The sequence below is a fragment of the Xanthomonas sp. 3793 genome (assembly GCF_024806835.1).
GTDB lineage: Bacteria > Pseudomonadota > Gammaproteobacteria > Xanthomonadales > Xanthomonadaceae > Xanthomonas > Xanthomonas arboricola_F.
Map to the genome: position 1 here is coordinate 1,209,145 of NZ_JANTYU010000001.1, position 57,671 is coordinate 1,266,815.

The following is a 57,671-nucleotide window of genomic DNA, read 5'->3' on the forward strand; positions in this document are numbered from 1 at the left end:
CCTGATGGCGCCCAACGAAGCGCGCGACCGTCTGGCTCAGGGCGTATTCCTGACCCCGTGCGCGAACAACCCGGGCGGACGTATCGCCAGCTATCTGACCAAGGCAGTGATGGCCGAGCCGGTGGAGCGCAAGTTCCTCAAGGCGCTCAAGACCAAGGGCATCGAGGCGCTGGATTTTCCGGCGCAGCTGGACGAAGCGGTGGCCGAGGGCGTGCTCACCCTGGACGAGCGCAAGCTGCTGGAAGAGCTGCGCGAGATCATGATGGACACCATCACCGTGGACGACTTCGATCCGCACGAGCTGCGTGCGGCCAGCTTCTACGACAAGCCGCAGGCTCAGCAGCCGCGCGAAGCGGCGTAAGACTCAGGTCAAGGTAATGTGCGAAGACGGCGGGCTTGCAGCCCGCCGTCGTCGTTTGCGGAGCCTGGTTATCGTGGAGACCGACCATCTAGCGACTGCGCTGTTTGCCGGCGGCGTCTTAGACCCGTTCACAGCCACTGCACTTAGGCACGCTGTAGGAGCGGGCTTGCCCGCGATGAGGCGTTGCCGGTAACGCCTCATCGCGGGCAAGCCCGCTCCTACGGGAAGCGAACAGGCCGTCTTAGCGCGGCAGCCACACCAGGCCGAGTGCGATCAACGCGGGCAAGGCCTGCACGAAGAAGATGCGGCGGTTGACGCTGTAGGCGCCGTAGCAGCCCGCCACCACCACGCACCCCAGGAAGAAGCTCAGCACATCGAACCGTGCTGCCAGCGCGCCCCAGAGCAGGCCTGCGGCCAGAAAACCGTTGTAGAGGCCCTGGTTGGCCGCCAGCACGCGGGTGGCCTGTGCCTTCTCCGGTGTGTTGCGGAAGGTCTTCAGACCCAATGGGTGCGTCCACAGCGCCATCTCCAGCACCAGAATGTAGACATGCAGCAGACCGACAAGGATGCCGGCGATGATCGCGAACAGGGACATGGCGAGAAAGGCATGTAGAGGTGGCGGCAAGCATAGCCGCGATGCGGCGCCATCTGCCTGGCAAGACGCACAGCGTGCGACCGGTGCATCGCGACGCGCTGGCGTCACCGGCGCAGCACTGGACGATGCAGGGTGAGCGGCGGCGCATGCGGGCCGTCATCCACGGGCCGCCGATGGCGCCCATCGCATCGGGATGGATGCCCCGTGCAAGCGACATCACGCAGCAGCGATTGGCCGCGGGCGCTATGTGCGTCATCGCTGCATGGATCTCCAGCGCGCAGCCACCACGCACCCGCACAGCAAGGGCGTTAGCGGCCCTGCGACTCCGCTGCCCGCGCTTCCGCCACACCATCGCGCTCTGCAGGCAGCTTGCGTGCTTCGCGCAGCAGGCCGAACGTGCCCAGCGTCATGCCCGCTGCCGCCAATAGCCCGACCCCGAACACCGCAGTGGACCCCAGGCCCGACACCAGCTTGTGGATCCACACAAAGCTCAGGTCGCCGCCGCGATAGACCACCGTATCGATCGCCGCACCGGCCTTGTAGCGCCATTCGCGACTGACCCGCGTGTAGAGGGTTTCGCGCGCCGGTTTGGCCAGTGCGAACTCGCTCGAGCGCGTGATCACCTGCACAATGGCGATCATCAGCGGCAACGGCGAGGCCGCCAGCACCGCATACCCCAAGGTGATGGCCACTCCTGGAATCAGCAATGCCGGTGCAATGCCGAAGCGCGACAGCAGCGCACGTGTCACCAGCAATTGCAGCAGCAGGGCGAGCGCGTTGACCGCCAGGTCGATGCTGGCGTAATACGCGGTGCTGGCCGCCGCATCGGTATACAACCTGCGCACCAGCGCCGCCTGCTCGTTGTAGAGCAAGGTGCCCACGCCCACGCCGAACAAGGTCATCAGCGCCAGCCAACGCAGCAACGGCTCGCGCGCGATCAGCTTGAGGCCGCCGAGCACGTCGCCACCGATCGGTACTTCGCCGGAGTCCAGTTGGCGCTCCTGCTCGCGCGCCACCGCCCACAAGCGCAGGCGCAGCACGCACACCACGCAGACCGTAAGGAACCCGGCCGACACCAGCATCAGATGCGCAATGCCGATGCGCTCGACCAGGGTGCGGGTGAGGATCGGCCCGAGAAACGCGCCCAGGGTGCCGGCCGCGCCGATATAGCCATAGTAGTTGCGCGCTTCGGCATTGCTGAAGACATCGGCCATGAAGCTCCAAAATACGGCCACGGCAAACAGGTTGAAGACCGTGAGCCACAAAAAGAACGCCATCCCGCGCCCTGGCACGCCGGTGTCGAACAGCACGTAGAACAGCAGCAGGGTCGCAATGAAGAAACCGTAGACCGCCGGCAGGAACACGCGCCGCGGATAGCGGCTGACCAGCGCGCCATACACCGGCTGCAGCAGCAGCATGATCAGAAAGGTGCAGGTAAACAGCACCTGCAAGGTGAAATCCTTGAGCGGCATGCCGTGCGCGGTGAAGAAGCCGATCATGCCGGCCGGAAACAACGCGGCCACATCCGACGATGCACCCATCGCCTCGCGCACCGGACGCAGCACGTAATAGCCGCTGAGCAGGCAGAAGAAATACAGGAACGACCACGCCAGCGGTGGCGAACTGCGCAGCGCAGCGCCTAGACGGCCAACCGCCGAGCGCGGTGCAGAGGGACTGGTCATGGCGTCAATATCGCCCGTGCGAACGAGCCCGACAGCAAGAACATGGCAGCGGCAGCACCTGGCGAAGGAGCGCGCAAGTTAGCCGATGCGGCGCAGCACCACCAGCAGCGGAGGCAGGAAGCTGCGACGCGCGCGTGGGGCCGCCCGGCACGGCGCTTGCAACCCACTTCGCATGCACCGTCAGAGCGTGCACCTTCGGAGCGTCGCCACGGCCGTGACCGGCCCGATTTCTGAACCCAAATCGTCAATAGGATCAATATGATGCCCATTCATCTTCCGGCAGTTTGTGCTATTGCGAAGCGCGGCGCTAGAATCGCTCCAAGCAGTGGACCAGGCGGGACAACCATGACAGTAATGCGCAGGCGCCGACGGTTCCGTCCGTTGGCCATCGGGCTGCTCGGGGCGTTATTGCCTCTGGCCCTTTCTTCCACGGCACAGACGCCCGCGCCCACCGCTTCTGCGCTGCAGCCGGCGACCATTGCGCAGTCGCCCACCGCCCCGCTTCCGTATCGCAGCGCGTTGCCGGCCAGCAGCGTGTTGGCGCCGGCCGCCGGCTTCGACGTGGCGGCATTCGAATCGATGGCCGATCAGTTGACCTACGGCAACCGCGTACCCGGCATGGCGATGGCGATCGTGCAGGGCGGCAAGGTGCTCAGCGCGCGTGGCTATGGCGTCACCGACGTCAATCACCCGCAACCGGTCGATGCGCATACCGTCTTCCGCCTGGCGTCGCTGTCCAAGGCCTTTGCCGGCACCATGGCCGGCCTGCTGGTCAACGATGGCGTGTTGCGCTGGGACAGCAAGGTGGTCGACTACGTGCCCGGCTTCCAGCTGAGCGACAACCTGGCCACCCGCCAGCTCACCGTCGCCGAGGTGCTCAGCCACCGCGTCGGCCTGACCCGCAATGCCTACGACCGCGATATCGAATCCAACGTCGACTACTACTCGCTGAGCCACAAGCTGGCTGCCGCGCCGCTGCGGTGTGCGCCGGGCGACTGCTACGCGTATCAGAACGTCGCCTTCAGCCTGGTTGGCGATGTGGTTTTTGCCGCCTCCGGCAGTTTCTACGAGCAGTCGGTGGAGCGCCGCATCTTCAAGCCGCTCGGCATGAACGATGCCAGCATGGGTCTGGCCGGCATCCAGGCCAGCCCGCATTGGGCGCGCCCGCACGTGCGTAGCCGCAACGGTTGGGTGTCGCTGACGCCCAAGCCTACCTACTACCGTCTTGCTCCTGCGGCCGGCGTCAATGCCAGCGCCAGCGACATGGCGCAGTGGCTGCTCGCCCATACCGGCCATCGCACCGACGTGTTGCCTGCGCCGCTGCTGGCGACCTTGCATGCGCCGTTGATCTCCACGCCAGGCGAAATGCGTTCGGGCTGGCGCCATGAGCGCGTGGACGCGGCCAGCTACGCGCTGGGCTGGCGCGTGTTCGACTACGCAGGCCATCAAGTGATCTTCCATGCAGGTGCGGTGCAGGGCTACCGTGGCCTGGTCGCGTTGCTGCCCGAACGCGACGTCGGCATCGCCATCATGTGGAACGGCGAAAGCGGCCTGCCTTCCGGCATGCTGCCGACCATCCTGGATCGCGCACTCGGCTTGCCGGCCAAGCGTTGGCTGGATATCGATGTGGACGGCGATTTCGGCAGCGAGAACATGCTGGCGGAGAAGGCCGACCCGGCTGGCAAGGGTGCATCGTCCGGCAAGTCGGTGGCGTCGCCGCGTTGAGTTGACGCCTCGAAACCGACGCGGTGCATGCATGACCACAGGCGGCCTTGGCCGCCTGTGTCGTTTCTGGCTGTCGGGACATGCAGGTGGATGCGTGCGTGGCGATAGCCAGGTGCCGCCGAACAGAGTGCCTAGTGCAAACGCTACAAGCTCATCCGTCACCCGGGGAGGACGGCGGGACTTCGCTCGTCGTCATTGCGACGACAGGGGCGGCTGCAGGGACCGGACAGTAGATCGATGCGAGATGCGTGCGCTGTACCGCGGCCGCTGCCGGTTTCATCGCTGGACCGACGACAGCCTACGCGTCGCCACGACGCATCGAAGCCACTCGCCTGGCAGTTGCTTGGTCGGAATGCAGGTACGGGCAGTGCGAGCGCGACGACCGGTCATTGCATCCGGGAGAGCGGTGGTTCGAGCAATCACACCGCCGGGCGACGACGGGAAGATCCTGCATGAGTTCTGCCAGCGGCACCGCTATCGGCACAGTCTGGAATCATCGCCGCCTCTAAGGCGGTGAGCGTGTGAGCGGCGCGTCCGACGCACAGGACCCATCGATTCGCCGCAACATCCCTTTAAGCCATCGCCGGCCTGGCACTGCTGTTGTCGCTGCCAGCACGGCGCCAGACCCACAGCGCGCCTTCTCGCAGGCGACGTCGCCTCAAGGGCGGCTGGCAGTCGCGTGCTGCATCGGGCCTGGCCACGGTACGGTATCGCCCAATAAAAAAGCTCCCTCCCCGCTGGGCGTCGGGGAGAGAGCTCGATGTTTACGGCGATCGGGTGTTACAAATCAGATCAGCGGTGCCGGAGTTGCGGGCAGCGCGACCGGAGCGGCCTTCTTCTTGCGAGCGGCCGGCTTCTTCTTGGCGACCTTCTTCACAGCAGGCTTCTTGGTGGCGGACTTTTTGGTCGCCTTCTTCGCTACTGCCTTTTTGGCGACTTTCTTGGCGGTCTTCTTGACGGCCTTTTTGGCGGCAGTCTTCTTGGTCGCCTTCTTCGCGGTCTTCTTCACTGCCTTCTTGGCGGCAGTCTTCTTGGTTGCCTTCTTGGCAGTCTTCTTCACTGCCTTCTTGGCGGTCGCCTTCTTTGCAGTCTTCTTGACGGCCTTCTTGGCAGCAGTCTTCTTCACTGCCTTCTTGGCGGTTGCCTTCTTAGCGACCTTCTTGGTCGCCTTCTTGGCAGCGGTCTTCTTCACTGCCTTTTTGGCGGTGGGTTTCTTTTTCGCAGCTTTTTTAGTGGCCATGTAATTGGCTCCTCGTCAGTGAACTATGGAGTTGAAACGCCCAGTTGAACCAAACCCCGCGCCGGCATGCCGTCGTCGGGTACCGTCCGCAGGTAATGCGCGACGGGACGGATACAGAAACACCCGCATCGAACGGCGACACGGGTGCGTGGTCGAAACGACAACTGCTTTTCTGGAGAGAAGCGGACCCGACTCCACCTTTGAGCGTGCTTCGGTGGACCTCTTGAACAAGCGTGTCGGCTCGATGTCGATTCTGCTCACTCTCTTTCGCAGCAATGTCTGCTGGGCGAAACCTAATCACGCTTTTTTTTACTGTCAACACTCTTTTGCAATTTTTTTTCAGCAGACCATCGCCACCTTCGCCATCGAGGTCCGGCAAGTACACCGCGCGCAGCCCGCCGCGCGGGCTCGCAGCGCGCGCCCACGCCACAGCGGCTTCAAAAAAGCGCTTCTTTTCCGCTGTTTTTCTCAAACGCTCCAAATCTGCAAGCCATCGCCGACGGCAACGCTGCGGCGACACGCTGCACGTTGCGGCATCGTCCGCCGCCTGTCCGCCAGCTGAAAATTTTTTATCCCGCAACTCCACTTCCGGCGTCGCACAAGCAGAAATGCGCAAACTTATTGCGCTGTTCGATCGCCATGCACGCGCGCTTGCGCATCGCCGGCAGCATGTCGCACGACATCGATCCGTCGTCGGCGCGCGTTGCACGCGTCGATTTTTTTCACCGAGCACACGCCGGATCCTCACGAACGACTCACGTCAGAAATCCGACGCGCCGGCATGCAGGTGGTGGTGCGTCGATACGTCGGGCATGGATGCCACCGCACGCATCGCATCAAGTCATCACCAACCGCCTTGCGGGCATCCGGTCGTCAGCGCATGCAGGCGACCGTGCAATCGCCCATCCGATCACGCTCGCGTGCGCACATCACAACCGCGTCAGCGGCAGCGCACCCAAAAAAATGGCCGCTCTGCGAGCGGCCATCGGTGTGCAGCAAGGACGACGGACTCAGTGGTCGTCGTCTTCCAGCAGCTCGGCGTAGTCGTCCGGCGACAGCAGGTCGTTGAGCTCTTCCTTGTCGTCGAGTTCGACCACGAAGATCCAGCCTTCGCCGTAGGCGTCTTCGTTGATGGTCTCGGGTTTGTCGCTCAGCGCGCTGTTGACCTCGACGACGGTGCCGCTGACCGGGCTGTAGACGTCGGAAGCGGCCTTGACCGACTCCACCACCGCCGCGCCGTTGCCGGCCTGCACGGTATCGCCGACGCCGGGCAGTTCGACGTAGACCAGGTCGCCCAGCAAGCCCTGCGCGTGGTCGGAGATACCGACGGTTACGCGGCCGCTGCTTTCGACGCGGGCCCACTCGTGGGATTTGAGGAACTTGAGGTCGCCAGGGATCTCGCTCATGGGTGTGCTCCGGGGAAACTGGGGTTGGGGACAGGTGGTTAGTTTAGACCGCGCGACAAGGCAGGTGCACGCGCGTCGGCAGGGCCAGGTTGCATGCGGTGGCAGGATGCCGGCCGACTGCGGCCGGCATCAGCCGGACTCATTCGCCAAGGACGCCGGGCTGCGCCTGGCCATCGCGCACGAACGGAAACTTCACCGCGCGCAACGGTACCTGCTTGCCGCGGATGTCCACGCGCAGATCGTCGATGCTGCCGGCCGGCACGCGTGCGAATGCGATCGCCTTGCCCAGCGTGGGCGAGAACGTGCCGGACAGAATCTCGCCCTGGCCGGCAGCGGTGAGCACGCTCTGGCCGTGGCGCAGCACTCCCTTCTCATCCATCACCACGCCGATCATCTGCCGCGGTGCGCCTTGCGCCTTTTGCGCTTCGAGCACGGCGCGGCCAATGAAGTCGCGGCCTTCGTCGAGCGCGATGGTCCAGGCCAGCGCGGCTTCGTACGGGCTCACTGCATCGTCCATGTCCTGCCCGTAAAGATTCATGCCCGCTTCCAGACGCAGCGTGTCACGCGCGCCAAGACCGGCCGGCTTGACGCCCTGTGCGAGCAACGCATTCCAGAATGCGACTGCCGCGTCCTGCGGCAACACGATTTCAAAACCGTCTTCGCCGGTGTAACCGGTGCGCGCAAGAAACAGATCGATGCCATCGCGCGAGCGCGTCTGCAAGGCGGCGAAACGGCCGAGCTTGCTCGCTGCCGTGGCGCCGGCCGGATCGAGCAGGTCGATGACCTTGGCGCGCGCATTGGGGCCCTGCACTGCGATCATCGCAAAGTCGCCGCGCTCTTGAACGCGCACCTCGAAGCGTGCGGCCTGTTCGCCGATCCACTGCAGATCCTTTTCGCGGGTGGCGGCGTTGACCACCAGACGGAAGAAGTCTTCGGCCATGAAATAGACGATGAGGTCGTCGATCACCCCGCCCTGCGGATTGAGCATGCAGGTGTACAGCGCCTTGCCCGACACCTTGAGCTTGTCCACCGAGTTGGCGAGCAGGTAGCGCAGGAATTCGCGCACGCGTGCGCCGTGCAGGTCGACCACGGTCATGTGGCTGACATCGAACATGCCGGCATCGCGACGCACCTGATGGTGTTCGTCCAGCTGCGAGCCGTAGTGGATCGGCATGTCCCAACCGCCGAAGTCGACCATCTTGGCGCCGAGCGCACGATGGGTGTCGTTGAGGATGGTCTTCTGGGTCATGGGCGCCGGTCCAAGGGAAAGATGCCCATTATCGCTGCCCTGCCGTCGTTGCGGGTAACCGTGTCTGCGCGCAGGCGCGGCGATCACCGAACGACGCAAGCCGGCAAACGCACGCCGCGCTGCAGCAATGGGCGACCGGGTGGCATGCCCTGTCCCGGCGATCAGCTGCTGGATTGCACCAGCAAGGTCATGCCATCGACGCCGACAATGCGCACCGGTGCGCCGGCGGGCAGGTCCGGACCGCTGACCACCCAGAACGCATCGTCGACCTTGGCACGACCTCGGCCATGGTGGATGGCTTGATCGAGCAGCACGCGGCGGCCGATCAATTGCTCGGCACGCTTGTTGAGCAGGGGGCGATCGCTCTGCCGCCCCTTGCCGCGAAACCAGGTGCGATAGACCTGCACCGACACGAAGCTGAGCACCACGAACGCCACGATCTGCCCCAGCAGCGACATGCCCGGCAACGCAAGCACGAGGGCGCAGACGGCGGCGGCGGCGATCCCCATCCACAGCAGGAACGCCCCCGGCACCAGGGTCTCTGCAGCGATCAACAGCAGCGCCAGCACTCCCCAGATCACAACGTCCCAGCGCATGGCTCAGCCTCCGGCGCGCGGCGGCATCGGCGGCACGCGCACGGTTGGTGCGTCGGGCTTGCCGATCGCTTCCTTGGCCAGTTCGGCGATGCCGGCGATCGAGCCGATGATGCCGCTGGACTCCATCGGCATCAGCACGAACTTCTGGTTGGGCGCGGTGGCCAGCGCCTTGAACGCCTCCACATACTTCTGCGCGACGAAGTAATTGATCGCCTGCACGCTGCCGTTGGCGATCGCATCGGACACCACCTGGGTGGCACGGGCTTCGGCCTCGGCCAGACGCTCGCGCGCCTCGGCGTCACGGAAGGCGGCCTCCTTGCGGCCTTCGGCTTCGAGCACGGCAGCCTGTTTCTCGCCATCGGCGCGCAGGATTTCCGATTGACGCGAGCCTTCGGCCTCCAGAATCTGCGCGCGCTTTTCGCGCTCGGCCTTCATCTGCCGCGCCATCGAGTCGATCAGGTCGCGCGGCGGCTGGATGTCGCGAATTTCGATCCGCGTCACCTTGATGCCCCACGGGTTGGTGGCCTGGTCGACCACGCTCAGCAACTGCGCATTGATGGTCTCGCGCTGGCTCAGCGATTCGTCCAGATCCATCGAACCGATCACGGTGCGGATATTGGTCTGCACCAGCGCGATGCTGGCGATCTCCAGATTGGAGACTTCATAGGCGGCCTTGGCGGCGTCCAGCACCTGGAAGAACACCACGCCATCCACGCGCACCACCGCGTTGTCCTTGGTGATGACGTCCTGGCTGGGAACGTCGAGCACCTGTTCCATCATGTTGATCTTGCGCCCTACGCCGTAGACCACCGGCACCAGAAAGTGCAGCCCCGGACTCATGGTATGGGTGTAGCGGCCGAAGCGCTCCACCGTCCACTGAAATCCCTGCGGCACCATGCGCACGGTCTTGAACAACACGATGACGCCGGCAACCAGAACGGCGATGGCCAAAAACGAAGTCGGAAACATGTGCATCCCCTTGCATGTGACGAGTCGATCCCTGCAACAGTATGCACGCGCGCTGCCCCTCGCCGGCTCTGGGGCTGCAGTGCAGGGATACGCTCGCGCGCCCTGCCGTGCCGGCCGGCAAGTGCCTCAGCGTGCGCAGATCACGCGATGATCAGGCTCAGACAGTGCGCGGGGCGAACATGATGACGGCCATGCCGAGCAGACAGCAGGCGGCGCCAAGCAGGTCCCATCGGGTCGGGGTGATGCGGTCCACCCACCACAACCACATCAGGGCGCTGGCGATGTAGACCCCGCCATAGGCGGCGTACACGCGTCCGCTGGCAGCCGGATGCAGGCTCAACAGCCACACGAAGATCGCAAGGCTCAGCGCGCTGGGCAGCAGCAGCCACGCACTGCCGCCTCTTCGTAGCCATAGATAAGGAAGGTAGCAGCCGACCAGTTCGGCCACTGCGGTGGCGACGAACAGCAACAGCGTGGTCAGCGCAGCGCTCATGCGCCGGTTGCGGCGCCGGTACTTGCCACTGCGGCGGCGGACTCGTCGCGCTTGACCTGTCGCCAAAGCGCTTCCTGCGCGTCTAGCGACAACGCATCCAGGGGGGTGCCCTGCGCATGCGCATGGGCTTCCATCGCACGGAAGCGCCGTTCGAATTTCAGATTGGCATGCCGAAGCGCGGCACCCACATCGACCTTGGCATGCCGCGCGAGATTGGCGCAGACGAACAGCACATCGCCCAGTTCGTCTTGCAGGCGCGCCTGATTGTCGGCGACCGGTCCGCGCGCGAATTCCACCCGCAGCTCCTTCACTTCTTCTTCCAGTTTTTCCAGCACCGGCGCCGGGTCGGGCCAGTCGAAGCCCACCCGCGCCGCGCGCGACTGCAGCTTGGTGGAGCGCTGCCACTCCGGCAGGCCACGCGCGATGCCCGCCAGTGCGGAGTCGTCCTGCTGCCCTGCGGCACGGCGTTCTTCGCGCTTGATCTGGTCCCAGTTGGCGCTTACCGCCTGCGCATCGTCCACCGCCTGCGCGGCGAACACGTGCGGGTGACGGCGAACGAGCTTGTCGCTGAGCGTGGCGACCACGTCGGCGAAGTCGAACGCGCCCTGTTCGGACGCCATCTGCGCATGGAAGACCACCTGCAGCAACAAGTCGCCCAGCTCGTCGCGCAGCCCCGGCAGGTCGTTGCGATCGATCGCGTCGGCAACCTCGTAGGCTTCTTCGATGGTGTACGGCGCGATGCTGGCAAAGCTCTGCTCCACATCCCAGGGGCAACCATGTTCACGGTCGCGCAGGCGCGCCATCAACTGCAACAGGCCCTGGATATCGCCGGTGGACGGAGTCTGGAGCATGGTCTATTCCTGAAGCGATCTTGGAAGGCGCATCCGCGCCGGGATCTTCTGCGCGTTGCGGTATCGCGCGTGGCAGCAAGTCCGGCGCGCGATGCCGCCGCAGTGTACCGGTCGATGCGGACCCTGCGCGTGCGCAGCACCTGCCATGCAATACGCGCATGGCAGGCGGGCATGCTCAGGCCAGCCAGTCGCGCCAGGGCAGATTGGGATCGCCCAGCGCGATGAAGTCGCCATTGAGCAAGGTGTCGCGGCGGTTGTAGCGGAACGGCTTGCCGGAAGCGCCGGCCAGCAGCACACCGCCGGCTGCGTGCAGCACGCATTGTCCGGCCGCGGTGTCCCATTCGGAAGTGGGCCCGAAGCGCGGGTAGACATCCAGGTCGCCTTCGGCAATGCGGCAGAACTTCAACGAGGAGCCTTGCGCCACCACGTCGATCTGCCCCATGCGCTCCAACGCAGCGGCGGTGCGCGCATCGCGGTGCGAGCGGCTGGCGGCAACCCGCAAGGGGCTGGCAGCCGGCATGCGGGTGTGCAGCATTTCGTCGCGATCGCCGTCGCGGCGGAAGGCGTTCTCGCCGCGTGCGGCGTACCAGACCCGGCCATCGACCGGTGCCTGCACCACGCCCAGCACCGGCGCGCCCATGTGGATGAGTGCGATGTTGACGCTGAACTCGCCATTGCGTTTGACGAACTCGCGGGTGCCATCCAGCGGATCGACCAGCCAGTAGCTGGTCCAGTACTGACGCTCTTCCCAGGCCATGTGCGCAGACTCTTCCGACAGTACCGGCACGTCGGGCGTTACCCGGCGCAGGCCGTCGACAATGACGCGATTGGCGGCCAGGTCGGCCTGGGTCAGCGGGCTGGCATCGTCCTTGATCTCCACCGCGAAGTCCTGCGCGTACACCTGCATGATGGCCTCGCCCGCTTCGCGGGCAATGGCGATCACGGTTTCGCGCAATTCCATCGGGATGCGGATCATGGGTTGCGCTCCAGCCACTCGCGCGCGATGAACAGGGCGGCCAGCGAGCGGCCTTCGGAGAAATCTTCGCGCAGCATCAATTCGTCCAGACGTGCGATTGGCCAGGGCACCACTTCCATCTCTTCCGGCTCATCGCCGACCAGGCGCTCGGGGTAGAGGTCGCGCGCCAGCACCAACCAGGATTGGTGACTCATATAAGTAGGAGCGAGCGTCATCGCGCGCAGCACCTGGACCTGCCGCGCACCGTAGCCGGCTTCCTCCTTGAGCTCGCGGTCGGCCGCCTGCTCCGGCGTCTCGCCGGCATCGATGCGCCCCTTGACCAGACCCAGCTCGTAGCGATGCACGCCGGCGGCGTATTCGCGCACCAGCAGCACGGTGCTCTCGTCGAGCATCGGCACCACGACGACGGCACCGTGGCCCTGGCTGAGTTGACGTTCGTAGAGGCGGCGCTGCCCGTTGGAAAACTCCAGATCCAGCTGCTGGCGACGGAACGGCCCGTCGCCCAGATCGGTGATCTTGTGGATGGTCGGCAGACGCGGGCTCATGCGTGGCACGCAGCCGCGGAGCGGACCGATAGAATAGGCAGATGCATCGACATGTTCATGAGCCCGAAATCCTAGCAGACCCTGCAGCCTCCGAAACTGCCGAACATTGGCGGCAACGCGATCTTGCCGTGCTGTGGCACCCGTGCACGCAGATGCGCGAGCATCCGCACACGCTTCCGCTGGTCCCCATCGCCGGTGGCCAGGGTGCGTGGCTGATCGGTCACGACGGCCATCGCTACCTGGACGCGGTGAGCAGCTGGTGGACCAACCTGTTCGGCCATGCCGAGCCGCGCATCGGCGCAGCCATCGCGCAGCAGGCCGGCACCCTGGAGCAGGTCATGCTGGCCGGCTTCACGCATGCGCCGGCAGTGCAACTGGCCGAGCGCCTGCTGGCGATTGCGCCGCGCCAGCCCGACCGAGCGCCGCTGGCCAAGGTGTTCTATGCCGACAATGGCTCGGCCGGCGTCGAAGTGGCCTTGAAGATGGCCTTCCATTATTTCCACAACCGCGGCGAGCATCGCCGCACGCGTTTCATCGCACTGGAAAACGGCTACCACGGCGAGACCATCGGCGCGCTGTCGGTGGGCGACATCCCGCTGTATCGGCGCGTGTATGCGCCGTTGCTGCTGGAGTCGATCTTTGCGCCCTCGCCCGATGCCTACCTGGCCGAGCCGGGCCAGAGCGCGGAAGACTACGCGCTGCAGGCGGCCGATGCGCTGCAGGCACTGTTCGAACAATCGCCCGGCGAAATCTGCGCGTTGATCCTGGAACCGCGCGTGCAGTGCGCCGGAGGCATGCGCATGTACCACCCGGCCTACCTGCGCCGTGCGCGCCAATTGTGCGATGCGCATGGCGCGTTTTTGATCGCCGACGAGATCGCCACCGGCTTCGGACGCACCGGCACGCTGTTCGCGTGCGAACAGGCCGGTGTGATGCCCGATCTGTTGTGCCTGTCCAAGGGATTGACCGGCGGCTTTCTGCCGCTCTCGGCGGTGCTGGCCACGCAGCAGTTGTACGACGCGTTTCTGGACGATTCGCGCGAGCGCGCGTTTCTGCATTCGCACAGCTACACCGGCAACCCCCTGGCGTGCGCGGCGGCACTGGCGACCCTGCAGATCTTCGCAGACGACGACGTGATTGCGCGCAACCAGCACACCGCCGCGCGCATGAGCACCTTCGCTGCGCAGATCGGCGAGCACAGCGCAGTGGCGGACGTGCGCCAGGCCGGCATGATCGTGGCCTTCGAACTGACCCAGGGCGGCGACAAGCGCACGCCGTTCGCCGCCGCGGCACGGGTCGGGTTGAAGGCGTATCGCGCGGCGCTGGAACGCGGCGTCGTGCTGCGTCCGCTGGGCGACGTGCTGTACTGGATGCCCCCTTACTGTGTGGACGACGCGCAGCTGGCCTTGCTTGCCGCGACCACCCGTCACGCCATCGAGGAGGCCGTCGCATGCGCCTGACCCGCTCCCATGTCGCGTTGCCGCTGCACTGCGACCAGGAAGTGACCCTGCCAGAAGAGTCCGCCAATCATCTGCTGCGCGTGCTGCGCCTGCGCGAGGGCGATGCCTGCATCCTGTTCAATGGCGATGGCAGCGACTACCACGCACGCATCACCGTGGCCGGCAAGCGCGAGGCACGTGCACTGGTCGAGCGTGCGCAAGCGTTGTCCAACGAATCGCCCTTACGCATCACGCTACTCCAGGGCATCGCACGCGGCGAAAAAATGGACCTGATCCTGCAGAAGGCCACCGAGCTGGGGGTTGCGGCCATCGTGCCGGTCAACGCCGAACGCACCGAGGTCAAGCTCGATGCGGTGCGCATGGAAAAACGCCTTGCGCATTGGCGCAGTGTGGTGGTGTCGGCCTGCGAGCAATCCGGCCGCGCACGCGTGCCGACCGTCGCAGCGCCGCTGGGCTTGCACGAGGCGGCGCAGGCCAGCGATCCACAGGCGCAACGACTGACCCTGGACCCGCAGGGTGAGCATCGCCTGTCCACGCTGAGTGCGAATGTCGACCAGGGGCTCATCGTGGCGATCGGGCCGGAAGGCGGTTGGTCGCCACGCGACCGCGCCACGCTGGCCGATGCCGGTTTCACCGGCCTGCAATTGGGTCCACGCATCCTGCGCACCGAGACCGCCGGACTGGCGGCCATTGCGGCGTTGCAGGCGCGATTCGGGGATCTGTAGGTTCGACGAGCCGTAGGACATCGCGGCCGACGACGCGAAGTGCGGGACATGCATTGCCTCGTGAGACCGGACGTTTGTCGCGGCCAGCAACCCGCGTAGGAGCGCGCCTGGGCGCGAGAGGCCATACCGGGAAGACCCAGTCGCGCCCAGGTGCGCTCCTACGGGATGCGGTGATGCGATGCCGGTCGGCCCGATACGGCGACACTGGAATGACCGCAGTGTCGTGAAATTCCGGGCCCACGCGTAGGAGCGCACCCGGGCGCGAGAGGCCTTCCCGGGAAGACCCGTCGCGCCCAGGTGCGCTCCTACGGTGTAGCGCCGCGCGTCAGCGGCCGTGTTGCAGAAACCAGCTGGCCGCGCCGATCACGCCTAGCTGGCCGTGTTCGACGATGCTGACCGGCACCTGTTCCAATGCGGGCCGCAGCGTGCCCTTGTCGAGCAGGCGGGCAGCGAAGTCGCTGGCGGCGATGAACCCGGCGATCTGCGGCAGGAATCCGCCGGCCAGATAGACGCCGCTGCGGATGCCATAAAGCAGCATCATGTCCCCGACCACGCTGCCCATGAACCCGCAGAACGCCTGCAGCGCATCGCGCGCGAGCGCGTCGTTGCCGGCCAATGCGGCGGCGGTGACATCGGCCGGGCCCTGATGCAACGCCTTCTCGCCACGCAGCGCCGCCAAGGCAGTGTAAAGATTCAGCAGGCCCGGACCGGACAGCAAGGTTTCGGTGCCCACGTGCGTGCGCGTGCGGCGCAGCTCCTGCAGCAAGGCCACTTCCAGATCGCTGGCAGCGGCGAGCGCGGCATGGCCGGCCTCGGTCGGCAACACCATCGGGGTGGCGCCATTGGGAATCCACACCGCCGCGCCCAGCCCGGTTCCGGGACCGAGGACCAGCGCCGGGCCAGGTGCGCCCTGGGCGGGACCGGACAGCTGCATGACCTGATTGCCGGTCATGTAATTGGCTGCGTAGGCGACCGCTTCGAAATCGTTGACCAAATGCAACGCCTGCATGCCGAGCTGGCGGCGAATCTGTTCCGGCGCCAATACCCACGGCAGGTTCGCGGTGATCACGCTACCGTCTTCCAGCGCATAACCGGCACTGGCGATCACACCGCGCCGCACCGGCGCGCATCCCAGCTCTGCAAAGAACGCGGACATGATCTCGGCCAGGCCCGGGTAATCGGCGCAGCGGTACTTGCGATAGTCCAGCACCGTGACCGGCTTGCGCGCATCGGTGCTTGCGCAGACCAGCGCAAGGCGCACATGCGTCCCTCCCACGTCTGCGGCAACGAAGGTGTCGGGGCGCGGAAAGGCCACCGCGTCCATTGGGCTGCTTGCGCTCACGCATTCTCCTGATAAGTGGCAGCGGGCTGGCGTCATGTCCCGCTGTCCGACGAACGGCAGTGGGTAGACAACGTTGTCAGTAATCGCCTTGTAACGCAACTGTGGCGACCACGGTCGGCGCGATCTTCCGCACCACCCATCATCCACGAAAAATCCGCACGCATCACGGAGATTTCCGCACAAAAACCGAGTCTCCGCGATTGGAACGCCATTTAGCCATTGAAAGTGCCAATTGCGCACGCGAGGCATGGCTGCATGTGTGCGCAAGCGCTCAGCCACTTCCGGGATTACGTCGCAGAAAATGCTGCGTTGCAGCGCAATCGCAGCCACATCAGAGATCTGTGACGATGTGTTGACAACGCTGTCAACGCTACGCGAGACTCGATCCAAATCGAGGTTCTGGCAGGAGGGGCCGGGAACTGTTCGGTAGTTGAAGAACGGCGCTTCCCTCGCCTGTCACCCCAGATTCGCGAGTGGCGCGTCATCCGACGCTCGACTCGCCGATGTCGCATTCGCTTCACCGCTTCACCACACGGGGGACACCTCCTCTACCACGCGAATCGACGCCACCTGCTGCCATTGCGGAGCCAAGGAGTGCGATCACCGCGATCGGTCAGGGCGTGTTGTTTTGCCGGCCACGCCGAGCGCGTGACGCCTTTGACGGCGGCGCGCTCACAGCACTAACCAACGAGGTTTAGCCATGCACAGCCGCACCACGACGTTAGCACTCTGTATCACCGCCGCTCTGTACTGCTCCGGCTCTGCAATGGCTGCCGGACAAGAACAACAGGCCGCGGCTGGCACCACGCCATCTGCCACCACCGAGTTGGACACGATCACCGTCACCGGCTACCGCGCTTCGCTGGAGAAGAGCCAGGCGGTCAAGCGCTCGGCCAACTCCATCGTCGATGCGATCAGCGCCGAAGACATCGGCAAGTTCCCGGACATCAATGCGGCCGAATCGCTGTCGCACCTGCCGGGCATCAGCGTCGACCGCCAGTTCGGCGAAGGCGAAAAGGTCAGCATCAACGGCACCGACCCGGCCTTGAACCGCGTGCTGCTCAACGGCCAGACCATCGCCTCGGGCGACTGGGGCGGCAATCCGACCGACACCAGCGGCCGTACCTTCAACTACACCCTGCTGTCGCCGGAAATCATCGGCCTGATGGAGGTCTACAAGACCCCGGAAGCGCGCATCGACGAAGGCTCGATCGGCGGCACCGTGATCGTGCACACCCGCAAGCCGCTGGACCTGCCCAAGAACACCATCCGCGGCTCGGTCGGCTACAACTACAACGACCGCTCGGAAGAAGGCAATCCGCGCGGCTCGGCGCTATGGAGCTGGAAGAACGACGACGAGACCTTCGGTGCGTTGATCTCCGCCACGCATGACAAGCAGGACCTGGCGCGCGCCGGTATCGAATACTTCGGCTACGTCACCGGCCGGGACAGTAACGGCCGGGGCATTCCGCCGTCAGCCACCATCACCGGCGACGGCAGCGATGTGGCCACCGCCCGTGTGCCGGCAGGCATCAACAGCGCGTTCTTCCAGCAAACCCGCGAGCGTAGCGGCGTGCAGGGTGCGTTGCAGTGGAAGCCGAACGAGCAGAACGAGTTCAACCTGACCGGCCTGTACATCAAGGGCAAGTACAACAACTTCAGCGAATCGCGCTACGTCTGCCCGGCCTGCAACAACGACCTGCAGAAGGTCACCAGCGCCAATGTGCAGAACGGCGTGGTCACCTCGGCAACCTTTGGCGATGGCGCTGCCGGGCAGCCGTATGCGCAGTTGGATGCCAACTACCGCGAGAGCACCGTCACCACCAAGAGCCTGAACCTGCGTCACGACTGGTCGGGTGAGAAGTGGGTGTTCACCACCCAGGTTGGCGACACCAAAGCCACCGGCGGCAAGAACCCCGAATACTTGATGAAGTTCCTGATGGCTGACGGCGGCTACAACTACGCCTTCGACGGCCGCAATACCGCGGTGAACTACGACAACGGCGGTGCATCCAACTGGACCCTGCCGGGTTCACCGGCAGGCCTGCCGGCCGGTTCACAGGATGCCAGCGCCATGCAGGCCGGCGGCATCTTCTATCAGAAGAGCACCGACGAAGAGAAGTACTTCCAGTGGGATGCCGCGCGCGACCTGGAATGGGGTCCTTTCACAAAGCTGCAGTTCGGCTACAAGTACATCAATCACAACAACGGGGTAGATGCGCGCGGTAACCGCATCAACACCACCGATCCGATCTCGCTGACCCAGTTCAATCCGGGCACCACGCCGAGCGGTCTGTACGACGGCCTGGGCGCCAGCGGCGACCTGACCACCTGGCCGACCGCAAGCCTGAACGCGGTGCGCAGCTACCTGTTGTCGCAGCCGCAGGGTCCGTACCGTCCGGACTACGGCTCCTCGTTCGAGGTGAAGGAGATCACCCAGAACGTCTACACACAGCTGAACTACGAGACCGGCAAGTGGCGCGGCAACGTCGGCGTGCGTCTGGTCGACACTACCGACAAGTCGCTCTACTGGCAGACCGCCGATGGCGGCACCAACTACTCGCGCGTGGCTGAAAACAACGACTACCGCAAGGCGCTGCCGAGCTTCAACCTCGCATACGACATCACCGACGACGCGGTACTGCGCTTCTCGGCGGCCAAGGTCATCGCACGTCCGCGTTATGGCGATCTGGCCGGCACCTTCAGCATCAACAGTGCCAACGGCAACCTGACCGCCGGCGGCGGTAACCCGGATCTGAAGCCGTACGAATCCACCAACTACGACCTGGCTGCCGAATGGTACTTCGCACCGTCCAGCATGCTGTCCGGTGAAGTGTTCTATCGCGATATCAGCTCCTACATCGTCAACACCACCAGTCAGCAGCAGCTGACCGATCCGATCAGCGGCACCTCCGGCATCTACACGGTGACCTCGCCGATCAACGTCTCCGACGCCAAGGTCAAGGGCGTGTCGGTCAACTACCAGCAGAGCTTCGGCCTGGGCTTCGGGTTGCAAGCCAACTACACGTTCGCCGAGTCCGACTCCAGCTCAGGCTTGAACCTGCCGTACCTGTCGCGCGATACCTACAACGTGATCCCGTACTGGGAGCATGGCGACTGGACGGTTCGCGTGAACTACAGCTACCGCTCCAAGTACTTCACCCAGATCGGCCGGCTGGCATCGCAGGACTTTGCAGACAGCTACAAGCAGCTGGATCTGAACGCCTCGTATCAGATCACCGACTACATGGGCATCACCTTCGGCGCCACCAACCTGCTGGATTCGACCTACCGTCTCTTCAGCAACACGCGCGATACTCCAACGGCGTTCTACAAGAACGGCCGCGGCTATCAGGCCCAGCTGAACTTCAAGTTCTGATGTAGCACCGGCGCGCCACCGACCCTCCACGGTGGCGCGCTTTTTTTTGAGTTGTGCGTTGCATGCAGCGCACCGCTCGATGTTGTACCAAGGAGTGGTACTGGCCACGCCCCTTCGCGGTTGAGGGAGCATGGCCAGGCCCGCTTTTGCCATCCACGCACGGTTGCAGCATCGCCGGCGCGTCTTGCTCAACAGGAGTGCAGTTCCCATGACGACCGATAGCCGCGTGTTTGCGGCTCCATCCCGCCGCCACGCCGGAGCTGTACCCAGAACGCGAATGCTCGCGCTCGGTCTGCTGCTCGCGTTGCCTGCCGCCACGCTCAGCGCGCAATCGCCCACCGCGCCCACCGCTACCACGCTCAGTCCCGAGGTCATCGACCAGCAGTGGCTCGATGCCACCGCCAAGTACGCGCCCGAACGCGATCGCCTGGTGCGCGAAGCCGAAGCCGGCGCACGCAAGGGCCCGTTTCGCCCCGACTGGGCCGCGCTGAAGGCGTATCAATCGCCGGCGTGGTACGACAACGCCAAGTTCGGCATCTTCATCCATTGGGGCGTGTTCTCGGTGCCGGCGTTCGGCAGCGAGTGGTATTCGCGCAACATGTATCTGCAAGGCTCCAAGGAGTTCGCCCATCACGTGGCCACTTATGGCCCGCAGGCGAGCTCCGGCTACAAGGACCTGATTCCCAAGTTCACCGCGCCCAAGTTCGACCCCAATGGATGGGCCAAGCTGTTCCGTGAATCCGGCGCGCGCTACGTGGTGCCGGTGGCCGAACACCACGACGGCTTTGCGCTGTACGACTCCAAGCTGTCCGACTGGACCGCGATGAAGATGGGACCCAGGCGCGATCTGTTGGGCGAATTGTCCAAGTCGATCCGTGCGCAGGGACTGCACTTCGGGCTGTCGTCGCACCGCGCCGAACACAACTGGTTCTTCGACGGCGGGCGTAAATTCGATTCCGACGTCAACGACCCGCGCTATGCGGCGCTGTACGGCCCGGCGCAGGTGCGCCTGCCGGGCAAGGACGATGCCGACGTAGCCAACGACTGGACGCCGGTGTCGCAGGCCTGGCTGGACGACTGGCTGGCACGCACCACCGAGTTGATCGACACCTATCAACCGGACCTGATCTATTTCGACTGGTGGATCGCCCACCCCACGTTCCGTCGCAGCCTGCCGACGATGCTGGCGTACTACTACAACCAGGGCGCGGCGCGCACCGAAGCCGATCGCGGCGTGGTGGTGAACTACAAGCTCGGTGCGTTTCCGGAAGGGGCCGGCACGCTGGATATCGAACGCGGCCAGCTCACCGGCATCCATCCCACGCATTGGCAGACCGATACCTCGGTCAGCAATGCCTCGTGGGGTTACATCGAAAACGACACCTACAAGTCGCCGACCTTCATCATCCACATGCTGGCCGACGTGGTGGCCAAGAACGGCAACCTGATGCTCAACATCGGCCCGCGGGCCGATGGCTCGATCCCGGATACCGAGCGCGGCATCCTGCTGGCGATCGGCAAGTGGCTCAAGACGAACGGCGGCGCGATCTACGACAGCAAGCCCTGGCGCGTGTATGGCGAAGGCCCGACCGAAGTGGTGGGCGGCACCTTCCAGGACGTCAAGACCAAGCCGTATACGGCCGAAGATTTTCGCTTCACCACCCGCGATGGCGCGCTGTATGCGATCGAGCTCGGCTGGCCGACCGATGGCGAGGCGGTGATCCGCTCGCTCACACCCGCCGATGGCGTGCGCGGCGTGACCCTGCTGGCAAACGGCAAGAAGATCCCGTTCGAACAACGCGCCGATGGCCTGCATCTGCGCCTTCCCGTAAAGCCGGTTGGCGAGAGCGCGTATGTGTTCCGCATCGACCTTTCTTCCTCCACTCCCTGACGGATGTTGTCTTTCATGAGTAAGCGATTGACCTGGATGTTGCTTGCGCTGGCACTGACCTGCGCCCCGGCCCTGGCCAAGAACCCCACGGCGTTGTTCTATCTGATGAACACGCAGAAATCGACCAACTCGTTCATTGCCAACGTCGACAAGATCGATGTGGTGGTGCCCACCTGGTACGGCGTCGACCAGAACGGCCTGGTCAACGGCACGCCCAATATGTACCTGTACGACATCGCCAAGCAGAAGAACCTGCGGGTGATGCCGATCCTGTCGATGACCACCGGTCGCGACGGCTTCCACAAGCTGATGCACGACGAAGCGGCCAAGAAGCGCATGATCGAATCGCTGCTGATCCACGGAAAGCAGCACAAGTACTATGGCTTCCAGTTCGATTTCGAGAACATCGCCTGGACCGATCGCGATGCCTACACCTTGATGGTCAAGCAGACCGCCGACGCCTTGCACAAGGCCGGCTTCAAGATGTCGGTGGCGGTGGTGCCCAACGCCCCGGGTCACGCCGAAGGCGGCCAGTTCTCCAAGTGGATGTGGGAATACTGGCGCGGTGCGTACGACCTCAAGGCGCTGGGCCAGGCCGCGGATCTGATCAGCATCATGACCTACGACCAGCACACCCGCTGGACCACGCCCGGCCCGGTGGATGGCATGGTGTGGATGAAGAAGCACCTGGATTACGCGATCACCCAGGTACCGAAGGAAAAACTCTCGCTCGGCATCGCCACCTACGGCTACCGCTGGTACACCGGCAACCCGGTCAAGGAAGACGGCACCGAAGCGTCGAACATCTCCGCAACCTACATCGATGCCGACGAATCCTTCCCGCTGGCGATCGAACAGAACGCCACCGTGCAGTGGGATCCGGTGGAGCAGGAATCGTGGTTCTACTTCTACCGCGACGACATGCGCGAGTGGGTGTTCCGCCCGGACGCGCGCAGCTTCAAGGCACGCTACGACATGGCCAAGCAATACGGCCTGGAAGGGTTCAGCTGCTGGGTGCTGGGTGCGGAAGATCCGAAGGTGTGGGACGAATTGCCGGTCGCGCAGCGCTGACCCACACACCCGACTGGCGCAGCGCGTTGAAGCGTGCGCCAGTCCCTGCGTAAAGCGTGGCGGCTTTGCTACTGTGCGTTGCGCGACGCATGAGCAGATCGCCATGTGCACCCGATCCGGCAAGCGATGCGCATGCGCTCGAAATCATCGGTCGCCACTCGTACACTGCAACGGGGCTGCAGCCATTGTCGCCACATGTGTGAGTCGCATCGTCGCAGCGGCCAGGCATCGCTGGCTTGCGGCGCTGCACGATGCGGCTGCCCTACCCCGCTGCGTCGGTGTCTTGTCGCAGCGCCCCGCTCTCCGCCATATCGGGATGTGATTGCATGATGGTCAACACCAGCCGGACTCCACACACACCATTGTCGAGAGTGCTGTGGCTGGACACGTCGCCATCGGGCACACCCTTATCAAGTACGCCCTTATCAAGCACGTCTGCATCGAACAAGCTGTCATTGCGCATGCCGTCGTTGGGCATGCTGTCAGCAGGCGCGCTGCCGTCGCGCCTGCTTGCGTTGTCGCTGGTCGCGCTGATGCTGGCCGGCTGCGGTAAACGCGAAGCCGGTACTGCACCGGCTGTGGCACGTGCAGGCGCCACAGCGGCCGCACCATCGGCCGATGCACCATTCCCCCTGATTCCAGCACCGGTCGAGGCGACGCCTGCGGCCGGTCGTTTCACCATCGACACCGGCACCGTGATTTCGATAGAAGCCGGCGACGCCGATGCGCGGCGCAGTGCCGAGTATCTGGCCGGCCTGCTCAAGCGCACCCGCGGGCTGACGTTGGAAGTGCGTGCCGAGGCCACCCCTTCTCCGGCCAGCATCCGCCTGGAACGTAACGCGCAGGCAGCGGTGCCGCAGAAGGAAGGCTACAGCCTGGACGTCACTGCCAAAGGCATCCGCATCGCTGCGCGCGATGGTGCCGGGCTGTTCTATGGCGCAATCAGCGCTTGGCAGTTGATGACCCCCGATGCGCGCAAGGGTGCCGTGACCGTGCCCGGTGTGAGCATCCGCGACTGGCCGCGCTTTGGCTGGCGTGGTCAGCATCTGGACGTGGCCCGCCATTTCCACGACGTGGACACCGTCAAGCATGTGCTGGACGCGATGGCCGTGCACAAGCTCAATGTGCTGCACTGGCATCTGACCGACGACCAGGGCTGGCGCATCGAAATCAAGCGTTACCCCAAACTTACCGAGGTCGGTGCCTGGCGCACACCGCCGGGTGCCGGCAGACACGGCACGCCGGAGCGCTCCGGTGGTTTTTATACGCAGGAGCAGATCAGCGAAATCGTCGCGTATGCGGCGCGCCTGCACATTACCGTGTTGCCCGAGCTGGACATGCCCGGCCATGCGCAGGCAGCCGTTGCCGCCTACCCCGAAGAGGTGGGCGTGCCTGGCGTGCGCACCCAGGTGGGCGTGGACTGGGGCGTCAACCCGTACCTGTTCAACACCAGCGAGCGCAGCCTGAGCTTCATCACCAACGTGCTGGATGAAGTGCTGACATTGTTTCCGTCGCCGTATATCCACATCGGTGGCGATGAGGCAGTCAAGGATCAATGGGAAGCCTCGCCCGCGGTGCGTGCGCAGATGCGCAAGCTGGGCGTCAAGGACGCGCATGCGATGCAAGGCTGGTTCAACGAACAACTGGCGCATTATCTGACCGCGCACGGCCGGCGCATGATCGGTTGGGACGAGATTCTGGAAGGCGGCGTGCCGCCCACTGCGTCGGTGATGTCGTGGCGTGGTGTCGAAGGTGCAGTGACTGCAGCAAAGCAAGGCCACGATGTGGTGCTTGCGCCGGGCGACTGGCTGTATCTGGACAATCTGCAGACCACCCGAAGCGACGAACCCAACGGTCGCCTGACCGTGTTGCCGTTGTCGAAGGTCTACGCGTTCAACCCGGTGCCTGCCGAGCTCGGCGCCGAACAGGCCAGGCACGTACTGGGCGCACAAGGTGCGTTGTGGTCCGAATACATCCCCTCGCGCTGGCATGTGGATCACGCGCTGTTCCCGCGCCTGTCGGCAGTGGCGGAAATGACCTGGTCACCGCAGGCGGCACGCAACTGGGACAGTTTTCTGACACGCATGCCGGCACAGCTGCAGCGCTACAAGGCACTGAGCATCGATTACAGCGACGGCGCCTTCGCCGCCGAGATCGCCCTGGAAAACGGCCCCAACCCGGTGCTCGCCGGCGGCCCGGCCAAGGTGACGTTGAGCACGCAGACTGGCGCAGGCGCACTGCATTACACCGTCGACGGCAGCGACCCCACCCCGGCATCGCCGCGCTATGAGGCGCCGTTGACGATCAGCCTGCCGACTACGGTCAAGGCCACCGCGTTCACCGCCGATGGCATGCCGCTGGCCGCAGCGCGCAGCCGCACCTTCGACCGCGCCTCGCTGTTGCGCGTGGACACGCAAGGCCTGCGCGATTGCGTGGCACAGGGCGCGCTTGGCCTGCGCTTGCCATTGCTGCCGGAAATGACCGGCGCCGCGACGCCTGTCTACAACGTCGATCTGTTCCATGCCTGCCGGCTGTATCCGCAGGCACGACTGGATGGCGTCGGCGCGATCCGGATCGAGGCCGCGCGCCTGCCCAACAACTTCGGTCTGGCGCACGAGCAATCCAAGGTGGTGCAGTACCCGGCCAAGACCCGCGGCGGCGAGCTGGAAGTACGCCAGGGCTGCGACGGCGAACTGATCGCCAGCGTGCAACTCCCCAGGAGCGACACCCTGGGCGAACAGTTCACCCTGGAAACCCCGCTGCCTGCACGCACCGGCATCCATGATCTCTGCCTGCGCTTCACCGCGCCGATTCGCGGCCCGTTGTATGCCATCGGCGCCGTCCAACTGATTGAAACCACCGCGCAGGCGCCCCCCGCCGCCACGCGCTGACCCATCCAAGGAGACTCACCCATGCCCCTGCCGCATCGCACTGCCCCCGCACTGTCACTGCTCACACCCGCCCGTCTCGGGCTTGCCCTGACCTTTGCACTTTCGCAGGCCTGGGCGGCACCGCCTACGGCAGTGAACCTGGACAGCGGCTGGCAGGTGCGTCTGGTGCCGGGGCAGGAACAGGCCAAGACCTATCCCAAGGCCGCCAGCTGGATGCCGGCGCAGGTGCCGGGCGTGGTGCAGACCGACCTGATCGCCGCCAAGGTGGTGCCCGACCCGTTCCTGCGCGACAACGAGGGCAAGATCCAGTGGGCCGGCTTGAGCGATTGGCAGTACCAGACCCGCTTCAACGTGGATGCGGCCACGCTCAAGCGCGAGCACGTGGAGCTGGTGTTCGACGGCCTGGACACACTGGCCGAGGTCACCCTCAACGGCAAGCCGCTGCTGAGTGCCGGCAACATGTTCCGGCAGTGGCGCGTGGACGCCAAGCCGCTGCTCAAGCGAGGCGACAACGTGCTGGAAATCAAGTTCCTTTCGCCGATCAAGAAGATCCAGCCGTGGCTGGCCAAGCAGCCGTATGCGCTGCCGGGCGCCTACGATTCGGCATTCGGCGATGAGCCGGACGGGCGCCACAGCTCCACCTACGTGCGCAAGGCGCCGTATAGCTACGGCTGGGACTGGGGCCCGCGCATGGTCAATGCCGGCATCTGGAAAGATGTGCGCGTGGAAGCCTGGGATGCGCTGCGCGTGGACGGCCTGCATGTCGCCCAGCAACGCGTCGACGCGGATGCTGCGCAATTGCAGGCGCAGCTGGAACTGCAGGCCGGCCGCAGCGGGCCGGTGCAGGTGACGCTGGATGTGCTGGGCCCGGATGGGCAAAAAGTCGGCCAGTTCACCCAGGACGCGGTGGTCGACCCGGGCAAGAACCGCATCGACCTGGCGGTACGCATCGCCAAGCCCAAGCGCTGGTTCCCGGCCGGCTACGGCGCGCAGGACCGCTACACCTTCGTGGCCAGCGTGCGCGACGCCGATGGCGACAGCCAGCAGATCAAGCGCGTCACCGGCCTGCGTTCGGTGGAGCTGCGCCGCGAAAAGGACACCTGGGGCAAGAGCATGGAGATCGTGATCAACGGCATCCCGATCTTCGCCAAGGGCGCCAACCTGATTCCGCTGGATGCGTTCCCCTCGCGAGTCAGCCAGGAGCGCATGCGCAGCACCCTGCAGGATGCGCGCGACGCTAACATGAACATGCTGCGCATGTGGGGCGGCGGGCATTACCAGGACGACCACTTCTACGAGGTGGCCGACGAGCTGGGCATCATGATCTGGCAGGATTTCATGTTCGGCGGCGCGGTGCCTCCGTATGACGTGGAGTTCCGCGAGAACACGCGGCAGGAGGCGATCGAACAGGTCAAGCGCCTGCGTGATCACCCCAGCATCGTGTTGTGGTGCGGCAATAACGAGGTGCAGACCGGCTGGGAAAACTGGGGCGACCGGGTCAAGTTCAAGCAATCGCTGGACCCGGAAGAACGCACCCGCGTCGAACGCGGCATGACCACCCTGTTCGGCACCGTGTTCCGCGAAGTGGTGGCCACCTACGATAGCGACGTGCCGTACTGGGCCACCTCGCCGGGTACCGACTTCGACGGCGGTGCCGACCAGACCAACGATGGCGATATGCACTATTGGAAAGTGTGGGGCGGCCCCGCGCTGCCGGTGACCGAATACCTCAACGTCACCCCGCGCTTCATGTCCGAGTACGGCCTGCAGTCGTTCCCGGACATGCGCACCGTGCGCGTGTTTGCCGATGCAGCCGACATGGACCCGGAATCGCCGGTGATGCGCGCGCACCAGAAGTTCGACAAGGGCAACGGCAACAAGCGGCTGATGCTGTACATCCGCCGCGAATTCGGCGAGCCCAAGGATTTCGAAAGCTTCGTCTACCTGAGCCAGCTGATGCAGGCCGAAGGCATCAACCTGGCCGCCTCGCACCTGCGCGCCTCGCGTCCGCAGTCGATGGGTTCGTTGTACTGGCAGCTCAACGATGTCTGGCCGGGCGCGTCGTGGTCCAGCGTGGATTACTACGGCCGCTGGAAAGCACTGCAGTACCATGCGCGCCGCTTCTATGCGCCGGAACTGATCGCCGCATTGCGCAACGACAAGGGCCAGACCCAGGTCTCGCTGATCTCCGATCGCACCACCGCCTTGAATGCACGCTGGCGCATGCGGGTGATGAGCATGGACGGCAAGGTGCTGAGCAAGCGCGAGCAGAAGACCACGGTCAAGCCGCTGAGCAGCCTGCAGGTGGGCAACTTCAGCGATGCGCAATTGCTGGGCAAGGCCGACCCGAAGCGCAGCTATGCGGTGTTCGAGTTGCTGGAGGGCGACACGCTGCTGTCGCGTGAAGTGGTGTTCTTCGCACCGGCCAAGCAGCTCGCACTGCCAACCGCCAAGATCGACGGCCAATGGCGCGCCGATGGCGATGGCTATGCGCTGACCCTGACCAGCAACACGCTGGCGCGCGAGGTGTGGCTGTCGTTCGGCGACCTGGAGGTGAAGGTGGCCGATAACGCCTTCGACCTGCTGCCGGGCGAACCGTTGACGCTGCACGTCTCCAGCAAGCTGCCGATGGCGCAGGTGCAGTCTGCGTTGCAGGTGCGCGATTTGGCATCGACGCTGGCCGGCGCTCCGCCGGAGCCGCCGGAGGCAGCGGCGACGAAATGAGCTCCGGGACGGCCCTCATCCGCCCTGCGGGCACCTTCTCCCGCCTGGCGGGAGAAGGACTCGGTATCCGCTCATGCGTGCCCTTTCCCACATGCATGGCCGTCCCCTCACACGCATGACCACGCCCGCGTTGGGTGTCCTTCTCCCGCTGGCGGGAGAAGGTGCCCCGCAGGGGCGGATGAGGGGCCGCCGCAGTACCAGCAACAACCATTGCACCAATGGCGTGCATGACACCGCCGCGCCGGAACCCAAGCTCGCCGCAGCCGCAGCCGCAGCCGCTGCGGCAACACCAGAACAACGCCTGGCGGATCTTTCCGCTGCGCAGGAGTGAATCGATGTCATCCGTGTTTGTAACGCGTCTTGCCCTGGCACTGAGCCTGAGCCTTGGCCTGCCCTGTATCGCCCTCGCTGCGCCTGCCGACCGCAGCGGCACGCCCGAACAGCGCGCCGCCGCGTTGGTGGCGCAGATGAGCCGCGAGGAAAAGGTCGCCCAGGCGATGAACGATGCGCCGGCGATTCCGCGCCTGGGCATCCCCGCCTACGAATGGTGGAGCGAAGGCCTGCACGGCATCGCGCGCAATGGCTACGCCACGGTGTTTCCGCAGGCGATCGGCCTGGCCGCCAGCTGGAATACGACTCTGATGCAGCAGGTGGGCACGGTGGTCTCCACCGAGGCGCGCGCCAAGTTCAATCTTGCCGGCGCCCCCGGCAAGGACCACAAACGCTACGCGGGCCTGACCATCTGGTCGCCCAACATCAACATCTTCCGCGATCCGCGCTGGGGCCGTGGCATGGAAACCTACGGCGAGGATCCCTTCCTCACCGGGCAATTGGCAGTGGGCTTCATTCGCGGCCTGCAGGGCGACGATCTCGATCACCCGCGCACTATCGCCACGCCCAAGCACATCGCCGTGCACAGCGGCCCGGAACCGGGCCGGCACGGTTTCGATGTGGATGTGTCGCCACGCGATGTGGAAGCGACCTATACGCCGGCCTTCCGCGCCGCGCTGGTCGAGGGACAGGCCTGGTCGGTGATGTGCGCGTATAACTCGCTGCATGGCACACCGGCCTGCGCGGCCGACTGGTTGCTCAATGGCCGCGTACGTGGCGACTGGGGCTTCAAGGGCTTTGTGGTGTCCGACTGCGATGCGGTGGACGACATGACCCAGTTCCACTACTTCCGCCCGGACAATGCCGGCTCATCGGCCGCCGCACTCAAGGCCGGTCACGATCTCAATTGCGGGCATGCCTATCGCGACCTCGGCACAGCGATCGAACGCGGCGAAGTGGACGAAGCCTTGCTCGACCAATCGCTGGTACGCCTGTTTGCCGCGCGCTATCGGTTGGGCGAACTCGCGGCACCGCGCAAGGACCCGTATGCGCGCCTGGGCGCCAAGGACATCGACAACAACGCCAACCGCGCACTCGCGTTGCAGGCCGCTGCCGAATCGATCGTGCTGCTGAAGAACAACGCCGATACCCTGCCGTTGAAAGCCGGCATCAAGCTGGCGGTGATCGGCCCCAATGCCGATGCGCTGGCCGCACTGGAAGCCAACTATCAGGGCACCTCCTCCGCACCGATCACCCCGCTGCTCGGCCTGCGCCAGCACTTCGGTGCGCAGCAGGTGCGCTACGCGCAAGGCGCGCCGCTGGCCGCCGGCGTGCCGGGCATGATTCCGGAAACCGCCCTGCGCAGCGACGGCAAGCCGGGATTGCGTGGCGAATATTTCGACAATGTCGACATGACCGGCAGCCCGGCGGTGGTACGCCAGGACCGCACCGTCAGCTTCAACTGGGATCAGGTCAGCCCGGCCAAGGGCGTACCGGCCGATCGCTACGCAGTGCGCTGGAGCGGCGAACTGCTGCCGCCAGGCGCGGGCGATTACACGTTGGCGGTGCGCGTGGCGCGCTGCTTCGACTGCACCGGGCATGACCCGGTGCGGCTGTATATCGACGACAAGCTGGTGGTTGCCGGCAATGCCGAAGACAAGCACGTGCCGGCCGGCATGCACAACGCCGATGGCCGAAGTGTGGAAACCGTGCTGCATTTCGACGACACCCGCCCGCGCAAGATCCGCCTGGAAATGGAACATCGCGGCCAGGACCAGGGCCTGCGCCTGGAATGGCTGGCACCGGCCGCCGCACAACTGGCCGAAGCCGAACAGGCAGTGGCGCAGTCCGATGCGGTGGTGGCCTTCGTCGGCCTGTCGCCGGATGTGGAAGGCGAGGAACTGCGCATCGACGTGCCCGGCTTCGATGGCGGCGACCGCAACGACATCGCCCTGCCCGCCCCGCAACAAGCCCTGCTGGAGCGCGCCAAGGCCTCCGGCAAGCCACTGGTGGTGGTGTTGATGAGCGGCAGCGCGGTGGCGTTGAACTGGGCCAAGGCCAACGCCGACGCCATCGTGGCGGCGTGGTATCCGGGCCAGTCCGGCGGCACCGCGATCGCGCGCGCACTGGCGGGCGAGGACAACCCCGGCGGGCGTCTGCCGGTCACGTTCTACCGCTCCACCAAGGACCTGCCCCCGTATGTCAGCTACGACATGAAGGGCCGTACCTATCGCTACTTCAAGGGCGAACCGCTGTTCCCGTTCGGCTATGGGCTGAGCTACACCAGCTTCGCCTACGACGCACCGCGCCTGTCCACCACCACGCTGCAAGCCGGCAGCACGCTGCAGGTGACCACCACGGTACGCAACACCGGCAGCCGCGCCGGCGATGAAGTGGCGCAGGTGTATCTGCAGTACCAGGACCGGCCGCAATCCCCCTTGCGCAGCCTGGTCGGCTTCCAGCGCGTGCATCTGAAACCGGGCGAACAACGCACGCTAAACTTCACACTGGATGCGCGCGCCCTGAGCGATGTGGACCGTACCGGACAGCGTGCGGTGGAAGCGGGCGACTACACGCTGTTTGTCGGCGGTGGTCAGCCGGGAACCGGCGCGCTTGGTGCAGCGGCAGCGTTTTCGATTTCGGGACGTTCGCCGTTGCCGAAGTAAAGCGTTCGCACACCTGCTGCACAACAGGCGTCGGCTGTCGTGGCCGGCGCCTGTTGCTCAATGCACGTGTTGCAGCGCATCGCAGAACGCCTGGATTGCGTCTGCGCAATGGCCAATTGGTGATCTATCTGCAAGCACCACGATGATGTCCGCACATACTTCACACGTGCTTGACAGACATTCAAACGGGGTCTATCACTGACCGAGGTCGGCACCACGCGCCATCGGCGAGACGACCGACCCACCTTGACGGCAACAACGTTTCCACGCAGTACCTGCACCAGGAGATGGTTGAATGCAGCATCGTCGTATCGACCAGCGCCTGGGTGTGGCCGATCGTGCAGTGCATCGCACGCACGCCTGCTGCGCTGCTGTCACGCTGGTGCAGCCGTCATGACCAAGCACTACAAACTGAGCGCCATGCGCTCGCGCTCGAAGTGCATCGCTGGCTACTCGCCGCCACGCCACTGACGCCTGCACCGCTGTAACAGCTGGCAGACGCTCCGGCGCCAACCCCGTTCGGTCTTTCGCACACGCTTCCGTTGCGTGCCGTGCGTTGCCGTGCGCGCACACCGCCGTGCAGAGCGTCTGCCCTAGAGCAAGGCATCGGAAGGCGTTGCCATCGGCAACGTTGCCCAGCATCTGGCGAGGTGGCATGTGCACAAGCATGAGCGTTTGACCCGCAAGCGATTGATCGTGGCGATCCTGGCCGTGACCGGCATGACCTCGGCGGCCTGCGCCGTGGCCGGCACGGTAGAGGGAACCCTCAAGGAGCGCGGCAGCGGCAAGCCGGCCGCCAACGCAAAGGTGCGCATCGCAGGCACCGCATACAGCGCGGTGGCCGATGCGCGCGGGCACTTCGTCATCCGCGACGTGCCGGCCGGGCAGTACGCACTGGCGCTGGACTACCCGGGCTTCGGCGCGGCAGACACCCGCATCCAGGTTGATGGCAGCGGCACTGCCGCGGTGGACGTCGCACTGGACGAGGTCAAGCAACTCAAGGCGGTCAGCGTGGTGCGCAACCGCTACGATGCCAGCGATCTCAAGATCAATGCGGCCAACACCGTCGATGTGCTGTCGGCCAACGACCTGCAGCGCACCGCCGTGCACAACGTGGCCGAAGCGTTGGGCCTGATCGCCGGCATCAACATCACCAGCACCGGCTCGGGCTACTTCGGCGGCATCGATGGTGCAGCGCGCGGCGAAGGCATGTTCGCCTCGGTGCGTGGGCTGCCGTCCGAATACAACGTCAACATGATCGACGGCGTCACCGTGGCACAAGGCATGCCGTATAGCCGCAGCGTGCAACTGAGCCTGTTGCCGCCCACCGGCCTGCAGACCATCGTCGCCAACAAGACCTCCACCGCCGACATGGACGGCGATGCGATCGGCGGCACGCTGGATTTCCGCACACCCACCGCCTACGACTTCAAGGACATCACCAGCGGTAGCGTCACCGGCAGCGGACGGGTGGAAAGCCGTGCGCGTGATTACGGCGGCGATGGCCTGGGCGGTGGATTCGGCGGCGAATTCCAGCACAAGTTCGGTGAGGCGCAACAGTTTGGCGTATATGCCAGCGCCTACTACGACTACCGCACCACCACCAACAGCGAGGTGGCCGCGGCCACCAGCGCGCTCAACGATGGGTCGTGGGAATATCTGAATACCGATGCCGAAGGCGGAAACACGGCAGGTTTGGATCCGCAACACAACCTCACCAGCACCGGCATGAACGTCGGCATCGCTGCCGGCTGGGAGCGTCGCTACGGCGGCAATGCCTCGTTCGACTGGCATGTGGACGACAGCCTGTCGCTGTATGCGCGCATGACCTACGCCTATGCCAAGACCGATCAAGGCACCACCTTCGTGCAGCTGTTGCCGCAGGATGTGAGCTATGTGCCGACCGGCACAGCCGGCGCTTTCACACCGAATATCGGCCGCATCGCGGCGCGGTTCTGGTACGAAACCAATCCGGAGGTCGCCGACCTGGCCACCTTTCAGATCGGTGCAAAAAAGATTGTGGGTGGCTGGACCTTCATGCCCAACGTGTTCTACAGCTTCGGCGACAACGACCGCCCCGACCATGTCGAAATCGACGGGCGAGAGGACAAGTTCAGCCAGGACAACTACGCCTATTCCGGCAACACCTTGGTGCGCTACGGCGGCGGTGCATTCCCGTATCCGCAACTCACACCTGCACTGCAGGCGCAGGTCAACAACATCCCGGCGTTGTATGCCAGCAGCTATGGCGAGCTGACCAAGATCTATTCCGGCCAGAAGAAAGGCGGCGCGCGTTTCGATACCCGCTACGACTTTGCCGATGGCGCGCTGCGCTCGCTGCAGTTCGGGGTGAAGTACAGCAGGAGCCGTCGCAGCTTCAGCAATCGCGACTGGTATACCGGCGGCGTGGATGGCACCACCACGCTCGGCGATCTGGGCATCTTCACCGGCACCTACGCATCGATCTTTCCCGGCAAATATGACTGGAACACGCCGCGCGTGAGCGAAGCGGCAGTGGCCGGCGTGATTGCGCAACACCTCACCGACGACGATCTGGATACCTGCGGCAGCGCGTTCTACGTCAACAACTTCAACTGCAACACCATGCGCGGCACCGAGGCGGTGAGCGCGGCCTATGCCAGCGCCACCTTCACCATCGGCAACCTGGATATCGTGCCGGGCGTGCGCCTGGAGCATACCGCCATCGACAACACGTTCTGGGTGACCCCGGTGGATGCGGACGGCAACCAGGTGGTCGGCAACTTCGCCCATAACAGCACCACCTACAACGAGCCGCTGCCCAGCGTGTTCCTGACCTGGCGGCCGGACCTGCGCACTGCCTACCGCGCCTCGCTGTGGACCAGCTACACCCGCCCGGCATTCGTGCAGTTGGGCGGCGGCAGCCAGATCGGCATCTCCAACGGCGTCACCACGATCACCCAAGGCAACCCCGACCTGAAGCCGATCGAATCCACCAACCTGGATCTGTCCGGCGAGTGGTCCACCGAGCGCGGCGGCTTCTTCTCGCTGGCGGGCTTCTACAAGCAGTTGCGCAACTACATCTACGATGCCGGCTCGGCCCAGGCCAACGGCAGCACCACCGGCAGCGGCACGGTGCTGTACCACATGCCCACCAATGGCGGCGACGGCAAGATCTACGGTGTGGAACTCAGCGCGCGGCAGAAGTTCCAGGACCTGCCCGCGCCCTTCGACGGCCTGGGCATCAGTGCCAACGCCACCCGCCAGCATGCGCGCGCCGACCTGGGCCTTGCTGGCTTCGACAACGAACACATGCAATCGGCGCCGTCGGCGATGGCCAACCTGGAGTTGTTCTACGAGCACAACGGGTTCTCGTTGAACCTGAGCTACCACTTCAGCAGTTCTTACCTGCTGGGCTACGACTTCCTGCACGAAGGCGCGCCCTGGAACGACCTGTGGGCACGCCCGACCCGCCGCGTGGATCTGCACACCGGCTACCGCTTCGACAATGGCGTGAGCATGGACCTGTCGATCTCCAACCTGACCAAGGAATACAGCTACTGGGCGCATGTGGGCCGCAACAACCTGGCGATCTCCGACATCGTCGATGCCGGCAGCACCGCCTTGCTGACGGTCAAGTACGCGTTCTAACGCACCGGCATGCAGCGCCGCGCACCACTAGCGCGCGGCGCGTTGCAACGCGGCTGGTTCCTTCCCCTGGTTGGAGACACCATGAAGCGCAGGACCTTGTGCACGTTCGGCCTGCTCGCCCCGTTCGGGCTGGCGGCATCGCCGCAGCCGCAGCCGTCGCTGCACGCACCGCAACCGGATGGGCAGGCGCATGCATTCGGATTCGCGCAGGGGCACTTCACCCTGGATGGGCAGCCCTGGCAGCTGCGTAGCGGCGAAATGCATCCGCTGCGCATCGCGCGCGCCGATTGGCTGCACCGCATCCGCATGGCCAAGGCGATGGGCCTGAATACCATTGCGTTGTATCTGATGTGGAATGCGCTGGAACGCGAACCGGGGCAGTTCGACCTGGATACCGGCGAGCGCGACTTCGTCGCCTTCATCCGGCTGTGCCAGCAGGAAGGCATGTGGGTGTACCTGCGCCCCGGTCCCTATGTGTGCGCGGAATGGACGCTGGGCGGGCTGCCGCCGTACCTGCTGCGCGAGCCGGGCATGCGCCTGCGCGACCGGACCGACGCGCGCTACATGGCTGCGGTGCAGCGCTACATCGATGCGGTGGCGCCGCGGATCGCACCGCTGATGGCCAGTGCCGGCGGCCCGGTGCTGATGCTGCAGATCGAAAACGAATACAACATGCACGGCGCCGATGCGGGCTACCTGCAGGCATTGGCTGCACTGTGGCGCACGCACGGCATCGATGGCCCGTTCTCGTTGGCCGAAGGCATGAAGGATCTGCGCCGACGCAAGGCCTATCTTCCCGGTGCCGCGCTGGGACTGGATGGCGCCGATCTCGCTGAACTGCAGGAAGCAAAACAGATCGCAGGCAATGCGCCGGTGTGGGTGGCCGAAGGCTATCCCGGCTGGTTGACGCATTGGGGCGAAGAGGCCTTCGCGCAGCGCGACTACGCGCCGATGCTGCAGCAACTGATGGCCGCCGGTGGCTCGTTCAATCTCTATGTGGTGCACGGCGGCAGCAATTTCGGATTGAGCGCCGGTGCCAATGCCGAAGACGATGGTTCGCAGTTCCAGCCCGCGCTGACCAGCTACGACTACAGCGCCCCGATCGACGAAGGCGGGCGCGCCACGCCTGCGTACCTGACGCTGCGAAACATCATCGCGACGCACACCGGCAGCGCGCTGCCGGCGCTGCCGGCGCCGCCACCGCGGGCGTGTTTTGCGCCGGTCATGGCGCGGCCGATCGCCGCGCTGTGGGACAACCTGAGCACCGGGCCGCTGCAGGTCGCACGCCCGACCGACAACCAGACCCTGCTCCGGCAGAACCTGGGTCTGGTGGTATACCGGCGCCGCATCGCGGCCGGTACGCATCTGCAACTGGGGCGAGTGCACGACTACGCGAGCGTGCAACTCGACGGTCGCGAGATCGGCCATGTCTCGCGCATGCAGCACGCACGCCTCAGCAGCGATCCGCAGCTGACCTTGCCGGACGTCACCTCCACCGAGCGCGTGCTGGAGGTGCTGGTGGACAGCTTCGGCCATATCAACTTCGGCCCGGCGCTGGGCGATGCAAAAGGCCTGCTTGGTCCGGTGCACCTCGATGGCAGGGAACTGCGCGACTGGCAGGTGCAGGGCATGGCGCTGGACGGCGATGCGCCGCCCACGCTACGGCCGTTGCAAGGTCTCCCCACCCGGCCTGGCCTGTTCTTCGCCACCGAAATCACCCTGGACACGGTCGGCGACATCTACGTGGACATGCGTCAGTGGCGCAAGGGCTATCTGTGGATCAACGGCAGGCTGCTCGGGCGCTACTGGGAAATCGGCCCGCAGCACTGCCTGCATTGCCCGGGCGCCTGGTTGCGGCCCGGCCGCAACGCGGTGCTGGTGCTGGATCTGCATCAACTGCAGCCCGCCGCCATCCACTGTGCCGACGGGCTGACCGCCTCGGTCAAACGCAGCAACGACGTATCGCTCGCGCATGCGGAGCGCTGCGCATGTTGAGCGCCCCCATCGCACCTTCACCGGCCACGCTCGTCGCTGCGCCACCGCGCACGCTCGGAGTCTGGAGCGCGCTGTCGGCGAACCTGCTCAACATGATCGGCATCGGCCCGTTCATCACCATCCCGTTGGCGTTGTCGGCGCTGGCCGGGCCGGCGGTGTTGCTGGGCTGGGTCGCCGGCGCGCTGCTGTGCGTGTGCGATGGATTGGTGTGGGCCGAACTGGGCGCGGCGATTCCGCGCTCCGGCGGGCCGTATCACTACCTGCGCGAGGCCTACGGGCGCGAACGCTGGGGGCGGCTGTTCGGTTTTCTATACCTGTGGCAGACACTGTTGACCGCGCCACTGTCGGTTGGCTCGGCAGCGGTGGGCTGCGCGCAATACCTGGCTTTCCTGATGCCGGGACTGAGCCAGAGCCGGCTCACGGCGATTGCGATGGCGCTGTGCGCGTTCAACACGTTGTTGCTGTACCGCAAGGTGCGCTCGGTGCAGTTGCTGTCGTTGCTGGTCAGCGCGGTGGTCCTGGGCGCCTGCATGTGGATCATCGGCAGTGGCGTGCTGCATTTCGATGCCCGCATCGCCAACGCATTCTTGCACGCGCGCCCCGCCTCGCCGCATGGGTTCTGGCTGGGCTTCGGTGCGGTGGCGCTGATCGCGGTCTACGACTACGGCGGCTACAACAACGTGTGCATGCTCGGCGGCGAAATCCGCAAGCCGCGGCGCACGATTCCGCGCGCGGTGCTGCTCTCTATCCCGATCGTGGCGCTGCTGTACCTGGGCCTCAACATCACCCTGCTCGGGGTGCTGCCGTGGCAGCAGGCCGCGCACTCCAAGGCGGTGATGGCCGACTTCATGCAGGCCATCTACGGCCCGGCCGGCGCCACGGTGGCCGTGGCGCTGATTGCGCTGGCCGCGTGGGGCTCGGCGCTGGTGGTGCTGCTGGGCTACTCGCGGGTGCCGTACGCCGCCGCTGCGGCCGGGCAGTTCTTCGGCGTGTTCGCGCGGCTGCATCCGCGCGGCGGTTTCCCCACCGTGTCGCTGCTGTTCGTCGGCGCGACTTCCACGCTGGCCTGCCTGCTGTCGCTGGACGATCTGATCGCCACCTTGATGATCATCCAGATCCTGTTCCAGTTTCTGGCGCAATGCCTGGCGGTGGTGCTGCTGCGTCGCAAGCGGCGCAGGCGAGCGTTTGCGATGCCGCTGTATCCGTGGCCGCTGCTGATCAGCGTGTTCGGCTGGATCTATCTGCTGGCGACCAGCCCGGGGCGACGCGTGCTCGCCGCGGTGCTGGCGCTGTGCGTGGGTAGCGCGGTGTATCTGCTGCAGGCACGGAGGGAGCGCGCATGGCCGTTCCAGCTGCAATGAGCGCAGCGCAGATCGCGGTAGTCGGCGAGGTCTACCTGGACCACATCTTCAGCGGCTTCGCACGCTGGCCGGCGCCTGGCGAAGAAGCGCTCGCGCAGCACTACCGGCGCGAACTCGGCGGCGGCACGCTCATCACCGCCTGCGCGCTGGCGCAGCTGGGCTGCAACGTGCGCGTGATCGGCGCGATCGGTGCGCAGGACCGTGCGCTGTTCGCGCACCGCCTGGGCGACTTCGGCGTTTCGGCCGACGGGCTGATCGACTCGCCCGTCGGCACCGGCGTGACCACCAGCGTCTCGCTGCAGGACGACCGTTCGTTCTTTACCTATGCCGGCGCCAATGCAGACCTGGGTGGGTTGCTGCTGCGCGACGACGCCATCGCTGCAATGTGTGCGGCCACGCATGTGCACTTCGCATTGCCGCTGCCGGCCACGGTCGCGCGCAGCTTGCTGCCGCAGCTGGCGCGCGCCGGCTGCAGCACTTCGCTGGATGTCGGCTTCAGCCCGCAGTGGCTCGCCGACCCGGACAACCGCGCCACCTGTCGCGCGGTGACCTGGTTCCTGCCCAACCAGAAGGAAGCCGCGCTGATGGGCTGCGGCGACAGCGTTGACGCCTGCGTGGCCTGGGCGCAGGCGCAGGGCCTGCGCGAGGTCGTGGTCAAACACGGTGCTGCCGGCGCGATGGTCGTCGATACCGCCGGCGGCCGTTCGATTCCCGCGCCCCAGGTGCAACTGCGCGACAGCACTGGCGCCGGCGATGCCTTCGATGCCGGCTTCATCGCCGCGCGCCTGCACGGGCTGTCGCTGGACGCTGCCGCCCGGCAGGGCTGCCGATGCGGTGCGGCGTGCTGCAGCGCGCTGGGTGCGCTGGACGGCCTGGCTTCCCTGCCTCCCCTTTTCTCCCCCCCTGAGGACGTTCCATGAGCAGTTCTGTCGACAATCGCAAGCTGACCCTGATCGGCGGCGGCGGCGTGCGCACGCCGTTGGTGGTGTACGGCGTCAACGAAGCGGCCGAAGCGCTGGGCGCACGCGAGATCGTGCTGTACGACCCCGACCAGGAGCGCCTGGCATTGATGGTGGCGATGGGCCGCGCCATCGTGGCCGAGGCCGGCGGCAGCCTGCAGGTGCATGCGGCGCCCTCGCTGGAAGCGGCCGTCGAAGGCGCCCACTTTGTACTCAACAGCATTCGCGTCGGCGGTATCGCCCAGCGCGCCTCCGACGAGCAGACCATCATCGGCCACGGCTACTCCGGCCAGGAGACCACCGGCCCCGGCGGCGTGGCCAAGGCATTGCGCACGGTGCCGGTGGCGATCGAGCAGGCGCGCATGATCGAGCGGCTGAGTCCGGATGCGTGGCTGGTCAGCTTCACCAATCCGGCCGGGCTGATCACCCAGGCCATCACCGCACATACCCGCGCGCGGGTGGTCGGCATCTGCGACACCCCGGTGGAGCTGTTCCACAACATCGCCCGCGCGCTCGGCGAGCCGGCATCCGACGTGGAATGCGATTACGTCGGCCTCAACCACCTGGGCTGGATCCGTGCGGTGCGCCTGCGCGGGCAGGACATCATGGATCGCATCCTCGACGACGACGCCATCCTGCGTCAGCTCTATCTGGCGCCGCTGTTCGATGTCCAGATGCTGCGCGCCTTGCGGCTGATCCCCACCGAGTACCTGTACTTCTTCTACGAGCGGCGCCGCGCCCTGGACAACCAGCGCGCCAGCGGCGCCAGCCGCGGTGGCGAGATCGAGCGGCTCAACCGCAGCCTGATCGGCGACCTGGGCAGCCGCCTGCAGGCCGGCGACACCGCCGGCGCGGTGCAGACCTATGCCGCCTACCTGGCGCAGCGCTCCGGCTCGTACATGAAGCTGGAGGCCGAAGCCGGCTCGGCCTTCGCACCCGACATGGCGCCGCAGCCGGACCCGTTCCGCGCCAGCACCGGCTATCACCGCATCGCGGTGGACGTGATGAGCGCGCTGACCGGCGCGCGCCCGGGGCGGCATGTGGTCAACGTGCGCAACCGCGGCGCGATGGCCGAGCTGGCCGACGACGATGTGGTGGAAATTGCCGCAGACATTGATCGCGACCGCGTCGTGCCGATTCCTGCCGCGCCTCTGCCGGACGCGGTGCATGGCCTGGTGCGCGCGTTCAAGGCCTACGAACACGCCGCGATCGAGGCCGCGCTCAGCGGCAGCCATCGCGATGCCTGCAAGGCCATGCTGATCCACCCGGCGATCGGCGAGTGGAGCCCGTCGCAGCGCCTGCTGGACGCCTTGTTCGGGCACGAGCACGACGACGGCCATTGCGCGGGGCCGGCGCACTGGCGCGGGCATGCGGCTGGATGATGCACCCGGCACGCGGGCCGTCGGCGTGCCGGCACCACGCTAACGGCAGTGCCCGCTTCTGCAGCCGCCGTGCCACCTCCGTTGGCAAGCATCCGGCAGCGCCCGTCCCCCGAAATTGTGCGAGCGCACTATGCAGTTTCGACGCACACGTTGTATGGTCATCAGGAATTGGTCATGCATAGGTCTCATCGCCCAGGCTGCCGTCTTGCAGCCGCCAGCGCGGGGAGAACCATCGTGCGGATCGCAGGTTGAACCCATGGAGTCTTGAGGTCATGCATACCCGCCGCGACATTCTTCAGCTGCTCGGCGCCAGCGCCGGTGCCGGCCTGCTGGCCAGTGCCCTGCCTGCCTTCGCGGCCGCGCCCGCTGCCGGCGCCTCCACGGCCGCCGGTGCCTTCGTCAGCAAGCGCCCGCCCAAGGCCCAGCGCCGCTTCGTCAGCAAGGCGGTCGAGCAGCAGATCGTGCGGATCAAGGCACAGATCGCCGACCCCGAGCTGGCCTGGCTGTTCGAGAACTGCTACCCGAACACGCTGGACACCACGGTGGAAACCGGCACCCGCAACGGCAAGCCGGACACCTTCGTCATCACCGGCGACATCCATGCGATGTGGCTGCGCGACTCCTCCGCGCAGGTGCATCCGTACGTGCCGCTGGCCAGGCGCGACCCCGCGTTGCGACGCATGTTCCATGGCCTGATCCAGCGCCAGGCCGCGTGCATCCGGCTGGACCCGTATGCCAACGCCTTCCTGCCCGACGGCCAGACCCAGCGCCTGAAGTGGTCGCTCAACGACATCACCGAGATGAAGCCCGGCGTGGGCGAGCGCAAGTGGGAGGTGGATTCGCTGTGCTACCCGATCCGCATCGCGCACGAATACTGGCGCGCCACCGGCGATGCCGCACCGTTCGACGACGACTGGCGCGCGGCGATGCACGTGGTGGTCAAGACCTTCCGCGAGCAGCAGCGCAAGGACAACCGTGGTCCGTACGTGTTCCAGCGTCCCTCCCCGCTAGCCACCGAAACCCTGGTACTGGAGGGCTACGGCCAGCCGACCAAACCCAACGGCATGATCCACTCGATGTTCCGTCCCTCCGACGACGCCTGCGTATTTCCGCTGTTCGTGCCGGCCAACCTGTTTGCGGTGACCTCGCTACGCCAATTGGCAACGATGAGCACCGCACTGCATCGCGATGCCGCGTTTGCCGCCGAGTGCACCGCCCTGGCCGATGAGGTGGACACCGCAACGCGCCAGTTCGGCCAACTGCGCGACAGCGACGGCCAGGCGTACTGGGCCTTCGAAGTGGACGGCTTCGGCAACCAGTTGTTCATCGACGATGCCAACGCCCCCGGCCTGCTTAGTCTGGCCTACCTGGGTTGCTGCGACCGGCGCGACCCGGTGTTCCTGCGCACCCGCCAGCTCGCCTGGAGCGAACGCAACCCGTATTTTTCGCGCGGCAAGGCGGCCGAAGGCGTGGGCAGCCCGCATAGCGGCATGGGCACCATCTGGCCGATGTCCATCGTGCAATACGCGTTGGTCAGCGACGACGATGCGCAGCTGCGCCAATGCCTGCAGTGGCTCAAGACCACCCACGCCGGCACCGGCTTCATGCACGAGGCGTTCGACAAGGACACCCCGAGCACCTTCACCCGCGACTGGTTCGCCTGGGCCAACACCTTGTTCGGCGAACTGATCATCGACCTGCACCAACGCAAACCCCAGTTGCTGCGCAGCGCCTGATTCCCCACCGGAAGGGCACAGCGTTCGACGCTTCCCTTCTCCCGCCGGGAGAAGGTGCCCGAAGGGCGGATGAGGGTGCCCCGGCATCGGCCCGCACATTCAGAGACCACACACATGGCAACACGACGCGGTTTTCTCCAAGGCGCCATCGCCGCAGCATTGTTCGGCAGCGTAGGCCTGCCCGGCGCAGCCCGCGCACGCGCCGGCAATTACGCGCTGCCGGCCGATGCGCGCGTGCGCGCCGACCTCACCCGTCACGTGGACGTCTTCATCGGCACCGGCGGCCATGGCCACACCTTCCCCGGCGCGACCTTGCCGTTCGGCATGGTGCAGCTGAGCCCGGACACCTATAACGCGGTATGGGATTCGTGCTCGGGCTACCACGAATCCGACGGCTCGATCATGGGCTTTTCGCACACGCATCTGTCCGGCACCGGCATCGGCGACATGCTGGATTTCCTGCTGGTACCCGCCACCGGCGAGGTGAAGCTGGTGCCCGGCCCACTGGACGACCCGGATGCCGGTTACCGCTCGCGCTACGACCACAGCGACGAAGCCGCCTCGCCGGGCTATTACCGCGTGCGGCTCAAGGACAGCGGCGTGCATGCCGAACTCACCGCCACTGCGCGCGCAGGCCTGCATCGCTATCACTTCCCCAAGGGCAAACCGGCGCACGTACTGCTGGACCTGTGCCACGGCATGCAGGACAAACCCGGCATCCCCACCCGCGTCAGCGATGCGCAGCTGCGTGTGGTCGACGAGCGCACCCTCACCGGTGGCCGGCGCGTCTACCAATGGGCGCAGGGCCGCTACATCTATTTCGCCCTGCGGCTGTCGCGGCCGTTCAAACAGGTGCAGCTGTACAACGAAGACCAGCCGCTGGCCGCCGGCACGCGCAGCGCCGATGGCGTGCATCTCAAGGCCGCACTGCACTTCCCCGATGCCTCCGATGCGCCACTGCTGATCAAGGTCGGCATCTCCGCCGTCAGCGCCGACAATGCACTGGCCAACCTCGACGCCGAGCTGCCGGACTTCGACTTTTCCCGCGTGCATGCGCAAGCGGTGGCCACCTGGGAGAAGGAGCTGGCACGTGTGCGCATCGACAGCGATGACGACGCGCAACGCCGCATCTTCTACACCGGCCTGTATCACAGCCTGCTGGCGCCCACGCTGTTCAGCGACGTGGACAACCGTTACCGCGGCATGGACCTGCAGATCCACACCGCACCCAAGGGCTACAACAACTACAGCACCTACTCGTTGTGGGACACCTACCGCGCCGCGCATCCGCTGCTCACCCTGGTACAACCCGAGCGCGTTCCCGACCTGGTGCAGTGCCTGGTCCGCGGCGCCAACGAATGCCCGGACGGCGTGGGCATCTGGCCGCTGCAAGGCGTGGAGACCGGCTGCATGATCGGCTACCACTCCGCCGTCGTGCTGGCCGAAGCGCACGCCAAGGGCTTTACCGGAATCGACTACGCCGCGGCGTGGCCGGCCTACCGCAAACGTGCGATGGACGACACCACGCACGGCCTGGGGTACTACCGCAAGCTTGGCTACATCCCCGCCGACAAGGTGGACGAAGCGGTCAGCCGCACCCTGGAATACGCCTATGACGACTGGGCCTGCGCGCACCTGGCGCAGGCTGCCGGCGCCACCGACGATGCACGCGCGCTGCGCGCACGCTCGCGCAACTACCGCAATGTTTTCAACCGCGACAGCGGCTTCGTGCAGGCGCGCCTGGAAGACGGCAGCTGGGCCAAACCATTCGACCCGCGCGGCATGGGCCACATCGCCAAATGGCGCGACTTCACCGAATCCAACGCCTGGCAGGCCACCTTCCTCAACCAGCACGACCTGTACGGTTACATGGATTTGTACGGCGGCCGCGACGGTTTCGTCGCCAAGCTGGACGAACTGTTTTCCACCAGCTCCGAACTGCCGGCCGATGCGCCGCCGGATATCGACGGCCTGGTCGGCCAGTACGCGCACGGCAACGAGCCCAGCCATCATGTGGCCTATCTGTTCGCCTACGCCGGCCAGCCGTACAAGACCCAGGCGATGGTGCGCCGCTTGCTGCGCGAGCAATACCATGACGCGCGTAATGGCCTGTCCGGCAACGAAGACTGCGGGCAGATGAGCGCCTGGTTCGTGCTCAGTGCGCTCGGGCTGTATGCGGTGGACCCGGTCAGCGGCAACTACGTGCTCGGCAGCCCATTGTTCGAGCGCGCCACGCTGGACGTGGGCAACGGCCGCACACTGCGCATCGTGACCAAGGACAACAGCGCGCAGAACGTCTATGTGCAGTCGCTGACCTTCAACGGCAAATCGCTCACCCGCGCCTGGCTACGTCACACCGAGCTGGCTGCCGGCGGCACGCTGGAATTTGCGATGGGACCCAAGCCGAACCCGGCCTTCGGCGCAGACAAGAAGGATCTGCCACCGTCGTTCGCGTAATGCCGGTACGTCGCTTGCGCGAGCGGCGCGTTCGCTTCTTGCTGCGCGAATGGGGAACGTCCTTCCCCGCTCACGCAAAAACAAGGATCGCTTGTTTATTCGCGAGTGGAAGTTGCTTTCTGATTCCGCAGGCGGGGATTGCTCTTCCCTTCTCCCGCAAGCGGGAGAAGGTGCCCGCAGGGCGGATGAGGGCAGAACGCAAACACGGCCGCCTGCCATCCACCCGCACCACCGGCCCCACCTACATCGAGACCTCCATGCTGCGTACCACTCTTGCCCCCCTGGTTCTGGCCCTGGCGCTCGCGCTGCCCGCCTCCGCTGCTACGCCCGAGTCCTGGCCCGCCTTCGGCACCCAGGGCACGCAGTTCGTGCGCGATGGCAAGCCGTATCAGATCCTCTCCGGCGCCATCCATTTCCAGCGCATTCCACGCGCTTACTGGAAGGACCGCCTGCAAAAAGCGCGCGCACTCGGCCTGAACACCGTGGAGACCTACGTGTTCTGGAATCTGGTCGAACCGCAGCAAGGCCAGTTCGATTTTTCCGGCAACAACGATGTGGCCGCCTTCGTGCGCGAAGCCGCCGCGCAAGGCCTCAACGTCATCCTGCGCCCCGGCCCCTACGCCTGCGCCGAATGGGAAGCCGGCGGTTATCCGGCGTGGTTGTTCGGCAAGGACAACATCCGCGTGCGCAGCCGCGACCCGCGCTTTCTCGGCGCCAGCCAGGCATACCTGGATGCGGTGGCAACACAGGTGCAACCGCTGCTCAACCACAACGGCGGCCCGATCATCGCAGTGCAGGTGGAGAACGAATACGGCTCCTACGATGACGACCACGCCTACATGGCCGACAACCGCGCCATGTTCGTCAAGGCCGGCTTCGACAAGGCGCTGCTGTTCACCTCGGACGGCGCGGACATGCTCGCCAATGGCACCCTGCCCGACACCCTGGCAGTGGTGAATTTCGCGCCAGGCGAGGCGAAGAGCGCGTTCGACAAGTTGATCAAGTTCCGCCCCGAGCAACCGCGCATGGTCGGCGAATACTGGGCCGGCTGGTTCGATCATTGGGGCGCGCCGCACGCCAGCACCGATGCCAAACAGCAGACCGAAGAACTGGAATGGATCCTGCGCCAGGGCCACTCGGCCAACCTCTACATGTTCATCGGCGGCACCAGCTTCGGCTTCATGAATGGCGCCAATTTCCAGGGCAATCCCAGCGACCATTACGCGCCGCAGACCACCAGCTACGATTACGACGCCATCCTCGACGAAGCCGGCCAGCCCACGCCCAAGTTCGCGCTGATGCGCGATGCCATCGCCCGGGTCACCGGCGTGCAGCCGCCCGCATTGCCGGCACCGATCGCCATGGCCGCACTGCCGCAAACCCAGTTACGCGAATCCGCCTCGCTGTGGGACAACCTGCCCGCACCGATCGCCATCGACACCCCGCAGCCGATGGAGCACTTCGGCCAGGACTACGGCTACATCCTCTACCGCACCACCATCACCGGCCCGCGCAAGGGTTCGCTGTATCTGGGCGAGGTGCGCGATGTGGCGCGGGTGTACGTCGATCAGAAGCCGGTCGGCAGCGTCGAACGCCGGCTGCAGCAGGTCGCCACCGACGTGGACATTCCCGCCGGCCAACACACCCTGGATGTCCTGGTCGAAAACAGCGGCCGCATCAACTACGGCCCACGCATGGCCGACGGCCGCGCCGGCCTGGTCGACCCGGTACTGCTGGACAACCGGCAGCTCACCGGCTGGCAGGCCTTCCCGCTGCCGATGCGCTCGCCCGACAGCCTCCACGGCTGGACCCGCAAGCCCGTGCAAGGCCCCGCCTTCCACCGCGGCAACCTGCGCATCGGCACGCCCACCGACACTTACCTGGACATGCGCGCCTTCGGCAAGGGCATCGCCTGGGCCAACGGCGTCAACCTGGGCCGCCACTGGAAGATCGGCCCGCAAACGGCGCTGTATTTCCCCGCCCCGTTCCAGCGCAAGGGCGACAACAGCGTGGTGGTGTTCGACCTGGACAGCACCGCCAAACCCGGCGTGCGCGGCCTGAAACAGCAGGTGTGGCTCAAGCCGGAGCAGTGATCGCTGCACCGTCGCGCAGGCCGTGAAGGTGGTACGCGACTGCAATGCTCAAGCCCCTCTCCCTTTGCGAGAGGGGTTGAGGTGAGGGTACGAGGCGACCGGCCGGCACCATCGCGCGGCACGCGTCAAACCCATTGTTTCCCTGGAAGCCAACCGCGTGCGCCAGCACTGCCCCACTGCGTGATGCGCGTGGTCCCAGGCACACCAAGCCATGCCGCCCCGTATCCGCCCCTGCGGGGGCACATTCTCCCGAAAAGCGAAGCGATCAAACCCCAGCCGCCCTCGACAGAGCCCCTTTCCCGCCGGAACAGAGGTTGAGGTGGGGTACGGATCAATCCGCATGGACTGCATGGCCGCATGCAGCCAGCCTGCGCCTGGCACATCCCCGCGCAAATCCACGGTCCGGCCAACAGCGTTACGGCACGGACACACCCCTCGCCCACCCTGCGCCACCGCCAAACCCACCGCAGGCCAACTGCGCGTCAGCCGCCCAGGCTCCCTGCCCTTCAGTCCGTGCCCTCCGCGCCGCTATCTGGAAGTCCGGTGCACCTGTACCGCCTGCTGCCGCCCTGGTATCGGGCGGACCATATTCCAGGCAAGATCACCGGCTGACACCGTTACGGGGGCGCTTTGGTTGCTACGTAGACGGCCTGATTGCAGGTTCCAGGAGCGTTGCATGTCGTCGTCCACCGTTGTTGCCGAAGAGTCCACCTCCGTTGCCCCGGAGCATACCCAGCACGCATTTGCCCAGCAGCTTCACAGCAAGCCGATGGACAGCACCGAAGCGGCGCACACAATGACCTTCCTGTGCCAGACCCAGTCGGCCAAGAAGCCGCAGACGCTGTTGCCGCCGCAGGTCCGCGACGACAACGCGACCTGAGCACACCGAGGACGTGCAGCGGTGGCGGCCGCGTTCGCAAGCCGCCAACGCGCATCAGCTGCCGGACTGGAACGATTTGAGCACGGTGAGCAGGCTGGTCAGATTGTCGGCCACGCCGGTCTGCGCCACGTGTTCGCTCGCGCCGGCGCACGCCGTGGTATCCACGCTGTAGATCTGCATCACGCCCTGGTCGGTCGCGGCCTGCGCCAGGGTGTTTTGCTGTTGCTGCGCCGCGACGGCGTTCTGGAACAGGATGCCGCTCGAATGGGCCATGGTCTGGTAGACCGAGCCCAGCGCGATCGCTGGCGCTTCGCCTACGACCTTGACGTTGGACTGGGTGACGGCATCGGTGATCTGGTCATTGACTGTAGTTGGAATGGCCATGCTCGGCTCCGGGGTGGGCGGAATGCACGGCTTGCGCCCTGACCGTTAATGGCCTGCTCGCGACGTCGCGATGCACAGACCGGGCTACAACGCACGCGGTGCCCTTCCGATAACGGCGCAGGGGCGTATCGCTGAATCGGCGCAATGCAGCTTCGCAATGCACGTCGCAACACCGATGTGCCGTCCAGCCACCAATCGTCGATCGGACCATGGCGCCAGGCCAGCTCCACCAGCTGCGCCGGCATGAACCTTGCCGTCAACGCACTTGGCCACGTGGCGATCCTGCGGCAGCAGAGACATGCCAACGCCTGTGGACTTGCTTACCGACCGCCTCGCTGGCGCGCCCGACCAGTTGCCCTTGCCGCACATGGTTGGCAACCGCTGCCACCCAGGATGGTCAAGGCACAGGTATTCAATAGATGATAAAGAGGTCTCTATTGAATCCACACAACACCGGACCCCGATGTTTTCCACTCGCCTGCTGACCTGCCTTGTTGCCGGTCTTGCGGCCTGCAACGCGCAGGCACGCTCTCCCGTGTTTCCGCCTTCGCCGATCATGCTCAGCGAGTTCATCGCCGACCCGGCACCCACCCCGCAGGCGCACGCATCCACCCTGCTGGAAACCCGCGATGGCCATCTGTTGGCGGCCTGGTTCGGGGGCGCATACGAGGGCGCGGCCGACGTCGGCATCTGGCTGACCCGGCGCGACGCGCAGCAGTGGCAGCTACCACGCCGTATTGCCGATGGCACGCACGCCGGCACGCAGGGAGCGAGCGTACCGGCCTGGAATCCAGTGCTGTTTCAATCGGCCACCGGCCCGGTGCAGCTGTATTACAAGCTCGGTCCCAACCCGCGGCAATGGTGGGGGCTGCGCATGACCTCGGCCGACGATGGAGCGCATTGGTCTGCGCCGCAGCAGTTGCCCAACGGCATTCTCGGGCCGATCAAGAACAAGCCGCTGCAACTGCCTAGTGGACGCATCCTGGCACCCGGCAGCAGCGAAGACCGCGGCTGGCGTGCGCATCTGGAATGGAGCGACGACGACGGCGCGCACTGGCAGCGCGGCATGCCGCTCAACGACCCCGGCGTGATCGGCGCCATCCAGCCCAGCCTGTTGCTGCATGCCGACGGCCGCGTACAGGCGTTGGGCCGCAGCCAGCAGAACAAACTCTTCAGCACCTTCTCCGACGATGGCGGCCTGCATTGGCAGCCGATGCAACTGCTGGATGTGCAGAACCCCAATTCCGGCACCGACGCGGTGATGCTGCGCGACGGTCGCGCCTTGCTGGTCTACAACCCCGCCATCGCCGGCAAGGACTGGTGGGAGGGACGCGGCACGCTGGCGGTGGCACTGTCGGACGATGGTGTGCACTGGCAGCGGGTAGTGACGCTGGAAGACAGCGCCAAGAACGAATTCTCGTACCCGGCGGTCATCCAGACACGCGACGGTCTGGTGCACATCAGCTACACCTGGAAGCGCCAGCGCATCAAACACGTGGTACTCGATCCGACACTGCTTGCGGGCCAGGGCGGCGGCTGACGGCGGCGCGATGTTCCGGCGCCGGGTCGATCGCGCGCGCCTCGCGCCGGCGCTGCCCCGGCATCGCCACACGCTGCGCTTCAGCGTCTCGACGCCGCTGCAGTCCGGCGCCCCCGCCGCCATCGATCAACGTTCCTTCTCCCGCCTGCGGGAGAAGGTGCCCGAAGGGCGGATGAGGGCCGCGCTGCACCAGGCATAAAGCAGCAGCCCGGAACGCTCAGCCAGCTGCAGCAGCCGACGCGCCCAACACGTCCACAATCCTGCGCACCCGCTGCACGTCGGTGCGCTGGTAATCGCCGCCCAGGTCGCTGATGTAGGCATGCGGCGCAGGCACCTGCGCAGCCACCGGGCCACGGGCGGATGCATGGAATTCGCAGGCACCGGTCCTGGCGCGCAGGTCGGCGACATTGTGCTCGGAGACACCCGCGCCCGGCATGATGCCGATGCGGCCGGCGGCCTGCCGCACCAGCGCGGCGATGACGTCCGCGCCCTCGATGGCACTGGCGCGTGCCCCGGAGGTCAGCACGCGTTCGCAGCCCAGCGCGATCGCATCTTCCAGCGCGCGCGCAGGCTCGGCACTGACGTCGATCGCACGATGGAAGGTCACGCCCAGCGATCCGGCCGCATCGATCAACACCCGCATCGTGTCCATATCGACCTGGCCATGACGATCCAGCGCGCCCAGCACCACCCCATCGCAGCCCAGCGCAACGCACTGCTGCACATCGCGGCGCATCGCCTCCACCTCATCGGCACTGAACACGAAGTCGCCCACGCGCGGGCGTATCAGCACATACAGCGGAATCCGCAAGCGCGCGCGCACCACCGCCAGCGTGCCGAACGAGGGCGTCAGGCCGCCGCCATCCAGCCCGCCGCACAGCTCCACCCGCATCGCCCCGCCGTCCTGCGCGGCCACGGCCGATGCCACCGAATCGGCCGCCACTTCAAGACCCGATGCACTCATGCCGCCGGCTCGCTGGTGTAATGGCTCTCGCCGGGCACCAGCAGATCCTGCCGTTGCGCATCGCACACTGCGTAACTGAAGCCTTTCTGGATCGCGAACGCACCCACCTCGCCACGCTTGTTCATCGCCAGAAATCCCACCTGCAGCGTGCGCGTCAGCTCCGGCTTGCGGCGGATCAACCGCATCACCACCTCGCGGCAGGCGTCGGCCGGCGACTTGCCCTGGCGCATCATTTCCACCACTGCAAAACTGCCGACATTGCGGATCACCTCTTCGCCCACGCCGGTGGAGGTCGCGCCGCCCACCTCGTTGTCCACGTACAGGCCGGCACCGATGATCGGGCTGTCGCCGACCCGGCCGTGCATCTTCCACGCCATGCCGCTGGTGGTGCAGGCGCCGGACAGGTTGCCGTGCGCATCCAGCGCCAACATGCCGATGGTGTCGTGATTGTCCTTGCCGCCGGGCAGTTTGGCATCGCGCCAGGCGCGGTTTTCCACGTTGGCCTCGGGCGAGTACTTGGAGGTCTTCAACCATTGCTTCCACGCCGCTTCAGAGCTGGGCGTCAGCAGCTTGGTCTTCGGAAAGCCCTGTTCCAACGCGAACTGCCGCGCACCATCGCCGACCAGCATCACGTGCGGGGTCTTTTCCATCACCGCGCGCGCCACCGAGATGGCGTGCACCACATCTTCCAGCGATGCCACCGCGCCGCAATTGCCCAGGTGATCCATGATGCAGGCATCCAGCGTCACCCGACCGTCGCGATCGGGGTAGCCGCCCAGGCCGACGGTGGGATTGGTCGGATCCGCTTCGGGCACGCGCACGCCCGCTTCCACCGCATCCAGCGCAATGCCGCCGGCACTGAGGATTTTCCACGCGGCCTGATTGGCGGCCACGCCGAAATCCCAGGTGGAAATCACCCGTGCCTGACCTTTGGGCAACGCCGCAGGACGTACCGCCGCCGTGCCAGCGGCCGCGGCCTGCGCACGTGCGCCCCATCCGGCCAGGCCGGAAGCGATGGCGCCCAGGGTGGCGCTCTTGAGGAAATGACGACGTTGAATCATCCAGGCGAACTCCATAACGGAAACAGATGCCGCGCACTGCGCCGCATCCTCCCATCATGCGGCAGCAACGTCCGCGGATAAACCGCATTACCCCGCGCCGCGATGCGGATTGAGGCATAACGCCCGCAGGCATGATGCGCGCAGCCGCGCCTGCTTTCGCAAGGTCGCAGCTTCGGCCAGCGGCTGCTGCGGCAGACAGCCTGCACGGACGTCGATGCGATGCAGGCCGGTGGACTCGGGCACGCCGATGTCGGCGATGGCTGAGCTGCGCACTCACCGCCGGGTCGATGGCATGTGCCAAGACCTGCCCGCCAATACAGAGCCAAGGCGTCGGGCGGGCAAGCGGCAACACGTCCGGTCCACCGCGTGCAGTCGCCAGCCGCCACTGAACAAGCGACCTGATACGTCGGCGACACGCCCACGCTCGGCTCCCAGGACACTACCTGCGCGAATGAAGGGTTCTGCACCAGTCCTACCCCCCGTCGCGGGCTCTCCACGCACTTCAACCCACCAGCGCGGCTACGTCCGCCGCGCGTCGCCGAGCCGGATCCGCAACGCAGCGGACACGACCATGCCACTGCCGCTGACGGCCATTGAGCGCCACGGCAGCGCTTGGAAAAAAAACTGCATCCGTTTAACCCCGTTTGCCGCCCTGGCCCGTTTCACCTGCAGAGGCGCAGTGCACGGCGACCTCGGGCTGCCCGGTTGTTCACCCATTCGTTCTCGCCACGCAAAGGATTCCCATGCCACGTCACAGCCTTCTCGCGCTCGCCTTGCTGCTGAGCGCCTGCTCGCACGAACCCACCTCACCCGTCGTTGGCGATCCACCCGCATCGCCCGACGCAGTGGCGCCGCCACCTTCCACAGCCGAGATCGAGTACACGCCTATTGATCAAGCCATGCCGCCTCCGCCGGTCGCGTACACGCCCGCCCCCCCAGCTCCACCAGTGCACGCGCGGCCTGCAACGATGCACAACGGCGCGCTTGCGCGGCAAGCGCCTGCTGCGGCGCTGATGGCACTCCCCGAAAGCCGCAGCATGATCATGCCGGCTCCACCGGCCGCCCCGGTCGAGAACCGCGAGACCTATCAGACCCTCAGCGACAACCCGATCGTGCAGGCCGCTGAAAGCCCGGTGTCCACCTTCAGCATCGATGTCGATACCGGCAGCTACAGCAACGTGCGGCGCTATCTCACCAGTGGCAGCCTGCCGCCGGTGGATGCGGTGCGCGTGGAAGAGATGATCAACTACTTCCGCTACGACGACCCCGCGCCCCGCGATGGCCAGCCCTTCGCGGTGCGCACCGAACTGGCTCCCGCGCCCTGGAACGGCAAGCACCTGCTGCTGCGCATCGGCATCAACGGACGCGATGTCCCGACCACCGCGCTGCCGGCAGCCAACCTGGTGTTCCTGGTCGATGTCTCCGGGTCGATGGACGCGCCCGACAAGCTGCCGTTGCTGCAATCCTCGCTCAAGCTGCTGACGCGTCAATTGCGCGCGCAGGACCGCATCACCCTGGTGACCTACGCCGGCAACACCGCCGTGGTGCTGCCGCCCACTTCAGGCAATCAACAAGCGCGCATTGTCGAAGCCATCGACAGCCTGCAATCGGGCGGCGGCACCGCCGGCGCCAGCGGCATCGAGCTGGCGTACAAGGCGGCGCAGCAAAGCTATCTGCGTGGCGGCATCAACCGCATCCTGCTGGCCACCGATGGCGACTTCAACGTGGGCGTCACCGACTTCGATACGCTCAAGGGCATGGTGGCCGAGAAGCGCCGTTCCGGCGTGGCGCTGTCCACGCTGGGCTTTGGCACCGGCAACTACAACGACACCTTGATGGAGCAGCTGGCCGACGCCGGCGACGGTGCCTACGCCTATATCGACTCGCCGCTGGAAGCGCGCAAGGTCTTGACCCACGAGCTGGGCGCCACGCTGGAAACCATCGCGCGCGACGTCAAGATCCAGGTCGAGTTCAACCCGGCCACCGTGCAGGAATACCGCCTGATCGGCTACGAGAATCGTGCGCTGCGCCGCGAAGACTTCAACAACGACCAGGTCGATGCCGGCGACATCGGTGCCGGTCACAGCGTGACCGCGCTGTATGAAATCACCCCGGTCAACAGCACCGCGTCGGTCGATCCGCTGCGCTACGCCGCCAGCCTGCTGCGTCCGGCGGGCAACGCAGACAACGAACTTGCCCACCTCAAACTGCGCTACAAATTGCCAAGCGCGCACCGCAGCAGCCTGCTCGATACCGTCATCCGCCGCGACCAGCAGGTGGCATTGAATGCCTCCAGCGAGGCCTTCCGCTTCTCTGCGGCCGTGGCCGGTTTCGGCCAGCGCCTGCGCGGTGGCAGCCAGCTGCACGGCTGGGATTTCCCGCAGGTGCGCGCCCTGGCCGCAGGCAGTATCGGCAAGGATCGGTACGGGTATCGCGCCGACTTCCTGCGCATGGTGCAGCAGGCCGAAGCACTCGGCAGCCGGCCGGTCGCAACCACGGACTGATGCACGCGGCGGTTGCCTATACTGCGCGGATGCATCCAGCCGATCTTGCGCCGCTGCCCGACGAGGAGCTCATGCTCCTCGTCGCCAATGGTTTTGTCGAACAACCGGCCACCGAGTTGTTCAAGCGCCATAACCGCGCCCTGTTCAACTTCCTGGCCTGGCAGTGCGAAGGCAATCTGAGCGAGGCCGAAGACCTTGCGCAGAAAACCTGGGTCAAGCTGATGACCCGCTGCAGCGACTATCGCCCGGGGCAGGCCGCCTTCACCAGTTTCCTGTTCCAGATCGCGCGCAATGCCTGGCTCGACACGCGGCGCAGTGCCTACGTCGCCACCTCGGTGCCGCTGGAAGACCCCCATCTGCAGCTGCCCGACGATGACCTGTCCACCGAGCAACTGGCCATGCTGGGGCAGCAGCAACAGCGCGTGCGCGCAGCGGTCATGGCGCTGCCCGATGCGCAACGCGAAGTGGTGGTATTGCGCTTCTTCGTCGGGCTGGCGGTGGAAGACATCGCGCAGGTGGTGGGCGACGGCTTCGAGACGGTCAAGAGCCGGCTGCGCTACGCCTTCGCGAAACTGCGCCTGAGCCTGGACGCGGTGCAATGAACGCGGCCTTCGAACGCTTCCTCGCTGGCGACGACGGCCTGGCTGCACTGTTGCAGGCCCAGCCGGGCTATCTTCCGCCTGCGCGCATGGATGCCTGGTTTGCACAGGCCGCGCAGCAGGCCGAGCGCGCACGCAACACCGCTGCGCAAGACGCCGCACAATGCGGACCACTCGCGTCGATGGACGCGCCAGTTGCCGCGTCGGCTGCGCAATCCGATCACACGCAAGCCAGGCCGCAAGCAGAAGGCGCGCGCAATGCGGCCATGCAAGGAACCACGCAATTCGAGCCGCCCGCATCGATGGATGCGCCGGTTGCCGCGTCGACTGCGCAATCCAACCAGACGCAGGCCATGCCGCCGGCGGAAGGCGCGCGCGATGCAGCCATGCAAGAAACCGCGCAGTTCGAGCCACCCGCATCGATGGATGCCGCGTTTTTTGCATCGGCTGTGCAGGCTGACAGCCCCCACACCGCAACGCCGACTGACGGCTCGCGCAATACAACGGCGCAGCAGTTCGAACCGCCATCATCGATGGCTGCGGTGTTTGCTGCTGCAGCCGCGCAGGCCGACCTGTCTCAGGCCGCACGGCGCGCCGCCATCCAGGGGCGTCTTGGTGCCGGCGAGGATGCGGCACAGGCACTGGGCGCACCGGTGCAGGACGCGACGCGTGCATGGCTGCAGCAGCTGCCGCCGGCCACCGGCAGCGACTGGACCGATGGCGATGCACGGTATCGGCACGACGGCGCTGAAGCGGATGCGTCGACCGGTGACAGTCAGCCAGCTGCGCAGGCTGCGACCGCGGAGGTCTCCGGTCCTGCAGCGGACGATTCCGCGCAGAGCGCGGCCCAGGCCATCGCAACGGCCGAAGTGACGACCAACGCAACAACGCCCGACGCTGCGGCAGTAGCCGATGCGCTGCATTCGGCAACACCGGCGGTGCGGCGCGCGCGCCGGCAACGCTGGATGCCGGCGCTGGCGCTGGCCGCCTCGGTCACCCTGGCCGTGGGTGTCGGGCTGCACTGGCGGGCCAACGTAGCTCTGCCCGCGCCGCCCATCGAGGCGGCACGCGTCGCCGTCCAGGAGCCTGCAGACCGGACCAATGAACCGCAGGCTGCGTCGGTGGCGGCAAGCCCGGCCGAGTCCGACTCTGCACCTGCATACGAAGGCGGCCTGGTCGCAGAACGCTCGCCGGTGCCACCACCATTGGCATCCATGCCACCACCCGTATCGGCAAAGCCCTCAGCCGCATTCGCCGCTCCCCCGAGTCCAGCGCCGTCTGCCTCGCCCGCTCCACCGGCACCGCCTGCGCCTGCGCCTGTTGCAGTCTTGCCGGAACCGATGGTCGCTGCACCGTCCCCATCGATGCCTGCAGCCCCGATGGCAGCGATTGCCGACACGGACGTCGACGCCACGCAGCCCATCTCTGCCGAGCGCGAATCTGTCGCGATTGCCGACGGCAGCGCGCAACAGACCACGCAAGAGCGGCCGAACGCAGTGGCGCCCCCCTCGGCACACGTGCCCGGCATACCCTTGCCGGCCATCGACACCCAGCAGCGATCACTCGCCGAAGCCGGCAAGTCGCCCCCCTCCATCCAGGCTGGCAGTGCCACCCCAGCCACTCAGCCTTCCGGGCTGCTATCGCGCACTCCGCCGAAAACGGCTCCACTGAAAGCCCCCGCGGCGCAGCGACGGCAGGCAGACAACACTGCAGCAATGTCGGCCGAAGCAGTGGCGCCAAAACCGGTATCGGCCCGCAGGCTTGCGACATCCGACACTGCGCGGCAGCGCGCTGCGTCTGCCGCGGCAATGCAGTTGCTGCCACTGTCGAGCACTCCGGGCGAATGGATCGATCGCCATCTGCGCGCGGGCCAGCGCGCGCCGATCAGGCTGCGTCTCGAAGCCGCCACACCGGATGCACCTGACGTCAGGCGTTGGGTGGACCAGCTGCGTACCGCCTGTCGCGATCGCGGCTGGTCCACGCAGATCGAGATCGCGCCCAATGCGCAGCTACCGGATGATCGCCTGCGCATCGAGGTACAGGTCGCCCTGAGCGCCGATTGAGCCCGGCGCCTACAGGTGGGTTTCGGCCGCCAGCCAGGCACAACCCTCTGCCTGGAACCGACATGGACCAATCGCGCAATGGCTGTGGACGCTGCCTGGTCTTGGAGGCCAACCGCAGCCGTTCGGCAGCAACTGCTTAACCGTGCCACCGCAAGAGCAAAACGTGGAGCGCAGTGCGCACCGATGTATGCGACCCGTGCCGTTCGCTGTTGCGCAGAGGATCGATGAAGACAGCCGAGATTGCAGCGACCTGCTGCAGGCATGCGGGCGGCTGACGGCTGACGGCTGGCGGCTGGCGGCTGGCGGCTGGCGGCTGGCGGCGGCAATATCCAAGCCCAGCGCATCCGCGTACAAGCGTTCCACCTTCAGGCTCACAGCGCATCGGTGCGCGTGCGCCTGCGGCGTTGATGCCAGTGCCAACGCACTCCATCGAGTACCGCAGCTCAATGGCGCGCTTGGCCGCTGAATGCGGATCAACGCGCGCAGTCCGCCCAAGTTCCGGCCAAGGCAGGGTCACGCATGCGCTCCTACCCGCGCCGTCCCGGCATCAACGCGTGGTGCAACGCGACTCCAGGCGTCACTGCTCGCCAGCAGCGTGCAACGACCAGTAACAGCAGAGACGTCACAAACTGCCCGCCTTCGCTGCGCCGATCAGCCTTCGGCCACCTCACCGTTCTCGCCAGCCTCGCCATCCTCGCGCAACAGGCTGGTCAGCACATGATCGCGCCAGACGCCGTTCAACTGCAGATAGCGTCGCGCGCGGCCTTCGATCTGGAAGCCCAGCCGCGCCAGCACCTGCGCGCTGCGCACATTGTCCGGCACGTACTGCGCCATCACCCGGTGCAGCCCCAGCGGACCGAACACGAACGCAATGCCCTGCGTGGCAGCCCACTGCA

General features: G+C 65.9%; 41 protein-coding genes and 1 pseudogene (2 of these 42 only partly in view). 25 read left to right on the forward strand and 17 right to left on the reverse strand.

The annotated features are described in order from the left end of the window. Positions 1-361, forward strand: the final stretch of a protein-coding gene (locus FHY18_RS05090; protein WP_259151971.1) for an acyl-CoA dehydrogenase. It extends 2,114 nt beyond the left edge of the window; only the last 361 of its 2,475 coding nucleotides appear in the window; the start codon falls outside the window, past its left edge; it ends in the stop codon at positions 359-361. 241 nt (positions 362-602) lie between these two features. Here FHY18_RS05090 and FHY18_RS05095 read toward each other — a convergent pair whose 3' ends face one another. Both FHY18_RS05095 and FHY18_RS05100 read right to left on the reverse strand, forming a co-directional pair. Beyond that, positions 603-956 carry a DUF1304 domain-containing protein gene (locus tag FHY18_RS05095; protein ID WP_259151972.1) on the reverse strand — a complete coding sequence of 118 codons (354 nt, stop codon included), beginning with the start codon at positions 954-956 and terminating at the stop codon, positions 603-605. A 308-nt stretch (positions 957-1,264) separates the two neighbouring features. Continuing rightward, positions 1,265-2,638 (reverse strand): MFS transporter, encoded by a 1,374-nt coding sequence (locus tag FHY18_RS05100; protein WP_259151973.1) that lies wholly within the window; start codon positions 2,636-2,638, stop codon positions 1,265-1,267. A 381-nt stretch (positions 2,639-3,019) separates the two neighbouring features. Between FHY18_RS05100 and FHY18_RS05105 the strand changes: the two genes are divergently transcribed. Then, complete coding sequence (locus tag FHY18_RS05105) at positions 3,020-4,363, forward strand: serine hydrolase domain-containing protein (RefSeq protein ID WP_259152507.1); 1,344 nt, start codon at positions 3,020-3,022, stop codon at positions 4,361-4,363. Between the two features lie 787 nt (positions 4,364-5,150). Here the strand turns inward: FHY18_RS05105 and FHY18_RS05110 are convergent. Continuing rightward, positions 5,151-5,603, reverse strand: a complete 453-nt coding sequence (locus FHY18_RS05110) for a hypothetical protein (protein WP_259151974.1) — start codon at positions 5,601-5,603, stop codon at positions 5,151-5,153. Positions 5,604-5,826: 223 nt separating this feature from the next. On the opposite strand from FHY18_RS05110, the gene FHY18_RS05115 reads away from it, so the two are divergent. Further along, positions 5,827-6,165 carry a hypothetical protein gene (locus FHY18_RS05115; protein WP_259151975.1) on the forward strand — a complete coding sequence of 113 codons (339 nt, stop codon included), beginning with the start codon at positions 5,827-5,829 and terminating at the stop codon, positions 6,163-6,165. Positions 6,166-6,613: 448 nt separating this feature from the next. Here FHY18_RS05115 and gcvH read toward each other — a convergent pair whose 3' ends face one another. The 8 genes and pseudogenes from gcvH to nudE form a co-directional block, all read right to left on the reverse strand. Next, positions 6,614-7,009 (reverse strand): glycine cleavage system protein GcvH, encoded by a 396-nt coding sequence (gene gcvH / locus FHY18_RS05120; protein WP_046964845.1) that lies wholly within the window; start codon positions 7,007-7,009, stop codon positions 6,614-6,616. A 139-nt stretch (positions 7,010-7,148) separates the two neighbouring features. Continuing rightward, on the reverse strand, positions 7,149-8,258 hold the full coding sequence (gcvT, locus tag FHY18_RS05125) for a glycine cleavage system aminomethyltransferase GcvT (RefSeq protein WP_259151976.1): 1,110 nt from the start codon (positions 8,256-8,258) through the stop codon (positions 7,149-7,151). Between the two features lie 161 nt (positions 8,259-8,419). Then, positions 8,420-8,854, reverse strand: coding sequence for an NfeD family protein (locus FHY18_RS05130; protein ID WP_259151977.1), 435 nt, complete (start codon positions 8,852-8,854; stop codon positions 8,420-8,422). A gap of 3 nt (positions 8,855-8,857) precedes the next feature. Continuing rightward, positions 8,858-9,823 carry an SPFH domain-containing protein gene (locus FHY18_RS05135; RefSeq protein ID WP_259151979.1) on the reverse strand — a complete coding sequence of 322 codons (966 nt, stop codon included), beginning with the start codon at positions 9,821-9,823 and terminating at the stop codon, positions 8,858-8,860. A 157-nt stretch (positions 9,824-9,980) separates the two neighbouring features. Beyond that, the gene (locus FHY18_RS05140) at positions 9,981-10,316 is read right to left on the reverse strand and encodes a YnfA family protein (RefSeq protein ID WP_259151980.1); all 336 of its coding nucleotides are present in this window, start codon (positions 10,314-10,316) and stop codon (positions 9,981-9,983) included. 17 nt (positions 10,317-10,333) lie between these two features. Continuing rightward, positions 10,334-11,167, reverse strand: a pseudogene (gene mazG, locus FHY18_RS05145) (nucleoside triphosphate pyrophosphohydrolase); the annotation flags it as partial. A 175-nt stretch (positions 11,168-11,342) separates the two neighbouring features. Further along, positions 11,343-12,143 carry a 3'(2'),5'-bisphosphate nucleotidase CysQ gene (gene cysQ / locus FHY18_RS05150; RefSeq protein ID WP_259151981.1) on the reverse strand — a complete coding sequence of 267 codons (801 nt, stop codon included), beginning with the start codon at positions 12,141-12,143 and terminating at the stop codon, positions 11,343-11,345. After that, a complete protein-coding gene (gene nudE, locus FHY18_RS05155) occupies positions 12,140-12,688 on the reverse strand; it encodes an ADP compounds hydrolase NudE (RefSeq protein WP_039423334.1) in 549 nt (182 codons plus the stop codon). Before nudE ends, cysQ begins: the two co-directional genes overlap by 4 nt. 41 nt (positions 12,689-12,729) lie before the next feature. Between nudE and bioA the strand changes: the two genes are divergently transcribed. Together bioA and FHY18_RS05165 are read left to right on the forward strand one after the other, a co-directional pair. Beyond that, a complete protein-coding gene (gene bioA, locus FHY18_RS05160) occupies positions 12,730-14,148 on the forward strand; it encodes an adenosylmethionine--8-amino-7-oxononanoate transaminase (RefSeq protein ID WP_259151982.1) in 1,419 nt (472 codons plus the stop codon). Then, positions 14,139-14,873 carry a 16S rRNA (uracil(1498)-N(3))-methyltransferase gene (locus FHY18_RS05165; protein ID WP_259151983.1) on the forward strand — a complete coding sequence of 245 codons (735 nt, stop codon included), beginning with the start codon at positions 14,139-14,141 and terminating at the stop codon, positions 14,871-14,873. The genes bioA and FHY18_RS05165 overlap by 10 nt, the downstream gene beginning before the upstream one ends. 325 nt (positions 14,874-15,198) lie before the next feature. Here FHY18_RS05165 and FHY18_RS05170 read toward each other — a convergent pair whose 3' ends face one another. After that, entirely contained in the window at positions 15,199-16,197 is a 999-nt protein-coding gene (locus FHY18_RS05170; RefSeq protein WP_259152508.1) for a glucokinase family protein, read from the reverse strand. Positions 16,198-16,915: 718 nt separating this feature from the next. On the opposite strand from FHY18_RS05170, the gene FHY18_RS05175 reads away from it, so the two are divergent. The 3 genes from FHY18_RS05175 (at position 16,916) to FHY18_RS05185 (ending at position 22,556) form a co-directional block, all read left to right on the forward strand. Next, entirely contained in the window at positions 16,916-19,594 is a 2,679-nt protein-coding gene (locus tag FHY18_RS05175) for a TonB-dependent receptor (protein ID WP_259151985.1), read from the forward strand. Between the two features lie 208 nt (positions 19,595-19,802). Continuing rightward, the gene (locus tag FHY18_RS05180) at positions 19,803-21,485 is read left to right on the forward strand and encodes an alpha-L-fucosidase (protein WP_259151986.1); all 1,683 of its coding nucleotides are present in this window, start codon (positions 19,803-19,805) and stop codon (positions 21,483-21,485) included. Positions 21,486-21,488: 3 nt separating this feature from the next. Then, on the forward strand, positions 21,489-22,556 hold the full coding sequence (locus FHY18_RS05185) for a glycosyl hydrolase family 18 protein (protein ID WP_259151987.1): 1,068 nt from the start codon (positions 21,489-21,491) through the stop codon (positions 22,554-22,556). A 262-nt stretch (positions 22,557-22,818) separates the two neighbouring features. Here FHY18_RS05185 and FHY18_RS05190 read toward each other — a convergent pair whose 3' ends face one another. Next, positions 22,819-23,034: a hypothetical protein gene (locus FHY18_RS05190; RefSeq protein WP_259151988.1), complete on the reverse strand. Its 216-nt coding sequence runs from the start codon at positions 23,032-23,034 to the stop codon at positions 22,819-22,821. Here FHY18_RS05190 and FHY18_RS05195 point away from each other — a divergent pair. The 12 genes from FHY18_RS05195 (at position 23,033) to FHY18_RS05250 (ending at position 47,660) form a co-directional block, all read left to right on the forward strand. Beyond that, entirely contained in the window at positions 23,033-25,447 is a 2,415-nt protein-coding gene (locus tag FHY18_RS05195) for a family 20 glycosylhydrolase (protein ID WP_259151989.1), read from the forward strand. The two genes, FHY18_RS05190 and FHY18_RS05195, sit on opposite strands and share 2 nt — an antisense overlap. 21 nt (positions 25,448-25,468) lie before the next feature. Further along, entirely contained in the window at positions 25,469-28,171 is a 2,703-nt protein-coding gene (locus FHY18_RS05200) for a glycoside hydrolase family 2 protein (protein ID WP_259151990.1), read from the forward strand. A 335-nt stretch (positions 28,172-28,506) separates the two neighbouring features. Beyond that, positions 28,507-31,167 (forward strand): glycoside hydrolase family 3 C-terminal domain-containing protein, encoded by a 2,661-nt coding sequence (locus tag FHY18_RS05205; RefSeq protein ID WP_259151991.1) that lies wholly within the window; start codon positions 28,507-28,509, stop codon positions 31,165-31,167. Between the two features lie 720 nt (positions 31,168-31,887). Continuing rightward, entirely contained in the window at positions 31,888-34,797 is a 2,910-nt protein-coding gene (locus FHY18_RS05210) for a TonB-dependent receptor (RefSeq protein ID WP_259152510.1), read from the forward strand. Between the two features lie 81 nt (positions 34,798-34,878). Beyond that, positions 34,879-36,792 carry a beta-galactosidase gene (locus FHY18_RS05215; protein WP_259151992.1) on the forward strand — a complete coding sequence of 638 codons (1,914 nt, stop codon included), beginning with the start codon at positions 34,879-34,881 and terminating at the stop codon, positions 36,790-36,792. Next, positions 36,786-38,153: an APC family permease gene (locus FHY18_RS05220; RefSeq protein WP_259151993.1), complete on the forward strand. Its 1,368-nt coding sequence runs from the start codon at positions 36,786-36,788 to the stop codon at positions 38,151-38,153. Before FHY18_RS05215 ends, FHY18_RS05220 begins: the two co-directional genes overlap by 7 nt. Then, on the forward strand, positions 38,132-39,073 hold the full coding sequence (locus FHY18_RS05225) for a carbohydrate kinase family protein (protein ID WP_259151996.1): 942 nt from the start codon (positions 38,132-38,134) through the stop codon (positions 39,071-39,073). The genes FHY18_RS05220 and FHY18_RS05225 overlap by 22 nt, the downstream gene beginning before the upstream one ends. After that, positions 39,070-40,494: a 6-phospho-beta-glucosidase gene (locus tag FHY18_RS05230; protein WP_259151998.1), complete on the forward strand. Its 1,425-nt coding sequence runs from the start codon at positions 39,070-39,072 to the stop codon at positions 40,492-40,494. Before FHY18_RS05225 ends, FHY18_RS05230 begins: the two co-directional genes overlap by 4 nt. Before the next feature lie 272 nt (positions 40,495-40,766). Continuing rightward, positions 40,767-42,230: a glycoside hydrolase family 125 protein gene (locus FHY18_RS05235; protein ID WP_259152000.1), complete on the forward strand. Its 1,464-nt coding sequence runs from the start codon at positions 40,767-40,769 to the stop codon at positions 42,228-42,230. Between the two features lie 114 nt (positions 42,231-42,344). Continuing rightward, positions 42,345-44,687, forward strand: coding sequence for a GH92 family glycosyl hydrolase (locus FHY18_RS05240; protein WP_259152002.1), 2,343 nt, complete (start codon positions 42,345-42,347; stop codon positions 44,685-44,687). A 257-nt stretch (positions 44,688-44,944) separates the two neighbouring features. Further along, the gene (locus FHY18_RS05245) at positions 44,945-46,780 is read left to right on the forward strand and encodes a beta-galactosidase family protein (RefSeq protein ID WP_259152511.1); all 1,836 of its coding nucleotides are present in this window, start codon (positions 44,945-44,947) and stop codon (positions 46,778-46,780) included. 676 nt (positions 46,781-47,456) lie between these two features. Beyond that, the gene (locus tag FHY18_RS05250) at positions 47,457-47,660 is read left to right on the forward strand and encodes a hypothetical protein (protein ID WP_259152004.1); all 204 of its coding nucleotides are present in this window, start codon (positions 47,457-47,459) and stop codon (positions 47,658-47,660) included. A 54-nt stretch (positions 47,661-47,714) separates the two neighbouring features. Here FHY18_RS05250 and FHY18_RS05255 read toward each other — a convergent pair whose 3' ends face one another. Next, positions 47,715-48,044 carry a RebB family R body protein gene (locus tag FHY18_RS05255; protein ID WP_259152005.1) on the reverse strand — a complete coding sequence of 110 codons (330 nt, stop codon included), beginning with the start codon at positions 48,042-48,044 and terminating at the stop codon, positions 47,715-47,717. A gap of 463 nt (positions 48,045-48,507) precedes the next feature. On the opposite strand from FHY18_RS05255, the gene FHY18_RS05260 reads away from it, so the two are divergent. Beyond that, positions 48,508-49,584 (forward strand): sialidase family protein, encoded by a 1,077-nt coding sequence (locus FHY18_RS05260; protein WP_259152007.1) that lies wholly within the window; start codon positions 48,508-48,510, stop codon positions 49,582-49,584. Positions 49,585-49,594: 10 nt separating this feature from the next. Beyond that, entirely contained in the window at positions 49,595-49,783 is a 189-nt protein-coding gene (locus FHY18_RS05265) for a hypothetical protein (RefSeq protein ID WP_259152008.1), read from the forward strand. Between the two features lie 18 nt (positions 49,784-49,801). Here the strand turns inward: FHY18_RS05265 and FHY18_RS05270 are convergent, their stop codons facing one another. Continuing rightward, complete coding sequence (locus FHY18_RS05270; protein ID WP_259152010.1) at positions 49,802-50,548, reverse strand: copper homeostasis protein CutC; 747 nt, start codon at positions 50,546-50,548, stop codon at positions 49,802-49,804. After that, positions 50,545-51,609, reverse strand: a complete 1,065-nt coding sequence (locus tag FHY18_RS05275; protein WP_259152013.1) for a N(4)-(beta-N-acetylglucosaminyl)-L-asparaginase — start codon at positions 51,607-51,609, stop codon at positions 50,545-50,547. Before FHY18_RS05275 ends, FHY18_RS05270 begins: the two co-directional genes overlap by 4 nt. 743 nt (positions 51,610-52,352) lie before the next feature. On the opposite strand from FHY18_RS05275, the gene FHY18_RS05280 reads away from it, so the two are divergent. From FHY18_RS05280 to FHY18_RS05290, 3 genes are read left to right on the forward strand one after another with little or no spacing between them, the layout of a single operon-like run. Further along, on the forward strand, positions 52,353-54,113 hold the full coding sequence (locus FHY18_RS05280) for a VWA domain-containing protein (protein ID WP_259152014.1): 1,761 nt from the start codon (positions 52,353-52,355) through the stop codon (positions 54,111-54,113). A gap of 29 nt (positions 54,114-54,142) precedes the next feature. Beyond that, complete coding sequence (locus tag FHY18_RS05285) at positions 54,143-54,715, forward strand: sigma-70 family RNA polymerase sigma factor (RefSeq protein ID WP_104562684.1); 573 nt, start codon at positions 54,143-54,145, stop codon at positions 54,713-54,715. Then, positions 54,712-56,775 (forward strand): hypothetical protein, encoded by a 2,064-nt coding sequence (locus FHY18_RS05290; protein WP_259152020.1) that lies wholly within the window; start codon positions 54,712-54,714, stop codon positions 56,773-56,775. Before FHY18_RS05285 ends, FHY18_RS05290 begins: the two co-directional genes overlap by 4 nt. A gap of 651 nt (positions 56,776-57,426) precedes the next feature. Here FHY18_RS05290 and FHY18_RS05295 read toward each other — a convergent pair. Further along, positions 57,427-57,671, reverse strand: the final stretch of a protein-coding gene (locus FHY18_RS05295) for a GNAT family N-acetyltransferase (RefSeq protein WP_259152021.1). The gene runs 346 nt beyond the window's last position; only the last 245 of its 591 coding nucleotides appear in the window; its start codon lies off the right edge, out of view; it ends in the stop codon at positions 57,427-57,429.

Bases quoted from the DNA above. Each gene is read 5' to 3' on its own strand.
- FHY18_RS05095 (WP_259151972.1), bottom strand. From the start codon at position 956: ATGTCCCTGTTCGCGATCATCGCCGGCATCCTTGTCGGTCTGCTGCAT.
- FHY18_RS05100 (WP_259151973.1), bottom strand. From the start codon at position 2,638: ATGACCAGTCCCTCTGCACCGCGCTCGGCGGTTGGCCGTCTAGGCGCT.
- FHY18_RS05110 (WP_259151974.1), bottom strand. From the start codon at position 5,603: ATGGCCACTAAAAAAGCTGCGAAAAAGAAACCCACCGCCAAAAAGGCA.
- gcvH (WP_046964845.1), bottom strand. From the start codon at position 7,009: ATGAGCGAGATCCCTGGCGACCTCAAGTTCCTCAAATCCCACGAGTGG.
- gcvT (WP_259151976.1), bottom strand. From the start codon at position 8,258: ATGACCCAGAAGACCATCCTCAACGACACCCATCGTGCGCTCGGCGCC.
- FHY18_RS05130 (WP_259151977.1), bottom strand. From the start codon at position 8,854: ATGCGCTGGGACGTTGTGATCTGGGGAGTGCTGGCGCTGCTGTTGATC.
- FHY18_RS05135 (WP_259151979.1), bottom strand. From the start codon at position 9,823: ATGTTTCCGACTTCGTTTTTGGCCATCGCCGTTCTGGTTGCCGGCGTC.
- FHY18_RS05140 (WP_259151980.1), bottom strand. From the start codon at position 10,316: ATGAGCGCTGCGCTGACCACGCTGTTGCTGTTCGTCGCCACCGCAGTG.
- cysQ (WP_259151981.1), bottom strand. From the start codon at position 12,143: ATGATCCGCATCCCGATGGAATTGCGCGAAACCGTGATCGCCATTGCC.
- nudE (WP_039423334.1), bottom strand. From the start codon at position 12,688: ATGAGCCCGCGTCTGCCGACCATCCACAAGATCACCGATCTGGGCGAC.
- bioA (WP_259151982.1), top strand. From the start codon at position 12,730: ATGCATCGACATGTTCATGAGCCCGAAATCCTAGCAGACCCTGCAGCC.
- FHY18_RS05165 (WP_259151983.1), top strand. From the start codon at position 14,139: ATGCGCCTGACCCGCTCCCATGTCGCGTTGCCGCTGCACTGCGACCAG.
- FHY18_RS05170 (WP_259152508.1), bottom strand. From the start codon at position 16,197: ATGGACGCGGTGGCCTTTCCGCGCCCCGACACCTTCGTTGCCGCAGAC.
- FHY18_RS05175 (WP_259151985.1), top strand. From the start codon at position 16,916: ATGCACAGCCGCACCACGACGTTAGCACTCTGTATCACCGCCGCTCTG.
- FHY18_RS05180 (WP_259151986.1), top strand. From the start codon at position 19,803: ATGACGACCGATAGCCGCGTGTTTGCGGCTCCATCCCGCCGCCACGCC.
- FHY18_RS05185 (WP_259151987.1), top strand. From the start codon at position 21,489: ATGTTGTCTTTCATGAGTAAGCGATTGACCTGGATGTTGCTTGCGCTG.
- FHY18_RS05195 (WP_259151989.1), top strand. From the start codon at position 23,033: ATGCTGTCAGCAGGCGCGCTGCCGTCGCGCCTGCTTGCGTTGTCGCTG.
- FHY18_RS05190 (WP_259151988.1), bottom strand. From the start codon at position 23,034: ATGCCCAACGACGGCATGCGCAATGACAGCTTGTTCGATGCAGACGTG.
- FHY18_RS05200 (WP_259151990.1), top strand. From the start codon at position 25,469: ATGCCCCTGCCGCATCGCACTGCCCCCGCACTGTCACTGCTCACACCC.
- FHY18_RS05205 (WP_259151991.1), top strand. From the start codon at position 28,507: ATGTCATCCGTGTTTGTAACGCGTCTTGCCCTGGCACTGAGCCTGAGC.
- FHY18_RS05210 (WP_259152510.1), top strand. From the start codon at position 31,888: ATGACCTCGGCGGCCTGCGCCGTGGCCGGCACGGTAGAGGGAACCCTC.
- FHY18_RS05215 (WP_259151992.1), top strand. From the start codon at position 34,879: ATGAAGCGCAGGACCTTGTGCACGTTCGGCCTGCTCGCCCCGTTCGGG.
- FHY18_RS05220 (WP_259151993.1), top strand. From the start codon at position 36,786: ATGTTGAGCGCCCCCATCGCACCTTCACCGGCCACGCTCGTCGCTGCG.
- FHY18_RS05225 (WP_259151996.1), top strand. From the start codon at position 38,132: ATGGCCGTTCCAGCTGCAATGAGCGCAGCGCAGATCGCGGTAGTCGGC.
- FHY18_RS05230 (WP_259151998.1), top strand. From the start codon at position 39,070: ATGAGCAGTTCTGTCGACAATCGCAAGCTGACCCTGATCGGCGGCGGC.
- FHY18_RS05235 (WP_259152000.1), top strand. From the start codon at position 40,767: ATGCATACCCGCCGCGACATTCTTCAGCTGCTCGGCGCCAGCGCCGGT.
- FHY18_RS05240 (WP_259152002.1), top strand. From the start codon at position 42,345: ATGGCAACACGACGCGGTTTTCTCCAAGGCGCCATCGCCGCAGCATTG.
- FHY18_RS05245 (WP_259152511.1), top strand. From the start codon at position 44,945: ATGCTGCGTACCACTCTTGCCCCCCTGGTTCTGGCCCTGGCGCTCGCG.
- FHY18_RS05250 (WP_259152004.1), top strand. From the start codon at position 47,457: ATGTCGTCGTCCACCGTTGTTGCCGAAGAGTCCACCTCCGTTGCCCCG.
- FHY18_RS05255 (WP_259152005.1), bottom strand. From the start codon at position 48,044: ATGGCCATTCCAACTACAGTCAATGACCAGATCACCGATGCCGTCACC.
- FHY18_RS05260 (WP_259152007.1), top strand. From the start codon at position 48,508: ATGTTTTCCACTCGCCTGCTGACCTGCCTTGTTGCCGGTCTTGCGGCC.
- FHY18_RS05265 (WP_259152008.1), top strand. From the start codon at position 49,595: ATGTTCCGGCGCCGGGTCGATCGCGCGCGCCTCGCGCCGGCGCTGCCC.
- FHY18_RS05270 (WP_259152010.1), bottom strand. From the start codon at position 50,548: ATGAGTGCATCGGGTCTTGAAGTGGCGGCCGATTCGGTGGCATCGGCC.
- FHY18_RS05275 (WP_259152013.1), bottom strand. From the start codon at position 51,609: ATGATTCAACGTCGTCATTTCCTCAAGAGCGCCACCCTGGGCGCCATC.
- FHY18_RS05280 (WP_259152014.1), top strand. From the start codon at position 52,353: ATGCCACGTCACAGCCTTCTCGCGCTCGCCTTGCTGCTGAGCGCCTGC.
- FHY18_RS05285 (WP_104562684.1), top strand. From the start codon at position 54,143: ATGCATCCAGCCGATCTTGCGCCGCTGCCCGACGAGGAGCTCATGCTC.
- FHY18_RS05290 (WP_259152020.1), top strand. From the start codon at position 54,712: ATGAACGCGGCCTTCGAACGCTTCCTCGCTGGCGACGACGGCCTGGCT.